This window comes from Bradyrhizobium cosmicum (genome assembly GCF_007290395.2).
Classification (GTDB): Bacteria; Pseudomonadota; Alphaproteobacteria; order Rhizobiales; family Xanthobacteraceae; genus Bradyrhizobium; species Bradyrhizobium cosmicum.
Genome location: NZ_CP041656.2, coordinates 57,672 through 114,968, shown reverse-complemented (window position 1 = coordinate 114,968; position 57,297 = coordinate 57,672). Strand labels below are relative to the sequence as shown.

50 protein-coding genes (2 of these 50 running past the window's edge) are annotated in these 57,297 nt (G+C 65.1%); 22 read left to right on the top strand and 28 right to left on the bottom strand.

The genetic code is table 11. The annotated features are described in order from the left end of the window. The 12 genes from aroA to FNV92_RS00425 form a co-directional block, all read left to right on the top strand. Positions 1-86 carry the end of a 3-phosphoshikimate 1-carboxyvinyltransferase gene (aroA, locus tag FNV92_RS00480; protein ID WP_143842651.1) on the top strand. The gene continues 1,252 nt to the left of window position 1, outside the view, so the window shows 86 of its 1,338 coding nt (coding positions 1,253-1,338); its start codon lies off the left edge, out of view; the stop codon is at positions 84-86. After that, positions 83-721 (top strand): (d)CMP kinase, encoded by a 639-nt coding sequence (cmk, locus tag FNV92_RS00475; RefSeq protein WP_143842652.1) that lies wholly within the window; start codon positions 83-85, stop codon positions 719-721. Before aroA ends, cmk begins: the two co-directional genes overlap by 4 nt. 267 nt (positions 722-988) lie before the next feature. Beyond that, on the top strand, positions 989-2,692 hold the full coding sequence (rpsA, locus tag FNV92_RS00470; protein ID WP_014438737.1) for a 30S ribosomal protein S1: 1,704 nt from the start codon (positions 989-991) through the stop codon (positions 2,690-2,692). Positions 2,693-2,874: 182 nt separating this feature from the next. Further along, entirely contained in the window at positions 2,875-3,855 is a 981-nt protein-coding gene (gene sppA, locus FNV92_RS00465; RefSeq protein WP_143842654.1) for a signal peptide peptidase SppA, read from the top strand. Positions 3,856-4,027: 172 nt separating this feature from the next. Then, a complete protein-coding gene (locus FNV92_RS00460; protein WP_007598410.1) occupies positions 4,028-4,333 on the top strand; it encodes an integration host factor subunit beta in 306 nt (101 codons plus the stop codon). 81 nt (positions 4,334-4,414) lie between these two features. Then, positions 4,415-4,807 (top strand): DUF1049 domain-containing protein, encoded by a 393-nt coding sequence (locus FNV92_RS00455; RefSeq protein ID WP_143842655.1) that lies wholly within the window; start codon positions 4,415-4,417, stop codon positions 4,805-4,807. Positions 4,808-4,873: 66 nt separating this feature from the next. Continuing rightward, a complete protein-coding gene (locus FNV92_RS00450; RefSeq protein ID WP_143842656.1) occupies positions 4,874-5,533 on the top strand; it encodes a phosphoribosylanthranilate isomerase in 660 nt (219 codons plus the stop codon). Continuing rightward, positions 5,530-6,747, top strand: coding sequence for a tryptophan synthase subunit beta (gene trpB, locus FNV92_RS00445; protein ID WP_143842657.1), 1,218 nt, complete (start codon positions 5,530-5,532; stop codon positions 6,745-6,747). Before FNV92_RS00450 ends, trpB begins: the two co-directional genes overlap by 4 nt. Beyond that, positions 6,744-7,580 (top strand): tryptophan synthase subunit alpha, encoded by an 837-nt coding sequence (trpA, locus tag FNV92_RS00440; RefSeq protein WP_143842658.1) that lies wholly within the window; start codon positions 6,744-6,746, stop codon positions 7,578-7,580. The genes trpB and trpA overlap by 4 nt, the downstream gene beginning before the upstream one ends. A 111-nt stretch (positions 7,581-7,691) precedes the next feature. Further along, on the top strand, positions 7,692-8,633 hold the full coding sequence (gene accD / locus FNV92_RS00435) for an acetyl-CoA carboxylase, carboxyltransferase subunit beta (protein ID WP_143842659.1): 942 nt from the start codon (positions 7,692-7,694) through the stop codon (positions 8,631-8,633). Next, positions 8,630-9,973, top strand: a complete 1,344-nt coding sequence (locus FNV92_RS00430; RefSeq protein WP_143842660.1) for a bifunctional folylpolyglutamate synthase/dihydrofolate synthase — start codon at positions 8,630-8,632, stop codon at positions 9,971-9,973. The genes accD and FNV92_RS00430 overlap by 4 nt, the downstream gene beginning before the upstream one ends. A gap of 120 nt (positions 9,974-10,093) precedes the next feature. Beyond that, positions 10,094-10,834, top strand: coding sequence for a metallophosphoesterase family protein (locus FNV92_RS00425; RefSeq protein WP_168213404.1), 741 nt, complete (start codon positions 10,094-10,096; stop codon positions 10,832-10,834). A gap of 2 nt (positions 10,835-10,836) precedes the next feature. Here FNV92_RS00425 and FNV92_RS00420 read toward each other — a convergent pair whose 3' ends face one another. The 12 genes from FNV92_RS00420 to ubiE form a co-directional block, all read right to left on the bottom strand. Then, positions 10,837-11,844: an ATP-dependent DNA ligase gene (locus tag FNV92_RS00420; RefSeq protein WP_143846127.1), complete on the bottom strand. Its 1,008-nt coding sequence runs from the start codon at positions 11,842-11,844 to the stop codon at positions 10,837-10,839. A 144-nt stretch (positions 11,845-11,988) separates the two neighbouring features. Next, positions 11,989-12,309, bottom strand: a complete 321-nt coding sequence (gene trxA / locus FNV92_RS00415; protein WP_007598398.1) for a thioredoxin — start codon at positions 12,307-12,309, stop codon at positions 11,989-11,991. A gap of 69 nt (positions 12,310-12,378) precedes the next feature. Next, a complete protein-coding gene (addA, locus tag FNV92_RS00410) occupies positions 12,379-15,888 on the bottom strand; it encodes a double-strand break repair helicase AddA (RefSeq protein ID WP_168213405.1) in 3,510 nt (1,169 codons plus the stop codon). Continuing rightward, on the bottom strand, positions 15,882-19,028 hold the full coding sequence (addB, locus tag FNV92_RS00405) for a double-strand break repair protein AddB (protein WP_143842663.1): 3,147 nt from the start codon (positions 19,026-19,028) through the stop codon (positions 15,882-15,884). Before addB ends, addA begins: the two co-directional genes overlap by 7 nt. A gap of 168 nt (positions 19,029-19,196) precedes the next feature. Further along, positions 19,197-19,919 (bottom strand): nucleotidyltransferase family protein, encoded by a 723-nt coding sequence (locus FNV92_RS00400; protein WP_014438725.1) that lies wholly within the window; start codon positions 19,917-19,919, stop codon positions 19,197-19,199. Positions 19,920-20,117: 198 nt separating this feature from the next. Continuing rightward, on the bottom strand, positions 20,118-20,435 hold the full coding sequence (locus tag FNV92_RS00395; protein ID WP_014438724.1) for a PilZ domain-containing protein: 318 nt from the start codon (positions 20,433-20,435) through the stop codon (positions 20,118-20,120). 76 nt (positions 20,436-20,511) lie between these two features. Then, positions 20,512-22,038, bottom strand: a complete 1,527-nt coding sequence (gene tsaE, locus FNV92_RS00390; protein ID WP_143842664.1) for a tRNA (adenosine(37)-N6)-threonylcarbamoyltransferase complex ATPase subunit type 1 TsaE — start codon at positions 22,036-22,038, stop codon at positions 20,512-20,514. Continuing rightward, on the bottom strand, positions 22,035-24,539 hold the full coding sequence (locus tag FNV92_RS00385; protein ID WP_143842665.1) for a PAS domain-containing sensor histidine kinase: 2,505 nt from the start codon (positions 24,537-24,539) through the stop codon (positions 22,035-22,037). Before FNV92_RS00385 ends, tsaE begins: the two co-directional genes overlap by 4 nt. A 367-nt stretch (positions 24,540-24,906) precedes the next feature. After that, the gene (dut, locus tag FNV92_RS00380) at positions 24,907-25,365 is read right to left on the bottom strand and encodes a dUTP diphosphatase (RefSeq protein ID WP_143842666.1); all 459 of its coding nucleotides are present in this window, start codon (positions 25,363-25,365) and stop codon (positions 24,907-24,909) included. Beyond that, positions 25,362-26,816 carry a bifunctional phosphopantothenoylcysteine decarboxylase/phosphopantothenate--cysteine ligase CoaBC gene (gene coaBC / locus FNV92_RS00375; protein WP_143842667.1) on the bottom strand — a complete coding sequence of 485 codons (1,455 nt, stop codon included), beginning with the start codon at positions 26,814-26,816 and terminating at the stop codon, positions 25,362-25,364. Before coaBC ends, dut begins: the two co-directional genes overlap by 4 nt. Positions 26,817-26,872: 56 nt before the next feature. Continuing rightward, the gene (gene ubiB, locus FNV92_RS00370; protein WP_143842668.1) at positions 26,873-28,447 is read right to left on the bottom strand and encodes a 2-polyprenylphenol 6-hydroxylase; all 1,575 of its coding nucleotides are present in this window, start codon (positions 28,445-28,447) and stop codon (positions 26,873-26,875) included. After that, positions 28,444-29,205, bottom strand: a complete 762-nt coding sequence (gene ubiE, locus FNV92_RS00365; RefSeq protein ID WP_143842669.1) for a bifunctional demethylmenaquinone methyltransferase/2-methoxy-6-polyprenyl-1,4-benzoquinol methylase UbiE — start codon at positions 29,203-29,205, stop codon at positions 28,444-28,446. The genes ubiB and ubiE overlap by 4 nt, the downstream gene beginning before the upstream one ends. An 81-nt stretch (positions 29,206-29,286) precedes the next feature. Between ubiE and mutM the strand changes: the two genes are divergently transcribed. Beyond that, complete coding sequence (mutM, locus tag FNV92_RS00360; RefSeq protein WP_143842670.1) at positions 29,287-30,168, top strand: bifunctional DNA-formamidopyrimidine glycosylase/DNA-(apurinic or apyrimidinic site) lyase; 882 nt, start codon at positions 29,287-29,289, stop codon at positions 30,166-30,168. Positions 30,169-30,564: 396 nt separating this feature from the next. Here mutM and FNV92_RS00355 read toward each other — a convergent pair whose 3' ends face one another. After that, positions 30,565-31,302, bottom strand: coding sequence for a ParA family protein (locus FNV92_RS00355; RefSeq protein WP_014438716.1), 738 nt, complete (start codon positions 31,300-31,302; stop codon positions 30,565-30,567). 238 nt (positions 31,303-31,540) lie between these two features. On the opposite strand from FNV92_RS00355, the gene ggt reads away from it, so the two are divergent. Continuing rightward, on the top strand, positions 31,541-33,220 hold the full coding sequence (gene ggt, locus FNV92_RS00350) for a gamma-glutamyltransferase (RefSeq protein ID WP_143842672.1): 1,680 nt from the start codon (positions 31,541-31,543) through the stop codon (positions 33,218-33,220). Positions 33,221-33,223: 3 nt separating this feature from the next. Here ggt and FNV92_RS00345 read toward each other — a convergent pair whose 3' ends face one another. Continuing rightward, entirely contained in the window at positions 33,224-33,736 is a 513-nt protein-coding gene (locus FNV92_RS00345) for a hypothetical protein (protein ID WP_143842673.1), read from the bottom strand. 1 nt (position 33,737) lies between these two features. Next, positions 33,738-35,099, bottom strand: a complete 1,362-nt coding sequence (locus FNV92_RS00340) for a serine protease (protein ID WP_168213406.1) — start codon at positions 35,097-35,099, stop codon at positions 33,738-33,740. 217 nt (positions 35,100-35,316) lie between these two features. Here FNV92_RS00340 and FNV92_RS00335 point away from each other — a divergent pair, with 217 nt between their 5' ends. Continuing rightward, on the top strand, positions 35,317-36,120 hold the full coding sequence (locus FNV92_RS00335) for a HesA/MoeB/ThiF family protein (RefSeq protein WP_143842674.1): 804 nt from the start codon (positions 35,317-35,319) through the stop codon (positions 36,118-36,120). A 9-nt stretch (positions 36,121-36,129) separates the two neighbouring features. Here FNV92_RS00335 and FNV92_RS00330 read toward each other — a convergent pair whose 3' ends face one another. Further along, entirely contained in the window at positions 36,130-37,137 is a 1,008-nt protein-coding gene (locus tag FNV92_RS00330; protein ID WP_143842675.1) for an aldo/keto reductase, read from the bottom strand. A 115-nt stretch (positions 37,138-37,252) separates the two neighbouring features. On the opposite strand from FNV92_RS00330, the gene FNV92_RS00325 reads away from it, so the two are divergent. Next, positions 37,253-38,164, top strand: a complete 912-nt coding sequence (locus FNV92_RS00325) for a LysR family transcriptional regulator (protein WP_143842676.1) — start codon at positions 37,253-37,255, stop codon at positions 38,162-38,164. Positions 38,165-38,166: 2 nt separating this feature from the next. Here FNV92_RS00325 and FNV92_RS00320 read toward each other — a convergent pair whose 3' ends face one another. Then, entirely contained in the window at positions 38,167-39,168 is a 1,002-nt protein-coding gene (locus FNV92_RS00320; protein ID WP_143842677.1) for a 2-hydroxyacid dehydrogenase, read from the bottom strand. Positions 39,169-39,489: 321 nt separating this feature from the next. Between FNV92_RS00320 and FNV92_RS00315 the strand changes: the two genes are divergently transcribed. After that, complete coding sequence (locus FNV92_RS00315) at positions 39,490-40,020, top strand: SH3 domain-containing protein (RefSeq protein WP_014438708.1); 531 nt, start codon at positions 39,490-39,492, stop codon at positions 40,018-40,020. A gap of 68 nt (positions 40,021-40,088) precedes the next feature. Here the strand turns inward: FNV92_RS00315 and irrA are convergent, their stop codons facing one another. Continuing rightward, on the bottom strand, positions 40,089-40,580 hold the full coding sequence (irrA, locus tag FNV92_RS00310; RefSeq protein WP_143842678.1) for an iron response transcriptional regulator IrrA: 492 nt from the start codon (positions 40,578-40,580) through the stop codon (positions 40,089-40,091). Between the two features lie 351 nt (positions 40,581-40,931). On the opposite strand from irrA, the gene fabA reads away from it, so the two are divergent. The 4 genes from fabA to FNV92_RS00290 all read left to right on the top strand — a co-directional run bounded on the left by fabA (position 40,932) and on the right by FNV92_RS00290 (position 45,812). Beyond that, positions 40,932-41,453, top strand: coding sequence for a bifunctional 3-hydroxydecanoyl-ACP dehydratase/trans-2-decenoyl-ACP isomerase (fabA, locus tag FNV92_RS00305; protein ID WP_014438706.1), 522 nt, complete (start codon positions 40,932-40,934; stop codon positions 41,451-41,453). Positions 41,454-41,493: 40 nt separating this feature from the next. Beyond that, a complete protein-coding gene (gene fabB / locus FNV92_RS00300) occupies positions 41,494-42,717 on the top strand; it encodes a beta-ketoacyl-ACP synthase I (protein ID WP_143842679.1) in 1,224 nt (407 codons plus the stop codon). Between the two features lie 165 nt (positions 42,718-42,882). Beyond that, positions 42,883-43,680: an enoyl-ACP reductase FabI gene (fabI, locus tag FNV92_RS00295; RefSeq protein ID WP_143842680.1), complete on the top strand. Its 798-nt coding sequence runs from the start codon at positions 42,883-42,885 to the stop codon at positions 43,678-43,680. A 272-nt stretch (positions 43,681-43,952) separates the two neighbouring features. Next, positions 43,953-45,812, top strand: coding sequence for an autotransporter outer membrane beta-barrel domain-containing protein (locus FNV92_RS00290; protein ID WP_244623786.1), 1,860 nt, complete (start codon positions 43,953-43,955; stop codon positions 45,810-45,812). Positions 45,813-45,822: 10 nt separating this feature from the next. Here the strand turns inward: FNV92_RS00290 and FNV92_RS00285 are convergent, their stop codons facing one another. The 4 genes from FNV92_RS00285 to FNV92_RS00270 form a co-directional block, all read right to left on the bottom strand. Continuing rightward, positions 45,823-46,419: a glutathione S-transferase family protein gene (locus FNV92_RS00285; RefSeq protein ID WP_143842682.1), complete on the bottom strand. Its 597-nt coding sequence runs from the start codon at positions 46,417-46,419 to the stop codon at positions 45,823-45,825. A gap of 132 nt (positions 46,420-46,551) precedes the next feature. After that, positions 46,552-47,373 carry a hypothetical protein gene (locus FNV92_RS00280; protein ID WP_143842683.1) on the bottom strand — a complete coding sequence of 274 codons (822 nt, stop codon included), beginning with the start codon at positions 47,371-47,373 and terminating at the stop codon, positions 46,552-46,554. A gap of 92 nt (positions 47,374-47,465) precedes the next feature. Then, positions 47,466-47,930 carry a GNAT family N-acetyltransferase gene (locus FNV92_RS00275; protein ID WP_143842684.1) on the bottom strand — a complete coding sequence of 155 codons (465 nt, stop codon included), beginning with the start codon at positions 47,928-47,930 and terminating at the stop codon, positions 47,466-47,468. Between the two features lie 7 nt (positions 47,931-47,937). Next, a complete protein-coding gene (locus FNV92_RS00270; protein WP_014438699.1) occupies positions 47,938-48,864 on the bottom strand; it encodes a hydrogen peroxide-inducible genes activator in 927 nt (308 codons plus the stop codon). A 114-nt stretch (positions 48,865-48,978) separates the two neighbouring features. On the opposite strand from FNV92_RS00270, the gene katG reads away from it, so the two are divergent. Beyond that, complete coding sequence (gene katG / locus FNV92_RS00265) at positions 48,979-51,147, top strand: catalase/peroxidase HPI (protein WP_168213407.1); 2,169 nt, start codon at positions 48,979-48,981, stop codon at positions 51,145-51,147. A gap of 70 nt (positions 51,148-51,217) precedes the next feature. On the opposite strand, the gene FNV92_RS00260 is transcribed toward katG, so the two are convergent. From FNV92_RS00260 to infB, 6 genes are all read right to left on the bottom strand, one after another. Next, the gene (locus tag FNV92_RS00260; protein WP_143842686.1) at positions 51,218-51,949 is read right to left on the bottom strand and encodes a superoxide dismutase; all 732 of its coding nucleotides are present in this window, start codon (positions 51,947-51,949) and stop codon (positions 51,218-51,220) included. 207 nt (positions 51,950-52,156) lie between these two features. Next, on the bottom strand, positions 52,157-54,313 hold the full coding sequence (gene pnp / locus FNV92_RS00255) for a polyribonucleotide nucleotidyltransferase (RefSeq protein WP_143842687.1): 2,157 nt from the start codon (positions 54,311-54,313) through the stop codon (positions 52,157-52,159). Between the two features lie 376 nt (positions 54,314-54,689). Beyond that, positions 54,690-54,959: a 30S ribosomal protein S15 gene (gene rpsO, locus FNV92_RS00250; RefSeq protein ID WP_008131787.1), complete on the bottom strand. Its 270-nt coding sequence runs from the start codon at positions 54,957-54,959 to the stop codon at positions 54,690-54,692. A 2-nt stretch (positions 54,960-54,961) separates the two neighbouring features. Further along, on the bottom strand, positions 54,962-56,080 hold the full coding sequence (truB, locus tag FNV92_RS00245; RefSeq protein ID WP_168213408.1) for a tRNA pseudouridine(55) synthase TruB: 1,119 nt from the start codon (positions 56,078-56,080) through the stop codon (positions 54,962-54,964). Next, a complete protein-coding gene (rbfA, locus tag FNV92_RS00240) occupies positions 56,077-56,511 on the bottom strand; it encodes a 30S ribosome-binding factor RbfA (protein WP_041747943.1) in 435 nt (144 codons plus the stop codon). The genes truB and rbfA overlap by 4 nt, the downstream gene beginning before the upstream one ends. A 154-nt stretch (positions 56,512-56,665) precedes the next feature. Continuing rightward, on the bottom strand, positions 56,666-57,297 hold the end of the coding sequence (infB, locus tag FNV92_RS00235) for a translation initiation factor IF-2 (RefSeq protein WP_014438692.1). 2,083 nt of this gene lie beyond the right edge of the window; only the last 632 of its 2,715 coding nucleotides appear in the window; the start codon falls outside the window, past its right edge; the stop codon is at positions 56,666-56,668.

Below are 57,297 nucleotides of genomic sequence, written 5' to 3'. Positions count from 1 at the left end.
TCACCGTCGACGACACCGCCTTCATCGCCACCAGCTTCCCGGATTTCATCCCGATGATGCGTTCGCTTGGGGCAGAGTTTTCATGATCATCGCCATCGACGGACCGGCCGCCTCGGGCAAGGGGACGCTCGGCAAGCGCCTCGCCCATCATTACGGCTATCGTCATCTCGATACCGGCGTGATCTATCGCGCGGTGGCCTACGCCCTGATGCAGTCGGGTCATGACCTCAGGGACGAGGCGGCAGCGGTCGCGGCGGCGCTGGAACTCGATCCCGAAAAATTCGGCAATCCCGCCCTGAAGACCCAGAAGGCCGGCGAGGCCGCCTCCATCGTCTCGGCCATCCCCAGGGTCCGCGAGGCCCTGGTCAATTTCCAGCGGCAATTCGCCGCCGATCCGCCCGGCGCCGTGCTTGATGGCCGCGACATTGGAACCGTGATCTGCCCGGATGCCGACGTGAAGATCTTCGTCGTCGCCGACCCCAGGGTCCGCGCCCGCCGCCGGACCATGGAGGCCAGGGCGCGGGGCGAGGAGGCGGACGAGGCGGCCGTGCTGGCCGACATCATGCAGCGCGACGAACGCGACCAGAACCGGCCGATCGCCCCCCTGAAACCCGCCCCCGATGCTTACTTGCTAGATAACTCCCAACTGGATATAGAAGCGGGCGTCCGGGCCGCCATCGACATTATCGAGGCCGTCCGAGCGGGCCGGTCGCGGGGTTAAGCCGCTGCCGTCATTGGAGGAAGCGCCCGCTCCCGCTCTTTGAGGTCGATACGTCGGGTCCTTCGTTTCGGGACCGGCGCGATCCAGGCTCCGGACAAAGATTCTCAACGTATCGAACGCGCGGGCCTCAGCCGGCCCGCTTCCGCTGTTCCGGTTCAAACCGGGGCAACGAGCGGTCGCTCGAAGGTTTTGTGGACCTTCCGACACTGCGCGCCCGAGACGCCCTTGAACCCAACGGCCGGCACGACATCCGCAACTGGAGAACAAATGGCTTCGACTTCCGCTGATACCTATAGCCCCTCGCGCGATGATTTCGCCGCGATGCTCGATGAGTCCTTCGCAGGTGGCAACCTGCAGGAGAGCTCCGTCATCAAGGGCAGGGTTGTTGCAATCGAAAAGGACATGGCCGTCATCGACGTCGGCCTGAAGACCGAGGGCCGCGTCGCCCTCCGCGAATTTTCCGGCCCCGGCCGTGACAGCGAGCTCAAGGTCGGCGACGAGGTGGAAGTGTTCCTCGATCGCATCGAGAACGCCCTCGGCGAAGCCGTGCTGTCGCGCGACAAGGCGCGCCGCGAAGAGAGCTGGGGCAAGCTCGAGAAGGCGTTCCAGAACAACGAGAAGGTCAACGGCGTCATCTTCAACCAGGTCAAGGGTGGCTTCACTGTCGACCTCGACGGTGCCGTGGCCTTTCTGCCGCGCTCGCAGGTCGACATCCGTCCGATCCGCGACGTTGCGCCGCTGATGAACAACTCGCAGCCGTTCCAGATCCTCAAGATGGACCGCCGCCGCGGCAACATCGTCGTCTCCCGCCGCACGGTGCTGGAAGAGACCCGCGCCGAGCAGCGTCAGGAGCTGGTGCAGAACCTCGAAGAGGGTCAGGTCATCGACGGCGTGGTCAAGAATATCACCGATTACGGTGCGTTCGTTGATCTCGGCGGCATCGACGGCCTGCTGCATGTCACCGACATCGCGTGGCGCCGCGTCAACCACCCGACCGAGGTGCTCTCGATCGGCCAGACCGTGAAGGTCAAGATCATCAAGATCAACCACGAGACGCACCGCATCTCGCTGGGCATGAAGCAGCTGCTGGACGATCCGTGGCAGGGCATCGAAGCCAAGTACCCGCTGGGTGCCCGCTTCACCGGCCGCGTCACCAACATCACCGACTACGGTGCGTTCGTCGAGCTCGAGCCGGGCATCGAAGGCCTGATCCACGTCTCCGAGATGTCGTGGACCAAGAAGAACATGCACCCCGGCAAGATCGTTTCGACCTCGCAGGAAGTCGAAGTGCAGGTGCTCGAAGTCGATTCCGTCAAGCGCCGCATCTCGCTCGGCCTCAAGCAGACCATGCGCAACCCCTGGGAGGTCTTCGTCGAAGGTCACCCGACCGGTTCGGTGGTCGAGGGCGAAGTCAAGAACAAGACCGAGTTCGGTCTGTTCCTGGGCCTCGAGGGCGACGTCGACGGCATGGTCCATCTCTCCGACCTCGACTGGAAGCTTCCGGGCGAGCAGGTGATCGACAACTACAAGAAGGGCGACATGGTGAAGGCCGTGGTGCTCGATGTGGACGTCGAGAAGGAGCGCATCTCGCTCGGCATCAAGCAGCTCGAAGGCGACCCATTCGCCGAGCCGGGCGATGTCAAGAAGGGCGCGGTCGTGACCTGCGAAGTGCTCGAAGTGAAGGAAAGCGGCATCGAGGTGAAGATCACCGGTACCGACTTCTCGACCTTCATCAAGCGCTCGGAGCTCGCGCGTGACCGCAACGACCAGCGCGCCGAACGCTTTGCCGTCGGCGAGAAGGTTGATGCCCGCGTGATCCAGTTCGACAAGAAGGCCCGCAAGGTCCAGGTGTCGATCAAGGCGCTCGAAGTCGCCGAAGAGAAGGAAGCCATCGCGCAGTACGGCTCCTCCGATTCGGGAGCGACGCTCGGCGACATCCTCGGCACCGCGCTCAAGAACCGCGACAAGTAAGCGAAACGAAGGTTTCGCTGACACCAAAGCCCCGGCGCGAGCCGGGGCTTTTTTGTTGCGCTCCATCGGGCTGCGCGAGGCCTTGTTTTCTTCAAATTGCGCCGCAATTGATGTATCCAGATAAGCCAATGGTCACGCTGTGACGGCACAACGCGCTTGGCCCTTCATTTGGAGATATTGCGATGTCGCTCGATTCGGACATCATCGTCGATCGCCGCAGGATTCGTCGCAAGCTGACGTTCTGGCGCGTGGCCGCCGCCCTGATCGCGATCGCGGCAGTCGCAGGCTTCGCGCTGATCGCGACGCCCGGCGCGCGCGGCACGTTCGCAGCCGCCGGCTCGATCGCGCGCGTTCAGATCGAAGGCCTGATCCGCAGCGATTCCGACCGCACGCAGGCGCTGGAGCGGCTGGAGAATTCCCAGGCCGCCGCGGTCATCGTCCATATTAACTCGCCGGGCGGCACCACCGCCGGCTCCGAGCAGCTTTACGATTCGCTGGTGAGGCTGAAGGCGAAGAAGCCGCTCGTCGTCGTGGTCGAAGGCCTTGCCGCCTCCGGCGGTTACATCACGGCGATTGCGAGCGACCACATCATCGCCCAGCAGAGCTCGCTGGTCGGCTCGATCGGCGTGCTGTTCCAGTTTCCCAACGTCTCGGAGCTGCTGAAGACCGTCGGTGTCAAGGTCGAGGAGGTGAAGTCCTCGCCGCTGAAGGCCGCGCCCAACGGCTTCGAGCCGACCAGCCCGGAGGCACGCGCCGCGCTCGACGCGCTGGTGAAGGATTCCTACGCCTGGTTCAAGGGCCTGGTGAAGGAGCGGCGTGGCATGGATGACACGCAGCTCGAAAAAGTCGCCGATGGCCGCGTCTTCACCGGGCGCCAGGCGATCGATCTCAAGCTGATCGACCAGCTCGGCGACGAGAAGACCGCGGTGACCTGGCTGGTCGAACAGAAGGGCGTCAAGAAGGGACTCACCGTCCGCGATTACAAGCTTGAGCCGCGCTTTGGCGATTTGCCGTTCCTCAAGGCGGCGGCTGCCGTGACGCTGGAAGCGCTCGGTTTAGGCTCGATTGCGCATCAGATCGGGCAAACCGGTGTCGCGCAGGCCGTGGACCGGTTCGGAATGGATGGAATGCTGGCCCTGTGGCAGCCGGCGGCGTCAAACTGACCGGGGTCGGGCGAGCGCAAAAGGCTTTTCCCGTCTCACGGGTGTCGGGCCAGCCCGCTTTTTCGGCATTTGTCACGTGTTTTCACGACGCTCAACCTTGATTTAGCGTCTTGACAGATCACGGTATTTTCACGGAAATGGTCATCCGCACGCTTCCGGGTCCTATCTCTCGATGATCAAATCCGAACTTGTTCAGCGTATCGCCGAGCACAACCCGCATCTGTACCAGCGGGATGTCGAGAACATTGTGAATGCGATTCTCGAAGAGATCGTAGCGGCTCTCGCGCGCGGTGATCGCGTCGAGTTGCGCGGCTTCGGTGCCTTCTCGGTCAAGCATCGCCCTGCACGCGCCGGGCGTAATCCCCGCACAGGCGCCCATGTCCCCGTCGACCAGAAGAGCGTTCCGTTCTTCAAGACCGGCAAGGAAATGCGTGAGCGGCTGAACCGCGACCATCCGGATCCCGGCGCGCCGGATTAAGGCCGTCGTCGACCGTCGTCCGGGTTTAACCGAACGGCCGCATGATGCGGCAGCAAGCTTGATTCAAGACGAGCGATCGCGATGCGAAAGTTCCTGACCGCGCTGATCGTGATTCCGCTGGGCCTGATCCTGGTGGCCTTCGCTGTGGCCAACCGGCATTTCGTCACGGTCTCCTTCGACCCCTTCATCTCGGAAGATCCGTCGCTGTCGGTCACGCTGCCGCTGTTCCTGCTGCTGATCCTGGCGGGCGCCCTCGGCGTCCTGGCCGGCGGCTGCGCGGTCTGGTTTGGCCAGCGGCACTGGCGGCGTGCGGCGCGCCGAAACGACGCGGATGCGCGGGCAGCCAGGCTCGAACTGGCCGATCTGCGCGCCCAGGCCGCTGCGGCAAAGCCCGGATCCCAGCGCCTCCCCGTTCCCGCCGGGGTGGGCCTTTACGGGCCCGTCGGGCGAGACAAGCAGCGCGCGACGTTGTAGAAGCGGCCGCAACCGAAAACCCTGCTTTCCGGCCGCGAAGCTGCGGCCGCAACCCGCTTTGAGACCATGTCCCTGCTCGTCAAGATCTGCGGCCTGTCCACGCGCGAGACGCTCGAAACAGCGCTCGACGCGGGCGCCGACATGGTGGGGTTCGTGTTCTTCCCGCCGTCGCCGCGGCACCTGTCGCTGGAGGCCGGCCGCGATCTCGGCCGCCAAGTGAAGCGGCGCGCGCTCAAGGTCGCGCTCACGGTCGATGCCGACGATGCCACGTTCGACAACATCATGGATGCGTTGTCGCCGGATATCTTTCAGCTCCACGGCAAGGAGACCGTGGCCCGGCTGCGCGACATCAAGCAGAAGTTCGGCCGCCCGGTGATGAAGGCGCTGCCGGTCGAGACCGCCGCCGATCTCGCCCTGCTGCCCGGCTATGCTGCGGTCGCCGACCGCATCCTGTTCGACGCGAGGCCGCCGAAGGACGCAACGCGGCCCGGCGGGCTCGGCGCCCCCTTCGATTGGCATCTTCTCCAAAACCTGGAGCTCGCGCTGCCGTATATGGTTTCGGGCGGCCTGCATGCAGGGAACGTCGCCGAGGCCGTCCGCGTCACCCGCGCCGGCGGCGTCGATGTCTCCTCCGGTGTGGAGAGCGCTCCCGGTGTGAAGGATCCGGAGATGATCAAAGCCTTCATTCGCGCCGCGCGCGCCACCCAGGAATTGAGCGTCCGATGAACATCGCCAAACCAAACTCCTACCGAAGCGGCCCCGACGAGCGCGGCCATTTCGGCATTTTCGGCGGACGCTTCGTCGCCGAAACCCTGATGCCGCTGATCCTCGATCTGGAAAAGGCCTACACCGAGGCCAAGGCCGATCCGGCCTTCCAGGCCGAGATGGACGGCTATCTCAAGAACTATGTCGGACGGCCCTCGCCGCTGTATTTCGCCGAACGCCTGACCGAGCATCTGGGCGGCGCCAAGATCTATCTTAAGCGCGAAGAGCTCAATCATACCGGCTCGCACAAGGTGAACAACGTGCTCGGCCAGATCATGCTGGCGCGGCGCATGGGCAAGAAGCGCATCATTGCCGAGACCGGCGCCGGCCAGCACGGTGTCGCCACCGCGACGCTGTGCGCGCGGTTCGGGCTCGAATGCATCGTCTACATGGGCGCGGTCGACGTCGAGCGGCAGCAGCAGAACGTGATCCGCATGGAGATGCTGGGCGCGACAGTGATGCCGGTGCAGTCGGGCACGCGCACGCTGAAGGACGCCATGAACGAGGCGCTGCGCGACTGGGTCACCAACGTGCACAATACCTTCTATTGCATCGGCACAGTGGCGGGTCCGCACCCCTATCCGACGCTGGTGCGCGATTTCCAGTCGATCATCGGCAACGAGACCAAGGCGCAGATGCAGGAGATCGAAGGTCGCCTGCCGGATTCCTTGGTTGCCTGCATCGGCGGCGGCTCGAACGCGATGGGCCTGTTCCATCCCTTCCTCGACGATTCCACCGTCGAGATCTTCGGCGTCGAAGCCGCGGGCCACGGGCTCACGCAGCTGCATGCCGCCTCGATCGCGGGCGGCCGCCCCGGCGTTCTGCACGGCAACCGCACCTATCTCCTGATGGACGCGGACGGCCAGATCCAGGACGCGCATTCGATCTCGGCCGGCCTCGATTATCCCGGCATCGGCCCCGAGCATTCCTGGCTGCACGAGATCGGCCGCGTGAACTATCTCTCCGCGACCGACGACGAGGCGCTCGCCGCGTTCCAGCTGCTGTCGAAGCTTGAAGGCATCATCCCCGCGCTCGAGCCCGCGCACGCCATCGCCAAGGTGATGGAGCTAGCGCCGAAGCGGCCGAAGGACCACCTGATGGTCGTCAATCTCTCCGGCCGCGGCGACAAGGACGTCCCGCAGGTCGGCGACATCCTGAAGGGCAAGAGCAAGTGACCACGCGTATCGACACCCGTTTTGCCGAGCTGAAGAAGCAGGGCCGCTCGGCCTTCGTCACCTATGTGATGGCCGGTGATCCCGATCTCACGACGTCGCTGGAGATCGTCAAGGCGCTGCCCAAGGCAGGCTCCGACGTCATCGAACTCGGTATTCCCTTCACCGATCCGATGGCGGATGGCCCCTCGATTCAGGCGGCAGGTCTGCGCGCGCTCAAGAACGGCACGACCTTGAAGAAGACGCTGGAGCTGGTGCGCGGCTTCCGCAAGGACGACAATGTCACGCCGCTGGTGCTGATGGGCTATTACAATCCGATTTACATTTACGGCGTCGACAAGTTCCTGGCTGATGCCAAGACATCAGGCGTCGACGGCCTGATCATCGTCGATTTGCCGCCGGAGGAAGACGAGGAGCTCTGTATTCCCGCGCTGAAGGCGGGCCTGAACTTCATTCGCCTGGCGACCCCGACCACTGACGACAAGCGTCTGCCCGCCGTACTCTCGAATACGTCGGGCTTCGTCTATTACGTCTCGATCGCCGGCATCACCGGTGCAGCGGCGGCGGACGCGACTGCCGTCGGTGAAGCCGTCGCGCGCATCAAGCGACATACCAATCTGCCGATCTGCGTTGGCTTTGGCATCCGCACGCCGGAGGCGGCGCGGGCGATTGCCGAGAAGGCCGATGGTTCGGTGGTCGGCACCGCGCTTGTCGACGCACTCAAGAACAGCCTCGATGCGGACGGCCACGCGACCGCCAAAACCGTTAGCGCCGTGGCCGAGCTGACCGCAGCCTTGGCCAAGGGCGTCAGGGGCGCGCAACAGGCGGCGGAATAGGCCATAATTCCGCTTCCAGGGCGGGCGACACGGCGGCTTGCCGGGCAACGGCCCGGCCGCCATATATCCCTTCAGGCGATCCCCGGGCGGGGTCGCACATCGGAGCAAACCATGAACTGGCTTACCAATGTGGTCCGGCCGAAAATCCGCAACATGCTGCGGCGGGAGACGCCGGAGAATCTGTGGATCAAGTGCCCGGATTCCGGACAGCTCGTGTTCTACAAGGACGTCGAGGCCAACCAGTTCGTCATCCCCGGCTCGAACTACCACATGCGCATGGGCGCGGTGGCGCGGCTGAAGTCGATCTTCGACAACGAGACCTGGTTCGACGTCGCATTGCCTGACGTCACCGCCGATCCGCTCAAGTTCCGCGACGAGAAAAAATACGTTGACCGCATCAAGGATGCGCGCGCGCGAACCAATCTGAACGACGCCGTCAAGGTCGGCTACGGCAAGCTCGAAGGCGCCGCCGTCGTCATCGCCGTGCAGGATTTCGATTTCATGGGCGGCTCGCTCGGCATGGCCGCGGGCGAAGCCTTGGTGCGCGGGCTCGAGCTCGCGGTCGAGAAGAAGTCGCCGTTCATCGTCTTCGCCGCATCCGGCGGCGCGCGGATGCAGGAAGGCATCCTGTCGCTGATGCAGATGCCGCGCACCACGGTCGGCGTGCAGATGCTGCGCGAGGCCAAGCTGCCCTACATCGTCGTGCTGACCAACCCGACCACCGGCGGCGTCACCGCGTCCTATGCGATGCTGGGCGACGTGCAGATCGCCGAACCCGGCGCGCTGATCGGCTTTGCCGGCGCGCGCGTGATCGAGCAGACCATCCGCGAAAAGCTTCCTGAGGGGTTCCAGCGCGCCGAGTACCTGAAGGACCACGGCATGGTCGACATGGTCGTGCATCGCCATGATTTGCGCCCGACGCTGGCGCGGCTTTGTCGTCTCTTGACCAAGGCGCCCGCGCTGGAAAGTGCGTCCAAATCAGCGCAGCCGGTCATCAGCCCGGCGCAGATCGTATCGGCTCCGGAAGTGGCGCCGGCCGCGCCGCACGCGTGAACGCGTCCGCCGACAATGCAAAGCCGCCGCTCGGTGAATTGATCGGGCGGCTGTCGGCCCTGCATCAGAAGCGCATCGATCTCGGGCTAGATCGGATGCACCGCCTGCTCGAGCGGCTGGGCCATCCCGAACGCAAGCTGCCGCCGGTGATCCATATCGCCGGCACCAATGGCAAGGGTTCGACGCTCGCTTATCTGCGCGCGACGCTGGAGGCCGCTGGCCTGCGCGTCCACGCCTACACCTCGCCCTATCTCGTCCGCATCAACGAATGTTTTCGGATCGGCCGCGTCGGTGGCGGCGTGCTCGTCGGCGATGACGAGTTGCGCGCGGCGCTCGAAGAGGTCGAGCGCGTCAATGCCGGCGAGGCCGCAACCGTGTTCGAGCTGAAGACCGCCGCTGCCTTTCACCTGTTCGCGCAGAATCCGGCCGATGTGGTGCTGCTCGAAGTGGGGCTCGGCGGCCGGCTCGATTCGACCAATGTCATCGATACGCCTGCGGCCTGCGTGATCACGCCAATCAGCATGGACCACATGGACTTCCTCGGCGACACGCTGACCTCCATCGCGGGCGAGAAGGCCGCGATCATCAAGCGCGGCGTGCCCGTGATTTGCGCCGAGCAGACGCCGGAAGCGATGGCCTTGATCGAGGCGCAGGCGAAGCGCATGCGCGCACCGCTGTTTGCCGCGAACGAGAGCTGGCACGTGAATGTCGAGCATGGCCGCCTGGTCTATTCCGACGAGCGTGGCCTGATGGATCTTGCGGCGCCGCGCCTGTTCGGCCGCCACCAGTTCGACAATGCCGGGCTCGCGATCGCGACACTGCGCGCGATTCCCGCATTCACGGTCAATCATGCGGCCTTCGAGGCCGGCATCGTCGGTGCCGAATGGCCGGCGCGGATGCAGCGTATCACTTCGGGCGAGCTGCTCGCCTTCGGACCGCAGGGCTCGGAGCTCTGGCTCGATGGCGGCCACAATGCGGAGGGCGGCCGCGTCGCAGCGGCGGCGCTCGGCGATCTCGAAGAGCGGGTGTCGCGGCCGCTGGTGGTGATTGCGGGCATGATGGCCAACAAGGACGCGCCGGCCTTCCTCGCCAATTTCGCCGGCCTCACCCGTCACATCATCGCGGTGTCGATTCCCGACATCGAAAACGCGATGCCGGTCGACCGGCTCGCGGACGCCGCGCGCAGCCTCGGCATGCGCGTCGAGATCGCGCCCGGCATCGAGGCCGCCTTGCGCGGATTGTCGAAGCTCGCCTACGAAGTGCCGCCGCGGATCCTGATCACCGGCTCGCTCTATCTCGCCGGCCATGTGTTGGGTCTCAACGGCACGCCTCCTGCATAGGTCTCGTGTCCCGGACAAGCGGAGCGCTGATCCGGGACCCAGAAGCCACATGGGCCCCGGCTCTGCAGCGCACCGCTGAGGAAGTGCTGCGCTCCGTCCGGGGGAGGAGAGAGACTGCCAATGCGTTTTGCCGCGATTGCCGACGTTCATGGAAACCATCTCGCGCTGGAGGCGGTGCTTGCCGATGTCCACGCGCAAGGCATCTCCGACATCGTCAATCTCGGCGACATGCTGAGCGGCCCGCTCGATGCGCGGCGAACCGTCGAGATCCTGATGACGCTCGACGCCGTGCACGTGCTCGGCAACCACGACCGCTATCTGCTCGACCGCCCGCCGGAGAAGATGGGCTCGTGGGACCGTCCCGCCTACGAAGCGCTCGATGCCGCGCAACTCGACTGGCTGCGCGCGCAGCCGATGACGCGCGTCTTCCTTGACCAGGTGTTTCTCTGCCACGCTACGCCCGAGAATGACGAGGTCTATTGGCTCGATACTGTGCACCCCGATGGTACGGTGGCGCTATCGCCGCTGGACCGGATCGAGCAGTTTGCTCAAGGCATCACGCAATCGCTGATCCTCTGCGCCCACACCCATCTCGCCCGCGCGGTGCGGCTTCGCGATGGCCGGCTGGTCGTCAATCCCGGCAGCGTCGGCAGCCCCGGCTATCGTGACGTGCACCCGTTCCCGCATGTCGTCGAGGCCGGCACGCCGCATGCGCGCTATGCGATCTTCGAAGCTGTCGATGGTGCCTGGCAAGTCACGTTCCGCCACATCGCCTACGATCATGAAACCATGGCTGCGCTGGCACGCCGCAACAATCAGCCGGAGCTGGCGAACGCGCTGGCGACGGGATGGATCAAGTAGCGCTATTTCAGCAACTTCATCGGATCGGCGGCCTTCTGCTTCAACTGCTCGAAGGTGCATTGCCGCGGCGCTTTGTCCGGGCGCCAGCGCAAGATCGAGGTGCCGTGGCGAAAGCGGTCGCCGCTGAAATGGTCGTAGCAGATCTCGATCACGAGCTTCGGCTTCAAGGGACACCATTTTGCAGAGCGCTCGGTGGACCACCGGCTTGGGCCGCCCGGCGCGTTGCCTGTGAAGCCGGGCTCGCCGATCAGAGCCTCCAGCTTTTCGGTCAACGCCGGCTTTTCTCCTGCCTTGATCGCAGAGGTGAAGCCGACGTGGTGCAGCAGGCCTTCACGGTCGTAGAGTCCGAGCAGCAGCGAGCCAACCACCTTTCGACCCGCGAGCTTGTTCGTCGCATAGCGGAAGCCGCCGATCACGCAATCGGCGCTGCGAAATTTTTTGATCTTCTGCATGCCGTCGCGATTGCCCGCCTGATAGGGCAGGTCGACGCGCTTGGCGATGACGCCGTCCGATCCGCCGCCGGATTGCGCCAGCCATTTCTGGGCAGTGGTGTAGCCGGTCGTGGCCGGCGATAGACGGAAGATGCTGGCCTTGAGATTGACTTGCGCAAACGCTTCGAGCGCCGGCCGCCGTTCGCTCAGCGGCTTCCCGGCCAGCTGCTTGTCCCGTGCCGTCGCGAGCAGGTCGAAGGCGAGATAGAGCGCCGGTGTTTCCAGCGAGAGCTTCTTCACTCGGCTTGCGGCGGGATGAATGCGTTGCAGCAGCGCGTCGAAGGAAAAGCCCGTTCCCTGCGGGATGACGATCTCGCCGTCGAGCGTAAAGCTGGTCGCCTTCAGCCTCAGCGCGGCAGCGACGATTTCAGGGAAATAGCGCGCCAGATCTTCGCCCGACTTCGAGCGCAGATCGACGGTTTTGCCGCTGCGCGCGAGCAGGCAACGAAAGCCGTCCCATTTCGGCTCGTATTGCCACGCCTTGCCGCGCGGGATCGTGTCGACCGACCGCGCCTCCATGGCAACGAGCGAGGTTGATTTTCGTGTGGGTTTTGCCGGCCGGGCACGCAAGGGCGGGACTCGTGGTACGCTGGACATGTCCCACCAACGCAAACGGCCGGCATTTCGCCGGCCGTTGTCGAAAATAATAGTTCGCGCCGCGGATCAGACCGCCGACGTGATCCACTGCTGCAGCTTCGCCTTCGGCGCAGCGCCGACCTGACGGGAGGCCATCTCGCCGCCCTTGAAGATCATCAGGGTCGGGATCGACATCACGCCGTATTTCGACGCGGTCTTCGGGCTCTCGTCGACGTTGAGCTTCACGATCTTGACCTTGTCGCCCATCGCGCCGGCGATCTCGTCGAGCGCGGGGGCGATCATGCGGCAGGGGCCGCACCACTCGGCCCAGAAATCGACGACGACGGGACCGTTCGCCTTGAGCACTTCGGCTTCGAAATCGGTGTCGGAAACCTTGCCAACGGCCATGGGAGTACCTCGTTCGGTTGAAAGAGAATCGGCGCGACCTGGAATCGCGCCGGGGATCATGGAGCCAACCTATGAACGGCCCCTTGCCGGGTCAAGGACGCTCACGCCGACATGAAGGGATGCCAGCGCCGCGTCCAGCGCGGGGGCTGAAATCTCCATATATTCAAGGGCCTCGGTCCAGAGCAGGACGGCCCTGACCGGCTTTTGGGGATAAAGCCGCGCCAGCACCGCCCGGTACAGCGCGAGCTGCCGGACATAGGCGGCGGGGGCTTGTGCAGCGCTTTTGGGCGCGGCCTGGTTGGTCTTGAAATCGACGATCAGGATCTCATCCGGACGAACGACCAGCCGGTCGATCTGCCCCGACACCAGCGCCGGGGCGCGGCCCGGCCGCTCCAGCCGGCCGACGATGGCGACCTCCGCCCGGCTGCCGGCTGCAAAGACGGCTGCGAAGCGCGGCTCGGCGATCAGGGCGAGCACCTTGTCGGCCAGCGCCGCGCGGTCGGCATCCGGCCAGTCGGAGGCGTTGCGTGTCATGAAGCCGAGCGCGGCCTCGCGCCGGCGCTCCATGGCAATGTCGGGAAGGGATTGCAGCAACCGGTGCACCAGGGTGCCGCGTTGCAACGCCAGCGCGCGGGACCGGATCGATTCGCCGGTCTGCACGCTACGGCCCTCCTCGGTCGACTGGCCGGAGGGACGCACCGGATCGTCGTCGAGCATCTCGCGCGGCGCCGGCGTCCGCAGCCAGTCGGGCAACGTGATCGCCTGATCCACCGATGTGGCGGGCGTGCCCAGCGCAGTGACATCCTCGGGCCGGGCGAACCTTGTCACCTTGCCGAGCGGCGTCTCGATCGTCTGCTTGTCGAGGCCTGAGCCTTTGAGCCCGGTGTCGATCAGGTCGTACCAGCTCAGCTTGCGCACCGTCTTCATGTTGCCTGGCATGCAGCCGCCGACGATCAGCCGGTCGGCCGCGCGCGTCATCGCGACATAGAGCAGGCGGCGATATTCGTCTTCGGTCTCCTCGATCATCGCCTTGCGTGCGTCGGCGACGGGCTTGGGATCATCCGCCTTGCGCCCCGCCCAGACCACGACCTCGCCGCCATTGCCGCGCGGCACGTGGATCAAGCGGACCCGCTGCGAGTCCGCCGGCGAGGACGTGGTGTCGACCATGAACACGACGGACGCCTCGAGGCCCTTGGCGCCGTGCACCGTCATCACCCGGACCTCGTCGCGCGAGATCTCCATGTCGCGCTTCACCTCGGTGTCGGCCGAGCGCAGCCAGGCCATGAAGCCCTGCAGCGAGGCCGGCGCCTTGCGCTCGTAGTTCAGCGCGAGTTCCAGGAACTCGTCGAGCGCGTCGTTGGCCTCATGGCCAAGCCGCCGCAGGATGCGCGCGCGTCCGCCGTCGCCGCCGAGCAGCCAGCCATAGAAGGCGAATGGCGTCTCATCGCGCGCGCGCGCCTCGCAGGCTTCGAGGCGCCGCAGCACGGTCGTGAACTTCTCGCTCCCAACCGCATGCTCGCCCAGCGCGCGGCGCAGCGATCCCTTGCGGTCATGGGCGAGCTGAAACAGATCGTCGTCATCGAGCCCGAACAACGGGCTCTTTAGCGCCACCGCAAGCGCGAGATCGTCCTGCGGCAGCAGCAGCGCGTCCGCGAGGTTCATCAGATCGATGATGCCGATGTGCTCGGTCAGCTTGAGCCGGTCCGCGCCGGCGACCGGGACGCCCGCGTGCTTCAGCGCCTGGATCACCGCATCGAACGCATTGCCGCGCCGCCGCACCAGGATCAGCATGTCGCCATAACGCAGCGGACGCCGCTCGCCTTCGTGCCCAGTCAGCGTGCCGCTCTCGACCAGCCGCTTGATCTCGGCCTGGATGCGGCGGGCGAGCTTGACCTCGGGGCTGGTGACGGCGACGCCGTCGAACGGCGCGCGCCAGCCCTCGATGTCCTGCCTCTCGTCCGCTTCTGCCAGGTCCCACAGCTCGATGACGCTCGGGCCCGCATCGGCGAGCGCGTTGTGCAGGGGATGGCCGATCTCGACGGAATGGATGCTCTTATAGATCTGGGGGTCACGGAAGACGTGATCGACCGAGTGCAGGATCGCCGCGCCCGAGCGGAACGAATAGGTGAAGGCGACGGGATCGAACTTCAGCCCGGCCGCAGTGAACTTGCGGTGCAGCTCGCGCCGCCGCGCATCGAACTCGTGCGGGGCCGCGCCCTGGAACGAGAAGATCGACTGCTTCTCGTCGCCGACCGCGAACACGGTGCGGTTCAGCCCCTCGCGCGCGCCTTCGCCGGCCGTGAACTCGGAGATGATATGCGCGACGATATCCCATTGCCGCGGGCTGGTGTCCTGGGCTTCGTCGATCAGGACGTGATCGACGCCGCGGTCGAGCTTGTAGTGGACCCAGCCCGAAGCGACACGGTCCAGCATCGCCAGCGTCTTGTCGATCAGGTCGTCGTAGTCGAGCAGGCCGCGCTCCTGCTTCTCGCGCCGGTAGTTTGCGGCGGCAGCGGTCGCGATGTGCAGCAGGGCCGCGGTGCGGTCGCGCATGGCCACGGCGCGGCGTTTCTCGATCAAGCCACTGACGCGCTGCGCCTCGTTCTCGAACAGGCGCGCGACGGACGGGTTGTGCTCGCCAAACTTCTTGGTCAGCACCGCCTTGCGCGGCAGCTTCTCGTCGGTGAGGAACACGCCGAGATAGGCGTCGACCTGCGCGGCGCCGGAGTAGACTTTTGCCTCGCGGAGCCGACTGGCTTGGTCGTTATCGGACTTGCTGCCGTCCTCCAGTGCAAACGCGATGTCGTCCCAGCGCGATCGCGGCAAGAACGGGCCGTCGAGAATCTCCGTCTCGACGTCCTCGATCCGGTCTCTCGCATCCACGCCCAGCGCGGCAGCCATCTGCGTCGCAGCCGCTTCCGCATTGCCGGCCTCGTCGGTCCAGGCCATGAAATGGTCGCGGCTGAGACAAGCCTCGCGCACGACCTCCTTGAAGGTGACGTCGGCGGCGCTCGCCATCGCGGTCAGCAGCGCGCGGCCGGTGACGCTGTCCGGATCGCGCGCGGCCTCCAGCAGCACCTTCAGATTGGCGCGCTCCATCATGTCGGTCTGGTCGCGCTCGTCGATCACGGCGAAGCGCGCGGGAACGTTGGCCTCGAACGGGAATTGCTGGAGCAGGCGGGTGCACAGGGCGTGGATGGTCTGCACCTTCAGTCCGCCCGGCGTCTCCAGCGCGCAGGCGAACAGTTTTCGTGCTTCGCGCCGCAGTTTTCGGTCCGGATGGGGAATGCCGACGTCGCGGATCGCTGCATCGAGCGCGGTGTCGTCCAGCGTCACCCAATGGCCAAGCGTGGTGAAGACGCGCTCGGCCATGTTGGCGGCGGCCGCCTTGGTGAAGGTGATGCAGAGGATCTTTTCCGGCGGCACGCCCGACAGCAGCAGGCGGATCACCCGCTGCACCAGCACATGCGTCTTGCCCGATCCGGCATTGGCCGACACGAACGCCGACGCGGTCGGGTCCGATGCGCGCCTCTGTGTGTCGCGCACGGCATCCGGGATGGGGCGTAGCGCTTTCACCATTCCTCGATCCCCAGGCCGCCGGCCGCGGACCATTCCTTGATCCGGGCGAGATCGTCATAGGTGCCGTAGCGGTTGGTCCACATCGGCAGGTTCAGCGAGGTGTAGGGCTGGTTCTCGTCGTCGAAGGCGCGGATCAGTGCCTCCAGCTTGGCCCTCGCCTCCGCAGCCGCCGTATCCGGCGGCTGCGGCTCGTCGCCTTGCCTGAACTTCAGTTCGAGGATGCGTTCTTCGCCCGGCGGATTGTTGCCGCTCAGGCGGACATAGACGAGCTGGCTCACCGAGGAGCCGGCGTCGATATCGGGAAAACCGCCCTCGCGCAGGATGGCGGCTTCCAGCGTGAGCTGCGGTGACAGGCCCATGCGGACCTGCTTGCCGGTCGGCGGCTGGCCGGTCTTGTAGTCGAGGATGGCATAGCCTCCGCCCCGGCGCCGCTCGATGCGGTCGGCGCGGGCGGAGAGAATGAAGCTGCGCTCGCTGTCGAGCGGGATCGAGATCTCGCCGCGGGTCTCCGCCGTGATAGTCTCGATCGCGGCGCGCCGCACCGTCTCCCATTCGCCGAACCAGCGCGCGATGCGCTGGAAGCGGGGCCACCATAGCGCGCGCGCCTCGGGCCGCTCCATCAGCGGCAAGAAATGCTTTTCGCCGATCGCGCGCAGCACGCGAGCGGCATCGGCGGGCAGATACGCGGCATAGGTTTCCGTGAACTCGCCGAGCGCATCGTGGATCGCCGAGCCGCGGTCGGCAGCCGACAGCGGCATGTCGACGGGATCGAGCGCGGCGAGTTTCAGGATGCGCTTGGCGTAGATCGTGTAGGGGTCGCGCAACCAGTCTTCTATTTCGGTCACCGACATTCTCATTGGCCGGGTCGCGCGCGGTGGCCGCGGTTCGGGCTGCTTGGCCGGCTTGACCTCGTCGGGCTGGTCGAGCGCTTCGGCGAATTTCACGTATTTTTCGCCGGCGCGAATCGCCGCTTTCCAGTGCTCATCACCTGCGACAGCTTCAAGCCGGTGCAGGAAGCGCGAGGCCACCGCGGGCGCGCCGCCAGCCTTGGCGGAGTGGGTGAGAATGACTTCGCCGCCGCCGAGCAGCTGCGCGAAGTCGTGCGCGGAGAGACCGATGCGGCGCTCCGGCAGATCGAGACCAAGCTGGTGCCGCATCGGACGGCTGAGCCAGGGATCGATGCGCGGTGCCGGCGGCCAGACGCCCTCGATCAGTCCGCCGACGATGATGCGGTCGGCCTGCATCAGGCGCGATTCCAGCGGTCCGTAGATCTGCAGCCGCGCGCCGGGCTTGTCGCGCCGCCGCACGGCGCGGTCGCCGAACGCGGTCTGGAAGACATCGGGGTATTCCGGCAGCGGCACCATCAGGCCGCTGGTCGTGCCGCCGCGCAGGAGATCGTCGAAGGCGCTGGCGAGCGCGAGACCTTCGCGCTCCTCGAAGGCCAGCGGGATACCCTGCTCGTCGCGTGACAGCTCGATCAGGATCTCGCGATGGCGGTGCGCGAGCTCGGCGAAGTCATACGGTTTTGATGATGCCAGGCTCTCGATCGGTGCCAGCACCTTTTGCAGGATATCGATCAGCGCCTGGACGCGCTCGATATCCGGCGCCTTGAGACGCGCGCGCGGCTCGGCGTGATGAAGTGAAGAGACCTCCTTGCGCTCCAGCTTCGCAAGCTCCTCGCGGAAGCGGTTGAATTCCCGCAGCAGGCCGGCCGTGCCCGCGGGCGGCCGCGTCCCGCGCAGGAGCGCGAGCTCCAGCCCTTCGATCGCCGCCTTCCACGCGCCGGGAGCGCGGCCGAGCCGGCACAGCGGATGCTTCAGCATCGCCAGCAGCGTCGGCGGCTCCAGGCCCTTGGTCGCCGCCTCCGCCGCGAGGCGCGCGAAGACGCCGGCGGAGGTCTCGATCAGCACGTCGCCGCCGGAATCGTCGAAGGCGAGATCCCATCGGGTCAACGCAGCCATCACCCGCCGCGCCAGCGCGCGATCCGGCGTCACCAGCGCCGCCGATTTGTCCAGATGCCGCGCCTCGCGCATCGCTATGGCGATCGCGAGTGCTTCCATTTCAGGATTGGGGGCTTCCACCACGGCAAGATTTGCCATGCCGCCGGCGATCTTGGCGGCGACATCAGGCTGCTTGAGCCGGTCGTACCAGACCTCCGTCCTCGCGGAGGGCCGCATCGATTCCGACGCCAGCAGATCGCGGCCGCCGTCCGCGGGCGGCTGGAGGACCTCGACGTCGCCGCGCTTGATGCCAAAACGATCCAACAGCGCGTGCAGGGCATATTGCGGATGGTTCGATGCCGGATGCTCGACGAATTTTCCGAGGGAGTCTCGTACGCCGCCGATGGTCCGCCAGGCGTCGTCGTCGAGATCGGTGTCGAGGCCCGGCAGCACCACGGCGCCGTGCGGCAGCGAGGCGACCGCATGCAGGAATTTTGCGGTGGCCGGCATCGAGCCGGTCGACCCGGCCGCGATGACGGGACCGTGGGGATGCGTGGTCAGCCGGCGGGCCTCCGCCGCGATCAGGAGATCGCGCCGCGCCGCAGGCTCGATCCGGTTGATCTCGGCGAGGTGGCCGGGCCAGGCGATGCGCGCGATGCGCAGAAATTCGAGCGAATGCTGCCAGTAGCGGTCGAGCATATCAGGCACGAGGCCGTCGAGCGCGCTCCAGTCGACGCCGCGCGTGACCATGTCGTCGATCAGGCGCGCGAGGTCGCCGGCCAGCGCCAGCGTCGAGGCGGGGCCGCCGACCACCAGTGGCGACAGCACCGGGCCTTTGGCCCAGGCGGCGACCAGCTGCGCCAGCGTCAGCCGTCGCTCGAGCTCGCCGAGTCGCGGCGGAATGTCGAGCGGTGTTGCGCCGGAGAACTGTTCGGCCTCCTCAGTGAAAGCCAGCTCGTCCTCGTCGATGTCGCCGAGCGCGACGATGCGCGGCAGCACCACGGCATCGGCCTTCATCTCGTCGAGGAATATCTCGCGAACGACGCGCATGGCGCGCCGCGTTGGCAGGTACAGCGTGGCATCGGCCAGCCGTGCCGGCTCCCTGCGCGCCTCGAACCCGTCGACCAGCCGGCCGTCGAGCAGGGCCGTGACGACCGTGCGCAGGAACGGAACTGAGAGGGGAACGCTGAAAACGCGCATGGCTGCCTGATTCGGAGGATCAGGCGCCAATATAGGGAGGCGGTCTCAAATGGATATGGGTGGAGGGGAGATAGTCCCCGTTGTTCGCTGGGCCCCGCTCTCGTGCCCCGGACGCGGCGCAGCACGGAGTGATTCGCCGCCGAGCCGGGCGGGACACGAGAGGGCGGCTTACGCCACGCTCTCCAGAAACGCCTCTTCCGCCGCATGCACCGCATCGGGCGTGCCGACATGCATCCAGACGCCGTCGAGGCGCAGGCCGAACAGCCGGTCCTGCTCGTTCGCGCGGTCGAACATCTTCGTCAGCGAGAATTCGCCCTGCGGCGCACCTTCGAAGATCGAAGGTGACAGGATCGCCGCGCCCGCATAGACGAACGGGACGACCTCTTTCTCCTTGCGCTTGCGCAAGGCGCCGTCGGGCAGCATGCCGTAATCGCCGCGGCCGCTATAGCCGATGCTGGTCGCGGTCGGCGCCATCAGCAGCAGGATGTCCATCCGCGCGGGGTCGAAGTTTTCCGCAAGCCGCGCCAGATTGGAGCGCACGCCGTCGATCCACAGCGTGTCGGAATTGACGTGGAAGAACGGCGTGTCGCCGAGCAGCGGCAATGCCTTGACCACGCCGCCGCCGGTGCCGAGCACCTGGTCGCGCTCGTCCGAGATGGTGATGCGTGGATGCTGGCGGGATGCGACGTGATTGATGATCTGGTCCGGCAGGTAGTGCACGTTGACGACGGCCTCGGTCACGCCGGCCTCGCCGAGCTTGTCGAGCACATGGTCGAGCAGCGGCTGGCCGGCCACGGGCACCAGCGGCTTCGGCATCTTCTCCGTCAATGGACGCATACGCAGGCCGAACCCCGCGGCGAGCACCATGGCTTTGGTCGGTTTGACGGACATCGTTGGCCTTCTCGGATTCGTCTTTCTTAGGCGTCTTGGACTCAGGACGCCTGGACTCGAATGCTTGGACTCTAACTCTTGGACTCTAGCTCTTGGATTTCGTGTTCGCAGCAATTTTTAGCACGGACCGCAATGAGCCGCACTGCGTCTTAACCGCCTTAACCACCCGCCGTGACGGTTGTACGACGGGGGTTGCCGTCACGCCCCGGCCGCTGTGGAGCGTGCCTTTTTCTTCTTGTCGCCGACCTTCAGAAAATTGACGCCGATCTGGTCGCCATTGACCCAGGCCAGTTCGCAGCGACGGTACGCGAGCCCCGTGGACGACAGCAGGAGAAAAAATTCCTTCAGATGCAGGCCTTCGACGGAGCCGTCGATCGTCAGCTTGGCGCCGGTCTCGGAGACGTCCTCCATGGTGCAGTCGCGCCGCCAGGTGCCGTCGATACCCATCATCTGGGCCGGAATTCCACGTTCGAAGATAACCCGGCTGGTTCCGCGCTGGTCCGTCTTGACCGCCATCTGCCTTGCTCCAGCCCCGTATTTATCCGGCTGCGTTCGGGCGATGATACCGATGTGATGGCTAACAGCCGGTAAATCAGGTTCCGGACCGGGGCGGCGGGACGTTGGCGAGATACCAGTCGCGCAGATGGGCGAGCGCGGGATGCGCCAGCGAGCGCTGGAGATAGGTCCAGATCCGCGGCTGGTGGCGCAGATAATGCGGCTTGCCATCGCGGCGGTTGAGCCGGGCAAAGGTGCCGAGCAGGCGGGTGTTCCGCTGCGCCGACATGATGGCGTAGAGTTCGGCGAAGCCGGCCGGATCGAAGCTCGCATCATCGGCGCGGCGTGCCTTGATGTACCGCGACAGCAGCGTCAGCTCGATGTTTTCGGGCACGTCGATACGCGCGTCTTGGAGCAGCGAGACGACGTCGTAGGATTTCGGCCCGAGCACAGTGTCCTGGAAGTCGATCACGCCCACGCGTTCGATGCCGGTACGATCTGCAAGCCAGATCAGATTTGGCGAGTGATAGTCGCGGATGATCCAGGTCTTCGGTGCGGCCAGCGGCTTCTTCAAGAGCTCGCGCCACATCGCAAAGAACTCCGCGCGCTTCTCGTCGCTCAGCGGCGCGTTGCGATCGGGCAGATACCATTCCGGCATCAATCCGATCTCGATCAAAAGTGCTTCGATGTCGAAGGCGGGAATGTCGTAGGCCTGCCCGTTCAGCGGCAGCTTCTCCGGCAGTGTCTTGCCGTGCAGCAAAGCGAGCACATCCGTCGCGGCTTCATAGCGTTCTACGATCGGACGCGGCGGGTCGCCTTCGATCACACCCTCGGTGCCAAAATCCTCGCTGATCAGAAAGCCGTGGTCGAGATCGAAATGATGGATCTTGGGCGCCGAGATTCCTTGCGCGCGCAGGCCCTCGTCGATCGCGACAAAGGGTGTGATGTTCTCGGCGAGATGCACCGCGGCGCTGTAGGATTTTCCGTTGTAGAGCGCGGCGCCGTCCGGGCGCTGCGGAAAGTTCATGAGGATGACGACGCCGTCATCGCGCCGCAGTCGGGCATAAGAGCGTGTCGAAGCGTCGCCGGCCATGCGCTTGCGCGTTGCATCCATGTACCCTGATGCGTCCAGGAATTCCCGCAGCGCCTTTAGCCGCGCAACGACGGCAGCGCTCTTGCCGTAACCGGTGATCTCGGCGGCGCGTGCGTTCGGGCCCAGCGCCGGCCGGTGCGTCAGCGTGATGTCGATGCGATCCCCGGGCATCGCCGACGGCGCGCGCTCCGGCCATTCGATCAGTACCAGCGTGGCATCGGGGAGCGGCGACAGCCCGATCTCCTCGAGCTCGCTCTCGTCCTCGATGCGATAGAGGTCGGCATGCATCACCGGAAATGGCGGCAGCTCGTAGCCCTGCACCAGGGTGAAGGTCGGGCTCGGCACTTCCAGTTCCTCGTCGCCGGCGAGGTAGCGGATCAGGCTGCGGGCGGCCGCAGTCTTGCCGGCGCCGAGATCGCCGGTGAGGGTGATGACATCGCCGGGACCGACCAGCAGCGCGAGGTCGGCCATCAGTTGCGCAGTCGCCGTCTCGTTGGGAAGCGCGACGGAGAATGTGGCGGACGCAGTCATTCGGCGGCGTCGCGATGCGCCGCCTGGTCGGTCGGGAAGTCGCAGATCACGACCGTGCCGCGGCCGACGATCGAATCCACCCGCACCTTGCCGCCATGCAGCTCAACGAAGGAACGCACCAGCGACAGGCCGAGCCCGGCACCGCGGTGACGCGACCCCTGCGAGCGGCTTTCGAACCAGTTGAACACCTTGTCCTTCATGTCGGCAGGTATTCCAGGCCCGGAATCTGTCACGGTGAAGACCACGCTATGCTCGGTGCGACGCGCGCTGATGCCGACGGTGGAATCCTGTGGAGAAAACCCGACGGCGTTGGCGAGGAGGTTATAGAGCACCTGCACCACGCGCTTCTCGTCGCCGATGAAGCTGCCGATATCCGGCGCGATCTCGACCTTGAGACGGATGCGGTCGGTGGCGAGCCGGTCCTGGATGCCCTCGGCGGCCAGCTCGATGGTCTTGCTGACGTCGACCGGGCCGAGTTCCAGCTTCATGGCGCCGGCGTCGATGGTGGCGAGATCCAGGATGTTGTTGGTCAGCGCCAGCAGCGCGTTGGTCGATTTGGTGACGTAGTCGAGATATTCGGCCTGCTTCGGCGTCAGCGGCCCGGTGGAGGGATCGCTGAGGAAGTGCGCGAAGCCGATGATGGTGGTGAGCGGCGAGCGCAGCTCGTAGGAGACGTGGTGGACGAAATCCACCTTCATCTGGTCGGCGGCCTCCAGCGCCTCGTTGCGCTCACGCAGCGCGCGCTCGACATTCTCGGTGTCGGTGATGTCCTGGAACGTCAGCATGGTGGCGCCGTCATGCAGCGGGCGGATCATGCCGTCGAGCACGCTGCCGTCCTTGCGCTCCAGTTTCAGCGGCACGTCGGCGCGGCTCTCGATCGAGGTGACGGCCTCGCGGATCTGGCGCCAGACCGCGGGGTCGTCGAACAGCTGGTGGCACCAGCCTTCGACGGTCTGGATATGCGGCTCGTCGCGCATGGCGTCGGCGGACAGCTTCCACATCCGGACGAAGGCCGGGTTGAACAGCTGGGCCTTGCCGTTGCTGCCGAACACCGCGACGCCCTCGGCGAGGCTGTCCAGCGTCTCGCGCTGGACGCGGATCATGCCGTCGAAGCGGCGGGCGAGTTCGAGGCTCTCGGTGACGTCGTCGAACAGATAGGTGACGCCGCCTTCCGGATTCGGCGTGGTGACGACGGAGAGCGCGCGGCCGTCGGGCAGGTACCAGGTGTCCTTGGCGGCCTCTACGGCACGATAGGCCTCGTGCAATTTCGCCTTCCAGGCGCGGAAGTCGGGCTGCTCCGGCAGTTTTCGTGCGGCGCGGAGCTGGTCGAGCACGCTGGAATCGTCAGGATTGGCGTCGAGGAAGGTGCGGTCGAGGTCCCACAGCCGCCGGTAGGAATCGTTGTAGAAGGCGAGCCGGCGCTGGCCGTCGAACACGGCGACGCCCGAGGAGAGCTGGTCGAGCGTGCGGCGATGCGCCTCCGCCATCCGCACCAGGGCCGAGCTCAGCGCATTCGCCTCGCTGGCGTCGATCGCGACGCCGACACTGCCGCTGCCGACATTGACCGCGCGGACGTCGTAGATGCGCCGCTCGCCGCCGATCACGATCGGCAGCCGGGAGGTGAAGCTGGCGGCCTCTTTCAGGCCGCGGTCCATGGCGGTGCGGTCCGCACTGTCGAGCAGCTCGAGCTTGCGCTCCTGGGCGTCGCCGACGCTGGTCGCCTCGGTCGCGCGCACATAGGCCGGATTGGCGAAAGTGAGCGCGCCGTTCTCCGCCTTGCCCCAGATCGGCCATGGCGCGGCGGCGGCGAAGCCGCGCAGCATCTCGGTCTCGTCGGAGAGCGCCTTGTAGCGCAGATTGGTTTCCGCCAGTTCGCGGCGCAGGCCCGAAAGTTCGCGAATCCTGACAATGGCCTGGCCGCCGATGGCGCGGCCGATCGCCTCCAGCGTGTGCCCATGCGCGGTCGTCAGCGTGATCTGGAATCCGTCGCCGCGATCACGCAGTGCATCGACCGCATGGTCCATCTGGAGCGCCGGTTCCGGCGGCAGCCAGGTGCCGAATGCGAGCACGCGCTGCGGCGAGGAGTCGCGCGGCAACACCATGGAGATGTCGCCGGAAATCTGCGCGCGGTCGTCGCCGGCCGGCCAGGAGATCAGGACCTGCGGCTCGGCGAACAGCAGGGCGCCGAAGCGGTCGGCCTGCAGCTGCAGTTCCCCGATCCGCGCGCGCAGCCGCGCCTCGTTCTTCGCCGTGCGCACACGCGTGCGCATCAGCAGGATGGCGGCAACGACCGAGAAGCCGAGCAGGGCCAGCGCGGTGGTCAGCACCGCGAGTTCCTGCCGGTTGAAGTCCAGCAATACCGAGAGTGTGTCGACGAGGTCGGCAGCCTCGGCCGGCGCAGCCGGCAGCAGCGCCGCGAGAGCGCTTCCAATCATGCCGTTGCGCACGAGTGATGTGCACGACAGCAGCGTCCGACGCATCGACACGATCACGCCTGACATAGTTGCCCCAAGACCGCACAAAATTGACGCGCGGCGACCCCCGTCGCGCGCGAATCAAACGACAATACCCTCACCGTGACTCCAGCGGTAAGAGTCCAGATCGTGAACGCAAAGGCGGCCCCAAAAAAATGCCGCGCGCGCGGTTCCGTCGCACGTCGCTCTTCCGGATGATTCAGCTGGGATTGTCGTGTGTTAGCGGTTACGCAGACGCCTGCCGCGATGCAGATGCGCTCCTTCCCCCGCTTGCGGGGGAGGGCTGGGGAGAGGGTGTCTCCGCAACGGGGCTCTCCTGGTATGATGAGAACCCTCACCCGCCGCGCTCTGCGAGCGCGACGGCCTCTCCCGCAAGCGGGAGAGGCAAGAAAAGCTAGCGGCCGGTCGAGCCGAAGCCGCCAGCGCCGCGATCGGTGGCCGACAAGGTCGCCACGGGAACCAGCGCGGCCTGCACCACGGGCGCGATCACCATCTGCGCGACGCGCTCGCCGCGCTTGATCAAGAAGGGGGCGGCGCCGTGGTTGATCAGGATCACCTTGATCTCGCCGCGATAGTCCGCGTCGATGGTTCCGGGCGAGTTCAGCACGGTGACGCCGTGCTTAGCGGCGAGACCGGAGCGCGGCCGCACCTGGGCCTCGTGCCCGGGCGGCAGCGCGATCGCGAGCCCCGTCGGCACCAGCGCGTATTGGCTGGGGGCGAGCGTCATCGGTTCGCCGTCCGGCACCGCGGCCATCAAATCGAGGCCAGCGGCTTCGGCGGTCTGATAGGCCGGCAACGGCAGGCCCGCGGCGTGGGCGAGCTGCTGCAGTTCGACCGTGATTGTCGTGCTCAAGATGCCGGCTCCGGTTCTTTATCGCCCAAGGATTTGTCGGTCACGCTCTTGGCGACATGCGCGACCAGTTCGATGGCGACCTGTTCCTTGGTCATCACCGGCCAGGAATCAACTGCAATCTCGCCGTCCTTCCGACTTATGAGGTGCACGGTGTTGCGGTCGCCGCCCATCACGCCTGTTGCGGGCGAAACATCATTGGCGACGATCCAGTCGCAGCCCTTGCGGGCCAGCTTGGACTTGGCGTTGTCGATGAGATGTTCGGTCTCGGCGGCAAAGCCGATCACCAGCGGCGGGCGGTTGTCGGTCAGCTTCGAGATCGTGGCGAGGATGTCGGGGTTCTCGACCAGCTGGAGCGGCGGCATGCCGGCCGAGGTCTTCTTCAGCTTCTGCTCGCCCTCGCTCGCGACGCGCCAGTCGGCGACCGCGGCTGCGAAGATCGCGATGTCGGCGGGAAGCGAAGCCTGCACCTGCTCCAGCATCTGCCGCGCCGATTCGACATGCTTCACCGTGACACCGGCGGGATCGTCGAGATCGACCGGACCGCTCACCAGAATCACCTCCGCGCCTGCGGCTTGCGCAGCGGCGGCAATGGCAAAACCCTGCTTGCCGGAGGAGCGGTTGGCGATGTAGCGCACCGGGTCGATCGGCTCGTGGGTGGGCCCTGCGGTGATCAGCACGCGCTTGCCGGCGAGCGGGCGCGGCACCGGTGGCCGCAGCAGGCGCTCGGCGGCGGTGGCGATCTCGATCGCCTCGGACATGCGGCCGACGCCGGCCTCGCCCGCTTCGGCCATCTCGCCGGAATTCGGCCCGATCAGCACCACGCCGTCGCGCTGAAGCTGTGCGACGTTGCGGCGCGTCGCCGCGTTGTTCCACATCAGCGGATTCATCGCCGGTGCCAGCAGGATCTTGCGGTTGGTGGCGAGCAGGATGGCGCTGGCGAGATCGTCGGCATGGCCATTGGCCATCTTCGCCATCAGGTCGGCCGTCGCCGGCGCCACCACGATCATGTCGCACTCGCGCGCCAGCCTGATATGGCCGGCGTCGAACTCGCTCTGGGGGTCGAACAGATCGGTATGGACGCGCTCATGCGAGAGCGCGCTCACCGCTAGCGGCGTGACGAATTGCTGTGCGGCCTTGGTCAGCACGCAGCGGACCTCGATGCGGCGCTCCTTGAGCCGGCGGATCAGGTCCAGCGACTTGTAGGCCGCGATCCCGCCGCCGATGATCAGGGTGACGCTGGCCTCCGGGACGGCGCCGATGCGCTGCGGCGTGGGGGCCGTGGATGGTGCCGGCGGCAGCGCGAACGGCGTCAGCGGCTCCTCGCGACCCTCGATCAGCTCCCCGAGGATGACCCGAACCTCCTCCTCGACCGACCTGCGGTTCCTGGCCGAGCGCAGGCGCAGATAGGTTTTGACGCCCTCGTCGAGCTTGCGGATGGTCAGGCTTGCCATGACGTCCCTCCAGCACGGATGATAGCGATGCTATCAATCGTATGATTGCAGTGCAATCACAGATTCCGGACGGCGATCAGGATTCCGATGAAGGTCGCGGCGATGATCCAGAGCGCGACGGTGCGCCAGCGGTTCTTGCGGCCCTCGCTGCGGCCCATTGCGGCGATGCTCTCCGGCGACAGCCGGATGCCGTCCCGTGTCATGGCTTCGAACTGCTCGAGCACGGCGACCGAGCGCTGCGCGATGTCGGGCAGGCGCATCAGCACGCGGGCGAGATCGCCGCCGCCGGAAATCGCCCCCTGCACCCGGCCGATCGGTCCGAGATTGCGCTCGATCCATTCGCGCACCACGGGATCTGCGACCTTCCAGATGTCGAGCCTGGGATCGAAGCCGCGCGCCACGCCCTCGACCACCACCATGGTCTTCTGCAGCAGGATCAGTTCGGGCCGCGTCGTCATGTCGAACAGGCCGGTGACCTCGAGCAGCAGCGTCAGCAGCCGCGCCATCGAGATCTCCTCGGCGGTGCGGTTGTGAATGGGCTCGCCGATGGCGCGGATGGCTTGCGCAAAGTTCTCGACGGAGTGATGCGCGGGCACGTAACCCGCCTCGAAATGCACCTCGGCGACGCGGCGATAGTCGCGCGTGATGAAGCCGAGCAGGATTTCGGCAAGGAAGCGCCGCTCCTTCATGCCGAGCCGGCCCATGATGCCGAAATCGACCGCGACCAGGCGGCCGGCGTCATCGAGGAACAGATTGCCCGGATGCATGTCGGCGTGGAAAAAGCCGTCGCGCAGCGCGTGGCGCAGAAAGCTCTGGATCACCTTGCGGCCAAGATCGGGCAGGTCGACCTGCGACTCCGCGAGGCGCTTGTGATCGTTCAGCGCGATGCCATCGATCCACTCCATCGTCAGCACGTTGTGCGTGGTGCGGTCCCAGTCGACCTCAGGCACCCGGAAGTCGGGATCGTCCCGCGTGTTCTCGGCCATTTCCGACAGCGCGGCGGCTTCGAGCCGCAGGTCCATCTCCATCGCGACCGAGCGCGACATGGTGTTGATGACTTCGATCAGGCGCAGCCGCCGCGCCTCGGACGAGTAAGCCTCGGCCTTGTGCGCGACGTAGAAGAAATCGGAGAGGTCGCGGCGGAAGCGCGAGGCCACGTTCGGCCGCAGCACCTTGACCGCAACCGACTTGCGGACTCCGTCGCGCAACACCTCGCCGCGATGCACCTGCGCGATCGAGGCGGCGGCGACCGGCGGGCCGAGGCTCGCGAAGACATCGGTTAGCGGACGCTCCAGCGAGGTCGCGATCGCGGCTTCCGCTTCGGCCTGCGAAAACGGCGGCAAGCGATCCTGCAGGCTCTCCAGGTCGCGCGCCATGATGACGCCGACGACGTCGGGGCGCGTGGCGAGGAACTGCCCGAGCTTGAGATAGGCCGGGCCCATCCGCGTCAGCGCGCGCGACATCCGCGGCCCGTCCTTAGGGCCGCGCCGCTCGACGATGCGCGCAAGCTTCAGCGCGAGCTGTCCGGGCGGCGGCACCAGGCTCGGATCGACCGAGCCGAACACGCCTTCGCGCGCAAACACGAACGCGGCGCGGATCAGGCGCGAAATGTGGGTGATTGCAGAGATCACAAACGCCAGCCCGAATGCAGTGCGACGATGCCGCCGGACAATGTCTGCCAGTTGACGCGCGAAAAGCCCGCGTCGCGGATCATGTCGGCGAAGGCGTTGGGCTTCGGGAACTTGCGGATCGATTCGACCAGATACTGGTAGGACTCGGCGTCGCCCGTGACCATGCGGCCGAGCGGCGGGATCACCTTGAACGAGAACAGGTCGTAAAGACGATCGAGGCCGGGCATCTCGACGGTTGAGAATTCCAGGCACAGGAAGCGGCTGCCGGGCTTGAGCACACGGTAGGCCTCGCTCAGCGCCAGATCGATCCGCGGCACGTTGCGAATGCCGAAAGCGATCGTATATGCATCGAAGCTGCGATCGGCGAAGGCGAGCGCTTCGGCATTGCCCTCGACGAAATCGACCTGGGTCTCGAGATGGCGCTTGGCGGCGCGCTCGCGGCCGACCTCGAGCATCCCGGAATTGATGTCGCAGACGGTGGCATGGAAGCCGGGGCCTGCCGCCTTGGCGGCCCGGAACGAGATGTCGCCGGTGCCGCCGGCGACGTCGAGCAGCGCGAACGGCCGGTCGGATCTCGGCGGGTCGAGCGCGTTGATCATGATGTCCTTCCAGACCCGGTGCAGGCCACCGGACATCAAATCGTTCATCAAATCATAGCGCGAAGCCACGCTGTGAAACACATCGTTCACCAGCGTCTGCTTGTCCCCCAGGGGAACGTCCCTGAAGCCAAAATGCGTGGTTTCGCCCGGCCGATCCATTACTCTACTCCACAGGGCGAACCATAGCGCGCCCGCCGCAATGGCGCTATCACACCGCCCTCATAAGGTGAATGCCTGACCATGCCTGAATTGCCCGAAGTCGAGACCGTCCGCCGCGGCCTTCAGCCGGTCATGGAGGGTGCGAAAATCCTCGTCGCGGAGGCCCGCAGGCCCGATTTGCGCTTTCCGTTCCAGCCGGATTTCGTCGCCCGGCTCCAGGGACAGATCGTCACGGGGCTGGGACGCCGTGCAAAATATCTCATGGCTGATCTCGCCTCCGGCGACGTGCTGCTGATGCATCTGGGCATGTCGGGCTCGTTCCGCGTCATCAAGCCGGACAACGACGCATCGCCTGGCGAATTTCACTATCCGAAGGGGAAAGACTCCACGCACGATCACGTGCTGTTTCGGATGTCCTCCGGTGCCGACATCGTCTTCAACGACCCGCGCCGCTTCGGTTACATGAAAGTGATCGCGCGCAACGCGCTCGAAGACGAGCCTCTGCTGCGCGACCTCGGCCCCGAGCCGCTCGGCAACGCGTTCGATGCGGCGATGCTGGCGCGGTCCTGTCAGGACAAGACCACCAGCCTGAAGGCCGCGCTGCTCGACCAGCGCGTCGTGGCAGGGCTCGGCAACATCTATGTCTGCGAGGCGCTGCACCGTTCGCATCTGTCGCCGCGCCGGATCGCGGCGACGCTGTCGACCAAAAAGGGCGAGCCGACGGATCATGCGAAGCGGTTGGTGAGTGCAATCCACACCGTGCTCAACGACGCCATCAAGGCCGGCGGATCGTCACTGCGCGATCATCGCCAGACCTCCGGCGAGCTCGGCTATTTCCAGCACTCCTTCAAGGTCTATGATCGCGAGGGCGAGGCCTGCAAGACGCCGGGGTGCGGGGGCACGGTGAAGCGATTCACGCAGAACGGCCGGTCGACCTTCTGGTGTCCGAAATGTCAGAAGTGATGTTCGCGCCTGCCGCCGACAGGCCGTGAGTCCCTGCAAGACGAAGGTCCCACCACGCCGTCATTGCGAACGCAGCGAAGCAATCCAGAGTCTTTCCGTTGAGGGATTCTGGATTGCTTCGCTGCGCTCGCAATGACGGGTGGATGGAGCACCGCATCCCGCGAATAGCCGTTTTGCCTGACAAGTCAGATGTCTGCGCGCCGTCGCCGAGGTACCTCGGCGGCAAGCGGCTCTACTGTGCATGGGGTTGTTTTCGATGTTTTCGTTCGATGGCATGCCGGCCATCGCCAAAAACGCGAAGCGAAGCAATCCGGCCGGGCTGGTGACCGGATTGCTTCGTCGCTGGGGCCCTTCCGGATGGCGAAGGGCCGGCTGCCGTCTGAGCGATTGCCCCGCTCAGGACGCCAGTGTTTCGTCCGCCGCAAGCTCGGTGGCGACGTGCAGCATGCCGTCCGCCGCCGAGATCACCTGGTCGATCAGCACATTGGTGGTGGCTTCGAGCTCGAGCCGGGTCTCGATCCAGCGCCAGAGGCCGCGGATCTCGTCCGCCGACTTGCCGTTCGGCGCGAATTCGCTGACAGCGAGGCCGCTGGCGAGCGAGTCCTGGTGGTCGTTGCGCATCACGATCAGCGGGCGCGCGAGCACGTCGCCGAGATCGAGCGCGGCTTCCTCGGCGAGCGTGTTGGCGGCGTTGTCGATGCGCTGGCCGCGGATCGGCGTCTGGTTCAGCACGAAGCTGTAGGGACGCTTCCAGGCGCGCGCGACGCTCAGGGTGGAGACGGTCGCCTCGATGTCGGCGACGCTCGGGCGGGCCGGGATCAGGCAGAGGTCGGAGTAGCGGATCGCAGCCGTGGTCGCGGCGCTGAGGCCGGCCGCGGTGTCGACGATCGCAAGCTGCAGGCCGCTGTCGGCGAGCATCTTGAGACGCGGCTCGATATCGGCGGCATGATAAATCGGCTCGACGACGACGTCGTCATTGTTGCGGCGGCGCAGCCAGTTGGACAGGGTGCCCTGCGGGTCGGTTTCGATCAGGCGGACAGTGAAGCCGGCCTGCCTGGCCGCCAGCGCGAGGCCGATGGCGAGGGTGCTCTTGCCACTGCCGCCCTTTTGGGTGGCGAGTACGATCGTGTGCATTGGAAGATGAATCCTTTGGAGTGCTTGGGTCTGGGGAAACGCCACGCGAACGTGCATCGCTTCTCGATGCTGAGCTCTTCTCGCTCAGGACGTGCCCTGCCCGATCCAAGGGGACCGCGGATGTCCGAATCAGTAACAATGATGGCAGAATCGGGAATGCCAGCTAATCCGTACCATTACTGGACCCGTAATCGTGCGTGTGGTGTGCTCGCCGCCGTGAATAGGAAGGACGAGCGGCATGAGCGAAAACTGGCGCGACCGGACGGCGACGACCTTTGACTGTCAGAAGATGCCGGCGGTCTCGAGCCGCGGCATGGTGGTCAGCAATCACCCGCTGGCCTCCAGCGCCGGCGCCGAGATGCTGGCCGCGGGCGGCAATGCCGTCGATGCCGCGATCGCCACCCTGTTCACGCTGACCGTGGTCGAGCCGATGATGGTCGGCATCATCGGCGGCGGCATGGCGCATATCAGGCTCGCCGACGGCAGCCATCGCTTCATCGACGGCCAGAGCACCGTGCCCGCGGCGGTGCGCGATACCACCTACACCTCCAAGCCGGGCTCGGCGCATGACGTATTCGACACCGTTGGCAACGAAAATCTCACCGGTCCGAAGGCCGTTGCCACGCCGGGCTCGCTGAAGGCCTGGTGCGAGACGCTACGCAGGTTCGGCACCATGAGTCTCGCCGACGTCTTGCAGCCCGCGATCAAGCACGCCGCGCGCGGCTATGCAGCGACTCCCTATTTGCACGAATGCATCAGCGAGAGCGCCGCCGAGATGCGCAAGGACAAGCCGATCTCAGCGATCTATCTGCCCGACGGTGCACCGCTGAAGGTCGGCGAGCGCGTCGTGCAGGCCGAATATGCCGAGACGCTGCGTTATATTGCCGATCACGGTGAGACCGCGCTCTACGAGGGGCCGCTCGGCGACATCCTCGCCGACTACATGGAGAAGACCGGCGGCTTCATCCGCCGCAACGATCTCACCAGCTACAAGACCGTCGAACGGCAGCCGATTCGTGCCGACTATCGCGGCTGGACCATCCTTGGCCCGCCGCCGCCCGCAGCCTCAGGCGTGCACATCGCGCAGATGCTCAACATCCTGGAGGGCTATGACATCGGCGGCCTCGGTTTCGGCACATCGGAGACGATTCATTACCTCGCCGAGGTCCTGAAGATCGCCTTCGCCGATCGTGCCGCGGCCAGCGGCGATCCTGACTATGTCGGCGTGCCCGTGGAGAAGCTGACGTCAAAGGCCTATGCCGAGGAGCGCCGCCGCGCCATCGATCCGTCGCGGGCGCAGGCCTGGAGCGCCGGCGTGTCGCCGCTCGAAGGCGCGCACACCACGCACATGACGGCGGCAGACAGCTTCGGCAACGTGGTCGCGACCACGCAGACCATCAACAATCTGTTCGGAGCCAAGATCATGATCCCGGGGCTGGGCGCGATCGCCAACAACTACATGAACCTGTTCGATCCGCGTCCGGGTCACGCGCTGTCGCTGGCGCCGGGCAAGCGCGTGACGACCTCGATGTCGCCGATGATGGCGGTACGCGACGGCAAGCTGCGTTATGCGCTCGGCCTGCCCGGCGGCAAACGCATCTTCCCGAGCGCGATGCAGGCGCTGGTCAATCTGATCGACCACGGCATGAGTCTGCAGGAAGCGGTCGAGGCCCCGCGGGTCTGGACCGAGGGCAACGCGCTCGAGGTCGAGCAGACCGTGCCGGAGAGCGTGCGCAAGAAGCTCGCGGCGCTCGGCCACGAGGTGCAGCCGGTTGCGACGGTTGCCGGCGGCATGAACGGCATCGCCTTCCACGACGACGGCACCATGACCGGCGCCGCCTGCTGGCGCGCGGACGGCACGCCGATCGGGATCTCCGGTGGCCTTGCGAAGGCCGGGATCAGGTTCAGGCTCGCCTGAGCGTCATTTTTTCGCGCTGCCGCCCGCTACGTCTGCGGCGGCGCGCGCGATCAGGTCGGTTGCGCTTGCTTCGGTCTGAATCGATCGCACCTTGACGTCGATCGTGATCAGCTTCCATTCGCCCTCCGACACGGCGTAATCCAGCTCGTAACTCAGCCGCGAGGGTGTCGTGTCGAAATAGCCGCGCAACAACAGCGCGCCGTTGTCGTTGATCTCCGGGTCTTCAGTCGCAACGATCGGCATGCCGGCGATGGCGTCGATGTGATGCCCGGCAAAGGTCCTGAAGGCCTGCTTCAGCGTGCCGGATGAATAGCGTTCGCGAAACGGTCTCGCCATTTTCGCATAGAGGACATCGTAGTTGCCGGTGAGATTGGCGTCATTGAGCGTCAGCAGCGCCACCTTCACCATCACCTCCTCGACCTTCGGCGTCGGCAGCGCTGGCGATTGTGCCCGGGCCGCGAAGCCCATCAGCGCGACTGTCACTGCGATGGAGAGGGAGATGGGACGACGCATCATGTTACTTCCGTACGCAGATGACGCGAACGACGGCGGCTTTCGCGTCCGCGGACGTGCCATTCGCAACGACATCGTTCGCCTTCAGGAAATCACGCACGGTCTCTGCCGAGACCATCACCGCCTGTGAGGCCGGCACGGCCGTCGCAGGTCCCGCAACCATTGCCGGCTTCAGCAGTGCGACGCCCGCGAACTTGCCGTCGCCATCGATCGCGGGGCCACCGGAAAATCCAACCGCCGGTGGCGGCGACAGTGCGGAATCGCTTGATGTGACCGGCGCCAGCGCGCCCTTGAGGCTCGACACGCCCGCCGCGCCGCCCTGGCTCTGCGGATCGGCGATGCCGATGATATCGACGCTCGTCTTTGCCGCGCCGCCGGCAAGGCTGAGCGGCTTCAGGCCGCGCGCGCCGTAGATGTGCAGCAGCGCGAGATCGTGCTCCTTGTCCTCGGCGAGGCGGTCGGCGCTGCCGTAGCCGGCGATGGTGATCGCAAGACAGCTGTCGGTGACGAGGCGGTCGGCCAGAATCGCGCCGTCGTCGCTGACGACGATGCCGGTGCCGTATTTGACGGTCTTGCGCGGCGGCGGCCCGGCTTGCGGGCCTGATGGAAACGCGTTGAAGGCGCTCGACATCGCGATCACGACCGGCTCGACGGTGTTCTCGGTCGCCTGGTCGTAGAGGATCGTCATGATGCGGACCTCGTCGCCCTTGAAGGTGCCGCGGACGTAGAATTTCTTCAGGCCCTGCAATCCCGACAGCACGAAGAAGTCGGGCTTCACCACGGTGTAGTCGACCTTGCGTCCGGCCGGCTCCTTCTTCTCGAACTCGGCGAGCTTGGCGGTGGTGGGGTTTGGCTCCTTGCGGCGGCTGAGCAGCACCTGCACCGTTCCTGTCGGTGAGGTCCATTTCGAGCCGTTCGCGTCGGTGGCCTGCTGCGGCACCAATTTTGAGGGAATACCGAGCCGAGCGCCGCTGGTCATCTCCGTCACGAGTTTCCAGCCGACGCCCTCCTGCTTCCGCCGCGCAGTCTCGGCGAGCGCGGCACGCTCCTGCGGATTGAGCACGCCGGTCGGCTTGCCGCCCTTGAGCTTCTGGTATTCCTTGATAGCCTCGACCATGCGCGCGCTGACGTCGCCGGTGATGGCGCCGTTATACTGGCCGACCCAGGCGAGGTCGGACTGCAGCGACAGCCGTTCCGCCTGCGTCATGCCGTCCGCCGTCTGCGACGGCGTCTGCAGGGCCGGCGGCTTGATCGGGACGGTCTGGACCACCTTGGGCTTTGTGCCGGGGACGTGCGGCGTCGTCATCTGGGCGCTCGCGCCTGTGGCAGAAGTCAACATCAGTGTTGCCGCAAGCATCGATCTCATGACAAATCCAGCCAGCCCATTGAACGCAATGCCATTCAAGCACATCTCGTTGGTCGCGAACACTATTGGGGTGGTTCAGGTGGTGCCCCTCATCCTGAGGAGCCGCGTAAGCGGCGTCTCGAAGGATGCAGGCCGAGCTGCCGCAGCGGGGCCTTCATGGTTCGAGACGGCGCTTCGCGCCTCCTCACCATGAGGGGAGGGATGTGGAAGGACGACGATGCTCAGCGCGGACGAACTCGAACGCTATGCCCGCCATATCGTGCTGCGCGATGTCGGCGGGCCGGGCCAGGCCGCGCTGCAACGGGCCTCCGTGCTGGTGATTGGCGCCGGCGGGCTCGGTGCGCCCGCTTTGATGTATCTGGCTGCCGCCGGCATCGGCACGCTCGGCGTGGTCGATGACGACGTTGTGTCGCTGTCAAACCTCCAGCGCCAGGTGATCCACGCGACGCCCGACATCGGCCGGCACAAGGTCGAGAGCGCGGCCGAGCGGATCGCGGCGCTGAATCCGCATGTCCGCTTCGTCGGCCACGCCACCTGGCTCAACGCCGACAACGCGCTCAGCCTGATCGGCGACTACGATCTCGTGCTCGACGGCTCCGACAATTTTGCGACGCGCTATCTGGTCTCTGACGCCTGCTTCTTCGCGAAAAAGCCGCTGATCTCGGCGGCGCTCGGCACCTTCGACGGCTCGCTCACCACCATTCGCGCGCATGAGACGAACGCCGACGGAACATTCAATCCGACCTATCGCTGCCTGTTTCCGGAGGCCCCGCCGCCCGGCACGGTGCCGGCTTGCGCGGAGGCCGGCGTCATGGGCGCGCTTGCGGGCGTGATGGGCTCGATGATGGCGCTGGAGGCGATCCGCGAGATCGTCGGGTTCGGCGACGGCCTGGTCGGCCGCCTCCTGATGGTCGATGCACGCGCGATGCGCTTCGAGACGTTGCGCTACGCGCGCGATCCCGCCAATCCGCTCAATGGCGATGGGCCTGTGGTCGCGGATCTCAGCGCCCATCGCACCTGACCGCCGTCGTTACCTGGTGGCCGGCTTCTCGCTGTCGAGATGCGCCATCTGCTCGGCGGCATATCGTGTGCCGGCGGCGATATCGGGCGGAAAGGCCTTGGCCAGTGCCGCGAGGTGATCCGGCGTCAGCGTCACCTTCGTTGCACCGAGCGCTTCGGTGAGACGGTTGCGGGTGCGGGCGCCGACCAGCGGTACGATCTCCCGGCCCTGCGCCGCGACCCAGGCGATCGCGACCTGCGCCGGTGTCGCGCCGATCGCGGCGGCGATCGCACGCAACTGCTCCACCAGCGCAAGATTGGCGTCGAGGTTGGCGCCCTGGAAGCGCGGCGTCATCAGCCGGTAGTCCTTGCCGGTCTTGCCGCTATCCTTCGACCAATGGCCGCTGATCAGGCCACGCGCCAGTACGCCATAAGCGGTGATGGCGATGCCGAGCTCACGGCACGTCTTCAGGATGTCGCGTTCGATGCCCCGCTCGATCAGCGAATATTCGATCTGCAGATCGGCGATCGGATGCACCGCCTGCGCGCGGCGGATGGTGTCTGAGCCCACCTCCGATAAGCCGATATGCCTGATGTAACCGGCCTTCACGAGATCGGCGAGGCCGCCGATGGTCTCCTCGATGGGAATGCTGGGATCGAGGCGGGCCGGACGGTAGACATCGACGTAATCGGTGTCGAGCCGCTGCAGCGAATAAGCGAGAAAGTTTTTGGTGGCAGCCGGCCGTGTGTCCATTCCGGCGAACTCCCCGGCAGGGCCGCGCAGCGCGCCGAACTTGACGCTGATCTGCACTTTTTCGCGCGGCACGCCTTTCAGCGCTTCCCGGACCAACAGCTCGTTGTGGCCCATGGCGTAGAAATCGCCGGTGTCGAGCAGCGTGATGCCGGCATCGAGCGCGGCATGGACGGTGGCGATGCTCTCGTCGCGATCGGCGGGGCCATAGACCTCCGACATGCCCATGCAGCCGAGACCGAGGGCGGAGACGGTCGGGCCCGTTGAACCGAGTTTACGCTGTTCCATGATGGCTCTCCTCAAAAGGCGGCTGATGGCGCCGCGTGACGAGGCGAGATATGCGCCTGCTTGATTGCGCCGATAAGCTGGACAATCCAGAATGGCTTGTTCACATTATCGAACAATGACCGATCCCGACCTGCGCGATCTCGACGCCTTCGTGGCGGTGGCCCGCACCCGCAATTTCAGGCGTGCCGCGGTCGAAATTCGCGTGTCCGTGTCGAGCCTTAGCCAGCGGCTCCGGGATCTGGAGGAGCGCCTCGGCGTCCGCCTGATGAACCGCACCACCCGCAGCGTCGCGCTGACCGAGGCGGGCGAGCTGCTGCTGTCGCGCGTGGCCCCGGCGCTGCGCGATGTCGGCGACGCACTGGACGAGGTGCGCGGCCTGCGCGAGGTGGCGTCCGGCCGCCTGCGCATCAACGCGCCGCCGCCGGCGGTCGACCTCGTGCTCGCGCCGATGGTCGGGCCGTTTCTGAGCGCGCATCCGCAGATCGATCTCGACATCGTCAGCGAAAGCGGTTTCGTCGACATCGTGAGTGGAGGCTACGATGCGGGCGTGCGCTATGGCGAGCATCTCGCGCAGGACATGGTGGCGATCCCGCTGAGTGGTCCGCAGAGCTATGTCGTGGTCGCTTCGCCCGATTATATCGCGCGCCGCGGCCGGCCGAAACATCCAAAGGACCTGCTCGACCATGATTGCATCCGCGCCCGTTACTCGAGCGGCGTCATGCATGATCTGGAGTTCGAGAAAGGCGGCCAGGTCGTGAAAGTCGACCCGCCGGCGAAGCTGATCTCGACCAATATGGGCCTTGCCATGCGCGCCGTGCTGGACGGCGTCGGTATCTGGGCAACGCTTGATGGCTACGTCCATGACGCCGTGACATCCGGCGCACTGGTCAGCTTGATGGAAGACTGGTGCGAGCCGTTTCCCGGACCGTTCCTGTACTATCCGAGCCGGCGCCAGACGCCGCCCGCGCTGCGTGCGTTCATCGATTTCGTTGCGGATTGGCGCAAGCGCGAAACGCGCAGCAAATAATCTCAGAGCATGCTTGGCAGCACGCGATCCGGCGGCTTGTGCGCGTCGAGGAAGGTGCGGATGTTGATGATCACCTTCTCGCCCATCTCGACGCGGCCTTCGATCGTGGCCGAACCCATATGCGGCAGCAGCGTCACCTTGCCGGCCCTGGCGAGCCGCACCAGCTTCGGACTGACCGCGGGCTCGTGCTCATAGACGTCGAGGCCGGCGCCGGCGATCTCGCCGCCTTCGATCAGCCTGATCAGCGTGTCTTCGTCGGTCACTTCGCCGCGCGCCGTGTTGACGATGTAGGCGTCTTTCCGGATCAGCTTCAGCCGCCGCGCCGAGAGCAGATGATAGGTCGCCGGTGTATGCGGACAGTTCACCGAGATGATGTCCATCCGCGCCAGCATCTGGTCGAGGCTTTCCCAATAGGTCGCCCCGAGTTCTTCGGCGATCTTGGGCGCGACGGGACGCCGATTGTGATAGTGGATCTGCAGGCCGAAGGCGCGGGCACGGCGTGCGACCGCCTGGCCGATGCGGCCCATGCCGATGATGCCGAGACGCTTGCCGCCGATGCGGTGGCCGAGCATCCAGGTCGGCGACCAGCCCGCCCAGGGCTTTCCTTCCGTCAGGATCGAGGCGCCCTCGATCATCCGGCGCGGCACGGCCAGGATCAGCGCCATGGTCATGTCGGCGGTGTCTTCGGTCAGAACCTTCGGGGTGTTGGTAACGGTGATGCCGCGGGCATGCGCGGCCTCGACGTCGATATTGTCGACGCCGTTGCCGAAATTCGCGATCAGGCGGAGCTTGCAGTCGGGCTGGTTGACGATGTCGGCGCTGATGTGATCGGTGACCGTGGGAACCAGCACATCGGCGGTGCGCGCGGCCTCTGCGATCTGCTCGGCCGACATCGGTGTGTCCTCGAGATTGATCCGCGCGTCGAACAGCTCGCGCATCCGGGTCTCGATCGAGTCCGGCAGCTTGCGCGTTACCACGACGAGGGGCTTTTTCTTCACCGACATGTCCTGCCCTCATGAGGCGCCGCAGGCCGCCTCTGCCGCCAAAGGCCGGTCGTTGAGGCCTCATTAACCCGGTTGTTCGACACTGCGACTGCCGTATCGTCCCCGGCGTTCCCTTCAAGCTCTCCCGACATTTCCGGCCGGAAAATCGGGCAAACTGGTTGTTCAAGTGTCCGTCCTCTCTAGCAGAAGGCCGGGCCAAGACAAGAACCACGGGCAAAGGGCCTGGGAACACCCGCGTGGGGTGGGTTGGGGGTCGCGCGGCAGGGTTTTGGAATTGGGTGAGGACCTGGCTCAGCCAGGTTTTCCACAGGAGACGGGTTGATGGCGTTGGGGCGTTTTTGTTCGGTGATGGCGCTCGTTTGCACCTGGTTGAGCGCCACGGTGAGCCCTGGGCATTCGGCCAAGGACAACACGCCCCAGACCGCCAGCGGCCTTCCCGTGCCGCGCTATGTGAGCCTCAAATCGGATCACGTGAACGTCCGCGCCGGCCCGACCAAGGACAATGACGTGGCCTGGGTCTACACCCGGTCCGGCTTGCCGGTCGAAATCACCGCGGAGTTCGAGAACTGGCGCCGGGTGCGCGATTCCGAAGGCGCCGAGGGCTGGGTCTATCATTCGCTGCTGTCGGGTCGCCGCACTGCGGTCGTCACCATGAAGCACAAGGACGAGCTCGCGCCGATTTACGACCGGGCCGACCCCGAAAGCGCCGTTGCAGCAAAGCTCCAGGCCGGCGTCGTCACGCAGGTGAAGAAGTGCAGCGCAAACTGGTGCCGCGTCACCGGCAACGGCTTTGACGGCTGGATCCAGCAGGAGCGCCTTTGGGGCGTCTACTCGGACGAGCAGGTCAACTGACGCCATACACGACAATGGCCGGGACAAAAGCCCGGCCATGACAAAGTCAGATTGAATTCAGCGAAATCTCAGCGCTTCTTGCGCAGGCGCACGACCATGTCGATGCGCGCGATCTCGTAGCCCTCGGGCACCTCCGGCATCTTGGACAGCGCCAGATGCGGATCCTCGATATCGACCAGCTCGTGGCTGTTCTCGAGGTAGTAATGGTGGTGGGTGGTGACGTTGGTGTCGAAATAGGTCTTGGTGCCGTCGACGCTGACCTGGCGGAGCAGGCCGGCATCGGTGAGCTGGTTCAGCGTGTTGTAGACGGTCGCCAGCGAAACCGGGACCTTGGCCAGTGTCGCTTCCTCGTACAGCATTTCAGCCGTGAGGTGGCGCGCACCCTTGCCGAACAGGAGCCAGCCGAGCGCCATACGCTGGCGCGTCGGACGAAGCCCCGCGGACTGGAGCATTTCGTTGACGTCATGCCACGGGCAACCGGTCAACGCCGGCTGGCGGCCGGACAGAAGGGCCGCGGCATGGATGTCGTCGTCGTGACGGGGCGCTGTATTCTCGCTCATTTCCAATTTCGGGCACGCGTGGACACTATCTATATGCAATATATGGACAGATAGATGCACATGCAAGTTTCTCGCAACTAGAGAGGTTCTAATCAGGCTCGGAACCGGGCGAGGATAGCGTCATTTTACCTTCATGAGACTGCTTTGCCACCCGAAATCGCCTGTGTTAGAGAGCGCGCGGTTCCGCTAAACCGATTTTGGCGCTGCCAGGCATTGAGGCCTGGTCCGCAGACCATCCGGGCTCTCGGCATTCGCGCCTGACGCTGACAATTGGCGCCGCTTTGCCGGACTAAACGGGGCCCATTTTTGCCAGAAACGCCGCTCAATCGGGGTTAGAACAGAGGCTTCCGCATGTTGAACAGGCGCAATGGTTACGAATACGAAGATCTGCTGGCATGTGCCCGCGGCGAGATGTTCGGCCCGGGCAATGCCCAGCTGCCGCTGCCGCCGATGCTGATGTTCGACCGCATCACGGAGATCAACGACAATGGCGGCGAGTTCGGCAAGGGCGTGGTGCGCGCCGAGCTCGACGTGAAGCCCGACCTCTGGTTCTTCGGCTGCCACTTCAAGAACGATCCTGTCATGCCCGGCTGCCTCGGCCTCGATGCGCTGTGGCAAATGGTCGGCTTCTTCCTGGGCTGGACCGGGGGCGAAGGTCGAGGGCGCGCGCTCGGACTGAACGAATTAAAGTTCAGCGGCCAGGTGCTGCCCGAGGCCCGCAAGGTTGTGTACAACGTCGACATCAAACGCGTGATGCGTTCAAAGCTCGTGCTCGGCATCGCCGACGGGTGGCTTTCGGTCGATGACCAGATTATCTATCGCGCGAAGGATCTGAAGGTCGGCCTGTTCAAGCAGGGTACGAGCCTGAGCTGAGCGCATCACCAAGAAAGACAACGATTTAGGCGAGGCTGTCATGAGGCGGGTTGTGGTCACCGGGATGGGCATCGTCTCGTCCATCGGAAACAACACCCAGGAAGTGCTTGCGAGCCTTCACGAGGCGAAGTCTGGCATTTCGCGGGCTGAGAAATATGCCGAGCTCGGCTTCCGTTCGCAGGTGCAAGGTGCGCCGACGATCGATCCTGCGACGGTTGTCGATCGCCGTGCGATGCGCTTCCTCGGCCAGGGCGCGGGCTGGAATCACATCGCGATGGAGCAGGCGATCCAGGACTCCGGCCTGTCGCCTGACGAAGTCTCCAACATCCGCACCGGCATCATCATGGGCTCCGGCGGCCCGTCCGCCCGCACCATCGTCGAGTCTGCGGACATCACCCGCACCAAGGGCCCGAAGCGCGTCGGCCCGTTTGCAGTGCCGAAGGCGATGTCGTCCACCGCCTCCGCAACGCTCGCGACCTGGTTCAAGATCAAGGGCGTGAACTATTCGATCTCCTCGGCCTGCGCGACCTCGAACCATTGCGTCGGCAACGCCTATGAGACCATCCAGATCGGCAAGCAGGACATCATCTTCGCCGGTGGCTGCGAGGAATTGGACTGGTCGCTGTCAGTGTTGTTCGACGCCATGGGCGCGATGTCCTCGAAATACAACGACACGCCCGCCACCGCCTCGCGTCCCTACGACATCAACCGTGATGGCTTCGTCATTGCCGGCGGCGCCGGCGTGCTGGTGCTGGAAGAGCTGGAGCATGCCAAGGCGCGCGGCGCGCGCATCTACGGCGAGATCGTCGGCTACGGCGCGACATCCGATGGTTACGACATGGTCGCGCCGTCGGGCGAAGGCGCCGAGCGCTGCATGCGCATGGCGATGTCGACGGTGAAGACCAAGGTCGACTACATCAATCCGCACGCCACCTCGACCCCGGCTGGCGATCCCCCGGAAATCGAGGCGCTCCGAAAGGTGTTCGGCGTCGGCGAGAAGTGCCCGCCGATCTCGGCGACCAAGGCGCTGACCGGCCACTCGCTGGGCGCCACCGGCGTGCAGGAAGCGATCTACTCGCTGCTGATGATGAACAACGGTTTCATCTGCGAAAGCGCACACATCCAGGAGCTCGATCCGGTATTCGCCGACATGCCGATCGTGCGCAAGCGCATCGACAACGTCAAGATCGGCACCGTGCTGTCGAACTCCTTCGGCTTCGGCGGCACCAACGCCACGCTGGTGTTCAGCCGGCTGGATGTGTGACGTCCTTGCTGGCGTCGCGTTGATTTTCTCGTCATGGCCGGCAAAAGCGCGAAGCGCGTCTTCGCGCTTGATGTCCCGGCCATCCACGTATTGGCCTCAGGCTGCAAAGGGCGTGGATGCCCGGGACAAGCCCGGGCATGACGAAGAGCGGAAGGTGATCTTGAAATGGAAGGTTTGATGAAGGGCAAGCGCGGTCTGATCATGGGCATCGCCAATGATCATTCGATCGCCTGGGGTATGGCGAAGACGCTGCATGCCCATGGCGCCGAGCTCGCCTTCACCTTCCAGGGCGAAGCCCTCGGCAAGCGCGTCAAGCCGCTGGCGGAGCAGCTTGGCGTGGAATTGGTGCTGCCCTGCGACGTCGAGGACATCGCCAGTGTCGATGCGACATTCGATGCGCTCCGTGAAAAATGGGGCCGGCTGGATTTCGTGATCCATGCCATCGGCTTCGCCGACAAGAACGAGCTGAAGGGCCGCTACGCCGACACCAGCCGCGAAAACTTTTCGCGCACCATGGTGATCTCCTGCTTCTCGTTCACGGAGGTGGCAAAACGCGCCGCCGAGCTGATGACCGAGGGCGGCAGCATGATCACGCTGACCTTCGGCGCCTCGGAGCGCGCGATGCCGAACTACAACGTGATGGGCGTGGCCAAGGCGGCGCTGGAAGCCTCGGTGCGCTATCTCGCCTCCGATTTCGGACCGCGCGGCATCCGCGTCAATGCGATCTCCGCAGGTCCCATCCGCACGCTCGCCGGCTCCGGCATCGGCGAGGCGCGCGCGATGTTCGCCTTCATGCAAAAGCATTCGCCGCTCCGCCGCGGCGTCACGCTCGATGAGCTAGGCGGCTCGGCGCTCTATCTGTTGTCGGATCTCTCCGGCGGCGTGACTGGCGAGATCCACTATGTCGATTCCGGCTACAACACCATCCTGATGCCGAGGCCGGACGATTTGAAGACGGAGTAAGGTGTCTGCAGGCCGCCTGACGCCGGGGCCGCTCCTCGCCCCCCCAAGATCACGAGGTAGACTCGGTTGATGGAGTCATGTCTGTTGTGGCGGATGGCGCCGCGGATTCGTGGCCCGCGGCTCGGGAGGGGCGGGTCTTGCTGAGAGGGCATACGACAAGTCGCGCAAGCGTGCGGGTGTCGATTGCATGCGCAGCATTACTCTGTGGAAGCTCGTATGCCCGGGCACAGTCGACGATCTGGGATTCGACCCTGTCGAACACTAACTGGTATGTGCCGGTCGCCCAACTGCTGGCCTACGCTGCGCCGACGACCAGCTTCTCCAATCCGATCCCGATCGGTGACCAGACGCTGTGGTCGCTTGCGACCGCGACCAACGGCTCCTTTTCCGGCACGAGCGTTGCGCAGCTGAAGATCGGGCCGGCGCTTCTCACCGATACCTCGACCATCCAGGGTTTTGTCACCAGCGCTGGCCAGATCACGATGCAGTTCACGCCGACCGGCGGCGGCGTGGTCACCGTCGGTCTCGGCCACATGCGGACCATCAACGGTGTGACCGCGATGGAAATGCAGATGATCACCGGCGATAGCCTGCTGGTGACGCACTGGGCCTATATGCTCCCTTACGATCCCGCGACCTTCACGCCGCCGCCTGCCGAACCGGTCCCCGCGAACTCCGTTCCGCAATGGGCGTGGATGTCTGGCACGCCTTGGCGGATCGTCAGCTCCACGCTGTTCGGCACGTCGGCGCCGGGCCGGTTCGTCGTGACAAACTACCAGAACGGATATTTCTGGGGCGCCGGGATCGCGCCCGCTGGAAGCAGCAGCGCCAACTTCACCTTGCTGGGGTCGGTGACACCCGAGGGCAATGTTCTCTTCAACACGCTCTCGCGCGGCACCCTCACCAGCCTCTACGGCGCCGCGAGCGGCGATGCGTCGGGTACGCAGATGCTGGTCTACACCTACGACCTCTCTGGCAACCCGACCGGCGGCGTGGCCGCTCTCTCGCTGGTGCGACCCTATGCCGAATCCCTGCAATCCCAGGGCAGCCGTGCCGGACTGGGAGCGGCAGACATGCTGTATCGCCTCTCGACGACGTCACTTGGTTGGACCGGCCCGATGGCGCCGGGCTTTGCCGCCCTCGACAATCTGAGCGGGCCGGACCTCGTCAAAGCGGTCAACCAGACCCTGCCCGTTCTGACCGGCGCGGCATCGCAGGCGACCTACGCGACGCAGCGCGCGTTTCAGCAGGCGATGGCAGGACGGCTCGACGACGTCATCGGCCCGAACGGTGGCACCGTGCCCGAGCGCAACATCTGGATGAAGCCGCTTGGCGGCAGCGTCCGGCAGGGAAGCGTCGACGGCATCTCCGGATACAATGCGTCCGGGGGCGGCATAGCGGTCGGCGCCGACTCGATGATCTCCGCGCGTGCGATGTTGGGCGGTGTGTTCGCCTATTCCCACTACACGGTCACCGGAAGCGACGATGCGGTTCCCAACCGGCTCGGCATCGATTCATACCAATCGGGGCTCTACGGTGCGTATGCGCTCGGCAACGGTTTTCGGCTCGAGGGCCAGGTTGATGGCGCCCTGAATGACAATGGTGAGAGCCGCTCGCTTTCCTTCATCAACGGCATGGCCGGTTCCGGCTATCGCTCCTACAGCGGGCATGCCGAGGCCGGAATCCGCAAGCTGATCCCGGTTGAGCCTGGATTTGCATTGTCGCCGTCGCTGCGGCTCGACTACGGTCATGTCCGCGCGCCCGCCTACCAGGAAAGCGGCGCAGGCGGCTTCAGCCTCAACGTCGATTCGCAAACCTATCGTGAATTGACGCTGACGGCCGGGTTGAAGGGCGCTTACCAGATCGCGCGGCAGGTCCATCTCACCGGCGATGTAGGTGTCGGCTACAACGCGCTGAATCAGGGCGTTCAGGTCAGGTCGGCCTTTGCCGGCGGCGGCGACACATTCGTCACCAACGGTCTCATGCTGTCGCCGTGGATCTACTCGACCGCGGTGGGACTGGTCGCGGCGGACGGCAAGGGATTCGATCTCGGCCTCCGCTATGGGCTTGCTGCGACATCCTCCGGGCTGCTCCAGCAATCCGGCCTCGCGGTCCTCAAGATCAGGCTTTGAGCTGGCTGCTTCAGCCGGCTGCGATCCTTTCCGCGCGCTGGAACGCGGGCCGCGCCATGCAGCGGGCGATATAGGCCTCGAAGGCCGGGCGCGACGGCGCCATCTTGAACAGGCGCACCGCAAAGTTCAGCCCTGAGCCGATCATGATGTCGGCGGCCGAAAATTCCTCGCCGAGAATCCACGGCCCGTTGGCGAGCGCGGCCTCGAGCACGTCGAAGACCTGCGTCGCGCTGCCCCAGGCCGCGGTCGAACTCGGCACTTCGATTTTGGTGAAGATCTGGATGATCGCCGGCTCGATGCAGCCCGGCGAGAAGAACAGCCATTGCAGATAGCGCGCGCGGCGAGGGTCGCTCACTGCAGGCGCAAGCTTCATCTCGGGATAGCGGTCGGCGATGTAGGCGCAGATCGCCGCGGCCTCGCCGAGCGCGGCATCGCCGTCGCTGAGCGCCGGCACCTTGCCCATCGGATTGACCTTGAGGAAATCCGGCGCCTTCTGCGCCCCGGTCGAAATGTCGGTCAACACGCGCGCATAGAGCAGGCCGCTCTCTTCCATCAGCCAGAGCGTCGAGAACGAGCGCGAGCGCGGCGACCAATAGAGCTTGATCATGGGAGCGGACCTTTCAACGGAACCAGGCACGGCAGCAGATTCATCACCTTCCCCCATCGTATCCGAAATCCGCTGTGCATCCAGATGATCCCGGGCGTCTTCGGCGGCCCTGCCCGGCGACAATGCTCCCGCTCAATCTTCCTTGAGATAGCCGGGCAAGCCCCGATCGAGCCTGTCTGTGATGAGTGCTCGCGTCCTCTCGCGCAGCGCCGCGCTGGCCGAAGCCGCTGCTGGCGGGTCAGGGAATAGAGAGTTGTCGAGCTTGTTCAACGGATCTTCGGTCAGTCGCATGCTTGCGGCGAAGTTCGCGCCAAAATTCACAAAGGGCCGCTTGATTTCCTCGTAGCTCCGGCCATCAATTAGCGTGATCGCAACATTGGCGAAAATGTGCGAGTGCCGGATGATTTTCCCGAGCCCCTGATTGTAGGTGCCGATGCCGTTCAGCGTCATGTTCGAGTTCGGCAGCTTCGACTTGAACGTGGTTGCGACAAGATAGCGATCGCAATTCGTATTCGCGGTGAAGCTCTTCACGATCACCGGCAGGCTCTCTTTGGGGTCCGGGATGAAGATCGCTTTCGCATGGTAGAAAGGCTCGAAGGCGCCCTTGGGATAGGCGATCCTGCGGACCGAAGGATCGTTGTTCGTTGCCGCACGCACACGAGCGAAAACCAGATCATCGAGGCCCCAGTCGATTGGGACCTCGTCTGCCTCAGCCTCGAAGATCGTCACGCCAAACTTCTGCACGGAGTAGTGCTCGCCGATCACCGAGATCACGCCAAGACGGCACGGACCGGCGTTTGCAGGCTCGGGCGATTTGACTGCCGGCGCCTTCGGCTTTGTCGCCGCTTTCCTGACTGCTGGCTTTGAGGGCGGCGTGGTCGAGGGAGGGGTTTGAGCTGCTGCCAGAGCGAGAGGGCACAGCAGAGCGATCACGGAAACAGCAAATCGAATCATGGATTCCAAGGCATGGGGCAGCGGAACAAATCGGGACACGCCACACTAAATTGGGATCATGACAACCGCAAGCTGCATCGGGAGGTCGCCGTCTAACCGGTGGGCCCCTGCCGCTTCCACCGATAATACTTCATCACAAACCCGTTCGACGGTTCGACCTCTTCCTTCTCGAACACAAAGCCCTCGCGCTCGTACCAGCGCCAGGCCTTTTCGTTCTCGCGGACGCAGCGCAGGTACATTTCATCCGGCATTTGCGTACGCGCGAAGGCGAGCAATTGTCGGCCGAGCAATTGGCCCTGATAGGCGGGCCCGACGAACAGCATGTCGAGATAGAGTTTTGGCAGGTGCAGCGCCAGCATCGCGGCGATCGTGCCGTTGTCGTCGGCGACGAACAGGGTCCAGCCGTGCTCGATCTCGCGCCTGACGCGCGCACGCAGATTGGCCAGCAGGAAGTCGCTGGCTTCGCCGAGCCCGGTCGAGACCCAGCTCTCCATCCAGACACGGCCGACCTCGTCAAATTCGTCGGTGCGTGCGGGGCGAATGATCGGATGCGGCATCGGGACTTCAAGCCCGCGGGCTGCGTACGGATTGGCGTGCGCGCACCTTGCCGGCTGACAGGCACACCACCTCTGAGATCTGCAGGAGCTGGCGCGCCAGCGGGCTGGTCTTGCGCCAGACCATGCCGATGGTGCGCGAAGGTTCGGGGTCGCGGAAGCGCGCCAGCGAGACGGAGGCGGAGCGCGTCTCAACCGGCACGGCCATCTCCGGAATCAAGGTCACGCCGATGCCGGCGCTGACCATCTGGACCAGCGTCGACAGCGAGTTCGCATCCAGCATCTCGCGCGGCGGCGACGACTGCATGTTGCAGAAGGACAGCGCCTGATCGCGGAAGCAGTGTCCTTCTTCGAGCAGCAAAAGCCGCATCTCGCGCATCATCTCGCGCGATGGCACCGGCGTGCCTTCATCGGAGCTCGGCCGGACCAGCAGGAATTTCTCGTCGAACAGCGCGACCTCGGTGAGCGAGGGTTCCGACACCGGCAATGCGACGATGGCGGTGTCGAGCCGGCCCTCGACCAGTTCCTGGATCAGCCGGGGCGTCATCGTCTCGCGCACGCGGATGTCGAGCTCCGGATGCATGCGCGTGAGATTCTTGGTGATCGTGGGCAGCAGATAAGGCGCGATCGTCGGGATCATGCCGATCCGCAGCCGCCCGACAAAGCGGTCCTGCGAGGCGCGCGCGAAATCGCCGAGTTCGTCGACCGAGCGCAGAATGTCACGGACGCGCGGCGCGAGCTCTTCGCCGAACCGGGTCAGCGCCACCTGCCGGGCGCTGCGCTCGAGCAGCAGACCGCCGAGCGCGTCCTCCAATTCCTTGATCTGCATCGACAGGGCTGGCTGCGAGATCGAGCTTGCCTCCGCCGCGCGGCCGAAATGGCCGTGGCGCGCCAGCGCATCGAAATACCGGAGCTGGCGCATCGTCACGTTGACCATCAGAAAATCCTATCGCAGCGATCATTAAAGTCAACTTCCCCTGATCGAATGCGAAGCTTAGAGTGTTTCTACCTGGTCAAAGGCGCGAGTTCGACGCCACCAGAGGAGGTATTCATGGACGACACTTCAAAGTGCCCGTTTTCGGGTGGAAAACGCGTGCCGGCGAACCGCGATTGGTGGCCGACCCAGCTCAGCATCGACATGCTGCACAAGAATTCCGCCAAGTCCGACCCGATGGGCGCGGACTTCGATTACACCAAGGAATTCAAGTCGCTCGATCTCAACGCGGTCATCAAGGACCTGACCGCGCTGATGACGGATTCGCAGGAGTGGTGGCCAGCCGACTTCGGTCACTACGGCGGTCTCATGATCCGCATGGCCTGGCACAGCGCGGGCACCTACCGCACCACTGACGGTCGTGGTGGCGCCGGTGCCGGCCAGCAGCGTTTCGCGCCGCTCAACAGCTGGCCCGACAACGCCAACCTCGACAAGGCACGCCGGCTGCTCTGGCCGATCAAGCAGAAATACGGCCGTAAGATTTCCTGGGCCGATCTGATGGTGCTCGCCGGCAACGTCGCGCTGGAATCGATGGGCTTCAAGACCTTCGGTTTCGCCGGCGGTCGCGTCGATGTCTGGGAGCCGGAAGAACTTTATTGGGGTCCCGAAGGTACCTGGCTGGGCGATGAGCGCTACAGCGGCGAACGCGAGCTCGCCGAGCCGCTCGGCGCGGTGCAGATGGGCCTCATCTACGTCAACCCGGAAGGTCCGAACGGCAAGCCGGATCCGGTCGCCGCGGCCAAGGACATCCGCGAGACGTTTGCCCGCATGGCGATGAACGACGAAGAGACCGTCGCGCTGATCGCCGGCGGTCACAGCTTCGGCAAGACCCATGGCGCGGGCGATCCGTCGCTGGTCGGACCGGAGCCGGAAGCGGGCGCGTTGGAAGATCAGGGCCTCGGCTGGAAGAGCAAGTATGCCACGGGCCGCGCGGGCGATGCCATCACCAGCGGTCTCGAGGTCACGTGGACGACGACGCCGACGAAGTGGAGCAACAACTTCTTCGAGAACCTGTTCAACTTCGAATGGGAGCTGACCAAGAGCCCGGGCGGTGCGAACCAGTGGACGGCCAAGGGTGCCGACGCCATCATTCCCGACGCCTTCGACAAGTCGAAGAAGCATCGGCCGACGATGCTGACCACCGACCTCTCGCTGCGCTTCGACCCGGCCTATGAGAAGATCTCGCGGCGCTTCCTCGAGAACCCGGATCAGTTCGCAGACGCGTTTGCCCGTGCCTGGTTCAAGCTCACTCATCGCGACATGGGGCCGATCCAGCGCTATCTCGGCCCGCTGGTGCCGAAGGAGACGCTGATCTGGCAGGATCCGATCCCGGCGGTGAATCACGAGCTGGCCAGCGATCAGGACATCGCCGCGCTGAAGACGAAGATCCTGGCCTCGGGTCTCTCGGTGCCGGAGCTGGTCTCGGCGGCGTGGGCGTCGGCCTCGACGTTCCGCGGTTCGGACAAGCGCGGCGGCGCCAACGGTGCGCGCATCCGTCTTGCCCCGCAGAAGGATTGGGAGGTGAACGAGCCGGCCCAGCTCGCGAAGGTGCTCGGCAAGCTCGAAGCGATCCAGAAGGACTTCAACGCATCCTCCGGTGCGAAGAAGGTCTCGCTGGCAGACCTGATCGTGCTCGGCGGCACCGCAGCGGTCGAGAAGGCCGCGAAGGATGCCGGCGTCGAGGTGAAGGTCGGCTTCACGCCGGGCCGCATGGATGCCTCGCAGGAGCAGACCGACGCTGCTTCCTTTGCTCCGCTGGAGCCGCGCGCGGATGGTTTCCGCAACTTCATCGGCAAGCGGCATCAGTTCATGCAGCAGGAGGAAGCCCTCGTCGATCGCGCGCAACTGTTGCGGCTCACCGGCCCGGAGATGACGGTGCTCCTCGGTGGCCTGCGTGTGCTCGGTGCCAATGCGAACGGTTCGAAGCACGGCGTGCTCACCTCGAAGGTGGGAACGTTGAGCAACGACTTCTTCGTCAACCTGCTCGACATGAGCACGCAGTGGTCCCCGGCCGGCACTGACGGCACCTACGAAGCCCGCGACCGCAAGACCAATGCGGTGAAGTGGACCGGCACGCGCGTCGACCTGATCTTCGGCGCGCACTCGCAGCTTCGTGCCTACGCCGAGGTCTATGCCACCTCGGACGCCAAGGAGCAGTTCGTCAAGGACTTCGCCAAGGCCTGGACCAAGGTGATGAACCTCGACCGGTACGACATCGCGGCCTGATCCCGATCAGCGAGCGATAAACAGAAGGGGGCGGCCGAGAGGCCGCCCTCTTTCATGGCTCGGATCGTCGTCACACGCCGAGTGTGCCGGCCTTGGCGGCGGCGTAGCGTTCGCCCACGGCTTTCCAATTCACCGTATTCCACCAGGCCTTGAGATAGTCGGCCCGACGGTTCTGATAGTTCAGGTAATAGGCGTGCTCCCAGACGTCGTTGCCGAGCAGCGCGCGCTTGCCGTCCATCATCGGATTGTCCTGGTTGGGCCGCGTTTCGATCGCGAGCTTGCCGTCCTTGCTGACCGTCACGAACACCCAGCCCGAGCCGAACACGCGCCCGCCGGCGGCGTTGAAGTCGGTCTGGAATTTCTCCATGCCGCCGAGGTCGCTGTCGATTGCGGCGAGCAGGGCACCTTCTGGTTTGCCGCCGTTTGGTCCCATGATCTGCCAGAACATGGTGTGGTTGGCGTGGCCGCCCATGCTGTTGCGGACGCCGGTGCGGATTGTTTCCGGCACGGCGCCGAGATTGCCCAGCACGTCGCTGACCGGCTTGTCTGCGATCTGCGGATGGTCCTTCGCGAAATTGTTCAGGTTGGTGATGAACGCCTGGTGATGGCGGTCGTGGTGGATCTCCATCGTCTTGGCATCGATATGCGGTTCCAGCGCGTTCGCCGGATAGGTCAGCGGATCGAGCTTGAACGGACCTGCGAGTGCCATCGCTGCCTGCGCGAACACGAGGCGCGGAGCGGCGGCGGCAGCAACGAGACCGGTTGCGACGAATACGAGATGGCGCCGGGATAGTGATGACATGTGGTTCTCCTGTCTGGGGACGATCCGCCGATGAAGCGCGCGGCAGTGAGAACAGGTACGCGGCAGTGCCTATCGCCGGTTTCGACCGCAGTCATTGTGACGCTGCGGCGGAATCGCACATGGCTGCTCCGTCGCTGAAGGTCGCAAAGGGCAAACAAAAAGAGCGGCCTCTCGGCCGCCCTTGGTGTTTCTGGCAGGTAGCGAGGGTTACTCGCCGGCCGCTTCGCGCGGGGCCTTCTCGCCGTCGCCGAGCTTGCCCTCGAGGTCTTCGCCGGTGGTCTGGTCGACGACCTTCATCGACAGGCGGGTCTTGCCGCGGTCGTCGAAGCCGAGCAGCTTGACCTTGACCTTGTCGCCTTCCTTGACGACGTCGGAGGTCTTCTGCACGCGCGACGACGCGAGCTGACTGATGTGGACGAGACCGTCCTTGGAGCCGAAGAAGTTCACGAAGGCGCCGAACTCCATCACCTTGACGACGGTGCCGTCATAGATCTGGCCGACTTCCGGATCGGACGCGATCGACTTGATCCACTTGATCGCGGCCTTCATCGCCTCGCCGTCGGAGGAGGCGACCTTCACGGTGCCGTCGTCCTCGATGTTGACCTTGGCGCCGGTCTTCTCGACGATCTCGCGGATCACCTTGCCGCCGGTGCCGATCACTTCGCGGATCTTGTCGGTGGCGATCTTGAAGGTCTCGATGCGCGGCGCGTATTCGCCGAGCTCGGCGCGGGCGTTAGTGAGCGCCTTGGCCATCTCGCCGAGGATGTGGATACGACCATCCTTGGCCTGACCGAGCGCGACCTTCATGATCTCTTCGGTGATGCCCTCGATCTTGATGTCCATCTGGAGCGAGGTGATGCCCGCTTCCGTGCCGGCGACCTTGAAGTCCATGTCGCCGAGATGATCTTCGTCACCGAGAATGTCCGAGAGAACCGCGAAGCGCTTGTCTTCGAGGATCAGGCCCATCGCGATACCGGCGGTCGGCCGCTTCAATGGCACGCCGGCATCCATCAGCGCGAGCGAAGCGCCGCAGACCGAGGCCATCGAGGACGAGCCGTTCGATTCGGTGATCTCCGACACCACGCGCGTGGTGTAGGGGAATTCGTGATGCGGCGGCAGCACCGGGTGGATCGCGCGCCAGGCGAGCTTGCCGTGGCCGATCTCGCGACGCTTGGTGCCGCCGAGGCGGCCGGTCTCACCGACGGAGTAGGGAGGGAAGTTGTAGTGCAGCAGGAACGTCTCTTTGTACGTTCCGGACAGCGCGTCGATGTACTGCTCGTCCTCGCCGGTGCCGAGCGTGGTCACGACCAGCGCCTGGGTTTCGCCGCGGGTGAACAGCGCCGAGCCGTGGGCGCGGGGCAGCACGCCGACTTCGGCGATGATGTTGCGCACGGTCTTGCTGTCACGGCCGTCGATGCGCTTGCCGGTGTCGAGGATGTTCCAGCGAACGATCTTGGCTTCGAGCTCCTTGAACACGCCGGAGATGCGGAGCTTGTCGTATTTCGGCTCCTGCCCTTCGGGGAAATAGTGGGCCATCACCTTTTCCTTGACCTTGCCGACCGCGGCGTAGCGATCCTGCTTGACCGGAATGGCGTAGGCGGAGCGGAGCTCCTGCTCGACGAGACCGAGCATTTCCTTCTCGAGCGCCGAATTGTCGATCACGGTGACTTCGCGCGGCTCCTTGGCGGCCTTCTCGGCGAGCTCGATGATCGCGTTGATGACCGGCTGGAAGTGGCGGTGACCGAACATCACGGCGCCGAGCATGATGTCTTCGTTCAGTTCCTTGGCTTCCGATTCCACCATCAGCACGGCGTCGGCGGTGCCGGCGACGACGAGGTCGAGCTGGGTGTCGACCATCTCGTCGAGCGTCGGGTTGAGGATGAACTCGTCATTGGCAAAGCCGACGCGGGCAGCGCCGATCGGGCCCTTGAAGGGAGCGCCCGACAGGGTCAGCGCAGCGGACGACGCCACCAGCGCGACGATGTCAGGGTCGTTCTCCATGTCGTGGGAGAGCACGGTGACGATGACCTGGGTCTCGTTGCGCCAGCCGTCGACGAACAGCGGGCGGATCGGACGGTCGATCAGGCGGGAGACCAGCGTCTCCTTCTCGGTCGGACGTCCCTCACGCTTGAAATAGCCGCCGGGGATGCGGCCTGCAGCGTAGGTCTTCTCCTGGTAGTCGACGGTCAGCGGCAGGAAGTCGACGCCTTCGCGCGGGGACTTCGCCGCGACGACGGTGGCGAGCACCACGGTCTCGCCGTAGGTGGCGACGACGGCGCCGTCGGCCTGGCGGGCGATCTTGCCGGTTTCGAGCTTGAGGGGGCGTCCGCCCCAGTCGATCTCGACGGAATGCTTATTGAACATAGAGGTCTTCTTTCATGGGTTCTCGAAAGAAGGGACGGCTCGAAAAAACAAAAACCATGTCAAGATTGCAGGACGCTGATCGGAGCGGGCGATCAGCGTCCTGCGATCCTGCCATGGTTTTCGGATTTCGGATGGCGTCCATCCTTTCGGGTCATACGGGCGCCTTGCCCGTTGTGCCCAGCCGCCGGATTGCTGCTGGACTGTCAGTCGGCACGAAAGCGACGACCAATTGCGGTCCTCGCTCATCATGTCTCGGATGGTTGCCTTCAACGGCTCGCACCCGACGCGCACGCAGCCTCGATCAAAAACCTTTGAATCAACGCTTTCGTTCGAAACCGCGCACGAAAACGCGCGCCGGTGGCGCGCGTGGGAACACTTAGCGACGAATGTTGTGCTTCTCGAGCAGCGCCTTGTAACGCGCCTCGTCCCGCTTCTTGAGGTAGTCGAGCAGGGAGCGGCGCGTCGAGACCAGCTTCAAGAGGCCACGACGCGAATGGTTGTCCTTCACGTGGGTCTTGAAATGGTTCGTGAGGTTGTTGATGCGTTCCGACAGGATCGCGACCTGAACCTCCGGCGAGCCGGTGTCGCCGGCCTTGTTGGCATTCGTCTTGATGACTTCCGCTTTGCGTTCTGCGGCAATCGACATCGTCAATTTCTCTCGTTACGACCGGAGCTGGCAGTCAGGCCGGTCAGGTTGAACACACGCTTGGGGATGATTTCGCCATTGCCGACTTCAGCAAGCGCCAAGAGACGGCCTGCTACCGTGACATAGACTGTGCCGCTACTAGTGGGCGCATCCCGTCCGCGCAACAAAACGGCCTGGCCCCGATGGAGCCTTGCCGCATCAGCCCGAGTGACGGCCAGTGCCGGGATGTCGTCCAGCGCGGTCTCAACGGGCATAAGCGCGTCGGCGAGGCTGCCCTCGCCGGACGCGGCTCTATCGCACAAAGCCTCCAACTGATCCAGCGGAATCATGTCGTTCTCGTCAAATGGGCCGACCAGGGTCCGCCGCAGCGCGCAGATATGGCCATAAGTGCCGAGAATCCGGCCCATATCGCGGGCGAGCGCGCGGACATAGGTGCCCTTGCCGCACTCGGCCTCGAATACGGCCCGGTCGCTATGCGGTTGATCTACAAGGGTTAAATGATGAATTTCGACCGGGCGGGCGGCCAGCTCCACGATCTCGCCGTCGCGGGCGAGGTCATAGGCGCGCTCGCCCTGGACCTTGATCGCGGAATAGCGCGGCGGGACCTGCTCGATCACCCCGGTGAAGCGGGGCAACAGGGCCAGAATGGCCTCGCGGGTCGGGCGCTGGTCGGAGGTCGCGGTCACCCGGCCCTCGATGTCGTCGGTGTCGCGTTCCTCGCCCCAGCACACGGTGAACTGGTAGCGCTTGCGGCCGTCCATGACGAAGGGAACCGTCTTGGTGGCTTCTCCCAGCGCAATGGGCAGGCCGCCCGAGGCGAGCGGGTCGAGGGTGCCGGCGTGTCCAGCGCGCTTGGCGTTGAACAGGCGCTTGAGCACGGCAACGGCCTGCGTCGAGGTCATTCCGATCGGCTTGTCGAGCACGACCCAGCCGTGGACGTCGCGGCGGTCGCGGCGCGGCTGGTTACCCTTCTGCGGCCTGGCGCGCGGATCGTTGTTGATGCGGCGCGGCTCCTGATGCGGCTGAGAATTGTCGCCCAGATCCGCAAAATTATTTTTCTGCGGGTCGCGCTGATCGGTCTCTTCGCCGCCGATCGTGCCGTGAGCCGGGTCCATCGTCATTGCTCTTCTTCCCGATCCGAGTCCGGATCCTGTTCCAGGTCCTTCTGCACCGCAGGTGTTCGCAAAAGCTTCTCGATCCGTTCCGCTTCGTCGAATCGTTCGTCGACGCGGAAGCGAAGATCAGGTGCAAATTTCAGGTTAACGCGATGCGCGACTTCGCCGCGCAGGAATTTCTTGTTGCGCTCGAGCGCAGCGATGACGACCCCGGTGTCGCGGCCACCGAGCGGCATCACGTAGACTGTCGCGAGCTTCAGGTCGGGCGACATCCGCACCTCCGGCACGGTGATGATGTGACCTTCGAGGTCCGCATCATGCACGTTGCCTTGCGCCAGAATCTCGGCCATCGCGTGGCGAACTTGCTCGCCGACGCGCAACTGGCGCTGCGAGCCTCCGCCTGGCGCGGAACTCTTCTTCTGATGATGGCGTGGCATGGTTCGAAATCACCTCATTGCCCGTGCTTGGGACACGAGCATTGTCATTTGTCCTGTTGAAGCGAATGAGAGGCGGATGGCCGGGAAAAATCCGGCCACCGCACTCTCGCAATTTCAGTTCAAAAAGATCCGGGCGCTTCGGTAAGATTTGGACTTACAGGGAGCGCTGGATCGTCTCCACGCGATAACACTCGATCACGTCACCGGCGCGCATGTCGTGGTAGTTCTCGAAGGCCATGCCGCATTCCTGACCGGACTGGACTTCCTTCACTTCGTCCTTGAAGCGCTTCAGCGTCGACAGCTTGCCTTCGTGCACGACGACGTTGTCGCGGATCAGGCGCACATTGGCGCCGCGTTCCACGGTGCCGTCGGTGACGCGGCAGCCGGCAACCTTGCCGACCTTGGAGATGTTGAAGATCTCCAGAATCGAAGCATTGCCGAGCATGGTTTCGCGCAAGGTCGGCGCGAGCAGGCCGCTCATCGCCTTCTTCACGTCGTCCACGAGGTCGTAGATGATGTTGTAGTAGCGGATCTCGATGCCGTTGCGCTTGGCGGCCGCAGCAGCCTCCTTGTTCGCTCGGACCGAGAAGCCGATGATCGCGGCATTGAAGCCTTCCGCGAGCGTCACGTCCGATTCCGAAATGCCGCCGACGCCGGCATGCAGGATGCGGGCGGCGACTTCGTCGGTGCCGAGCTTCTCCAGCGAGCCGAGGATCGCTTCCAGCGAGCCCTGCACGTCCGCCTTGATGATCAGCGGGAATTCCTTGCGGCCCGCCGTCTTCAATT

Bases quoted from the DNA above. Each gene is read 5' to 3' on its own strand.
- cmk (WP_143842652.1), top strand. From the start codon at position 83: ATGATCATCGCCATCGACGGACCGGCCGCCTCGGGCAAGGGGACGCTC.
- rpsA (WP_014438737.1), top strand. From the start codon at position 989: ATGGCTTCGACTTCCGCTGATACCTATAGCCCCTCGCGCGATGATTTC.
- sppA (WP_143842654.1), top strand. From the start codon at position 2,875: ATGTCGCTCGATTCGGACATCATCGTCGATCGCCGCAGGATTCGTCGC.
- FNV92_RS00460 (WP_007598410.1), top strand. From the start codon at position 4,028: ATGATCAAATCCGAACTTGTTCAGCGTATCGCCGAGCACAACCCGCAT.
- FNV92_RS00455 (WP_143842655.1), top strand. From the start codon at position 4,415: ATGCGAAAGTTCCTGACCGCGCTGATCGTGATTCCGCTGGGCCTGATC.
- FNV92_RS00450 (WP_143842656.1), top strand. From the start codon at position 4,874: ATGTCCCTGCTCGTCAAGATCTGCGGCCTGTCCACGCGCGAGACGCTC.
- trpB (WP_143842657.1), top strand. From the start codon at position 5,530: ATGAACATCGCCAAACCAAACTCCTACCGAAGCGGCCCCGACGAGCGC.
- accD (WP_143842659.1), top strand. From the start codon at position 7,692: ATGAACTGGCTTACCAATGTGGTCCGGCCGAAAATCCGCAACATGCTG.
- FNV92_RS00425 (WP_168213404.1), top strand. From the start codon at position 10,094: ATGCGTTTTGCCGCGATTGCCGACGTTCATGGAAACCATCTCGCGCTG.
- FNV92_RS00420 (WP_143846127.1), bottom strand. From the start codon at position 11,844: ATGGAGGCGCGGTCGGTCGACACGATCCCGCGCGGCAAGGCGTGGCAA.
- trxA (WP_007598398.1), bottom strand. From the start codon at position 12,309: ATGGCCGTTGGCAAGGTTTCCGACACCGATTTCGAAGCCGAAGTGCTC.
- addA (WP_168213405.1), bottom strand. From the start codon at position 15,888: ATGGTGAAAGCGCTACGCCCCATCCCGGATGCCGTGCGCGACACACAG.
- addB (WP_143842663.1), bottom strand. From the start codon at position 19,028: ATGCGCGTTTTCAGCGTTCCCCTCTCAGTTCCGTTCCTGCGCACGGTC.
- FNV92_RS00400 (WP_014438725.1), bottom strand. From the start codon at position 19,919: ATGTCCGTCAAACCGACCAAAGCCATGGTGCTCGCCGCGGGGTTCGGC.
- FNV92_RS00395 (WP_014438724.1), bottom strand. From the start codon at position 20,435: ATGGCGGTCAAGACGGACCAGCGCGGAACCAGCCGGGTTATCTTCGAA.
- tsaE (WP_143842664.1), bottom strand. From the start codon at position 22,038: ATGACTGCGTCCGCCACATTCTCCGTCGCGCTTCCCAACGAGACGGCG.
- FNV92_RS00385 (WP_143842665.1), bottom strand. From the start codon at position 24,539: ATGTCAGGCGTGATCGTGTCGATGCGTCGGACGCTGCTGTCGTGCACA.
- coaBC (WP_143842667.1), bottom strand. From the start codon at position 26,816: ATGGCAAGCCTGACCATCCGCAAGCTCGACGAGGGCGTCAAAACCTAT.
- ubiE (WP_143842669.1), bottom strand. From the start codon at position 29,205: ATGGATCGGCCGGGCGAAACCACGCATTTTGGCTTCAGGGACGTTCCC.
- mutM (WP_143842670.1), top strand. From the start codon at position 29,287: ATGCCTGAATTGCCCGAAGTCGAGACCGTCCGCCGCGGCCTTCAGCCG.
- FNV92_RS00355 (WP_014438716.1), bottom strand. From the start codon at position 31,302: ATGCACACGATCGTACTCGCCACCCAAAAGGGCGGCAGTGGCAAGAGC.
- ggt (WP_143842672.1), top strand. From the start codon at position 31,541: ATGAGCGAAAACTGGCGCGACCGGACGGCGACGACCTTTGACTGTCAG.
- FNV92_RS00345 (WP_143842673.1), bottom strand. From the start codon at position 33,736: ATGATGCGTCGTCCCATCTCCCTCTCCATCGCAGTGACAGTCGCGCTG.
- FNV92_RS00340 (WP_168213406.1), bottom strand. From the start codon at position 35,099: ATGAGATCGATGCTTGCGGCAACACTGATGTTGACTTCTGCCACAGGC.
- FNV92_RS00335 (WP_143842674.1), top strand. From the start codon at position 35,317: ATGCTCAGCGCGGACGAACTCGAACGCTATGCCCGCCATATCGTGCTG.
- FNV92_RS00330 (WP_143842675.1), bottom strand. From the start codon at position 37,137: ATGGAACAGCGTAAACTCGGTTCAACGGGCCCGACCGTCTCCGCCCTC.
- FNV92_RS00325 (WP_143842676.1), top strand. From the start codon at position 37,253: ATGACCGATCCCGACCTGCGCGATCTCGACGCCTTCGTGGCGGTGGCC.
- FNV92_RS00320 (WP_143842677.1), bottom strand. From the start codon at position 39,168: ATGTCGGTGAAGAAAAAGCCCCTCGTCGTGGTAACGCGCAAGCTGCCG.
- FNV92_RS00315 (WP_014438708.1), top strand. From the start codon at position 39,490: ATGGCGTTGGGGCGTTTTTGTTCGGTGATGGCGCTCGTTTGCACCTGG.
- irrA (WP_143842678.1), bottom strand. From the start codon at position 40,580: ATGAGCGAGAATACAGCGCCCCGTCACGACGACGACATCCATGCCGCG.
- fabA (WP_014438706.1), top strand. From the start codon at position 40,932: ATGTTGAACAGGCGCAATGGTTACGAATACGAAGATCTGCTGGCATGT.
- fabB (WP_143842679.1), top strand. From the start codon at position 41,494: ATGAGGCGGGTTGTGGTCACCGGGATGGGCATCGTCTCGTCCATCGGA.
- fabI (WP_143842680.1), top strand. From the start codon at position 42,883: ATGGAAGGTTTGATGAAGGGCAAGCGCGGTCTGATCATGGGCATCGCC.
- FNV92_RS00285 (WP_143842682.1), bottom strand. From the start codon at position 46,419: ATGATCAAGCTCTATTGGTCGCCGCGCTCGCGCTCGTTCTCGACGCTC.
- FNV92_RS00280 (WP_143842683.1), bottom strand. From the start codon at position 47,373: ATGATTCGATTTGCTGTTTCCGTGATCGCTCTGCTGTGCCCTCTCGCT.
- FNV92_RS00275 (WP_143842684.1), bottom strand. From the start codon at position 47,930: ATGCCGCATCCGATCATTCGCCCCGCACGCACCGACGAATTTGACGAG.
- FNV92_RS00270 (WP_014438699.1), bottom strand. From the start codon at position 48,864: ATGGTCAACGTGACGATGCGCCAGCTCCGGTATTTCGATGCGCTGGCG.
- katG (WP_168213407.1), top strand. From the start codon at position 48,979: ATGGACGACACTTCAAAGTGCCCGTTTTCGGGTGGAAAACGCGTGCCG.
- FNV92_RS00260 (WP_143842686.1), bottom strand. From the start codon at position 51,949: ATGTCATCACTATCCCGGCGCCATCTCGTATTCGTCGCAACCGGTCTC.
- pnp (WP_143842687.1), bottom strand. From the start codon at position 54,313: ATGTTCAATAAGCATTCCGTCGAGATCGACTGGGGCGGACGCCCCCTC.
- rpsO (WP_008131787.1), bottom strand. From the start codon at position 54,959: ATGTCGATTGCCGCAGAACGCAAAGCGGAAGTCATCAAGACGAATGCC.
- truB (WP_168213408.1), bottom strand. From the start codon at position 56,080: ATGACGATGGACCCGGCTCACGGCACGATCGGCGGCGAAGAGACCGAT.
- rbfA (WP_041747943.1), bottom strand. From the start codon at position 56,511: ATGCCACGCCATCATCAGAAGAAGAGTTCCGCGCCAGGCGGAGGCTCG.